This is a genomic window from Streptomyces sp. NBC_00080 (genome assembly GCF_045041255.1).
Taxonomy (GTDB): domain Bacteria; phylum Actinomycetota; class Actinomycetes; order Streptomycetales; family Streptomycetaceae; genus Streptomyces; species Streptomyces coriariae.
This window is the reverse complement of the sequence record NZ_CP108235.1, coordinates 688,372-745,044: the sequence shown is the minus strand read 5'-3', so window position 1 is coordinate 745,044 and position 56,673 is coordinate 688,372. Positions and strand designations below refer to the sequence as shown.

Here is a 56,673-nt window from a genome sequence, read left to right as displayed (position 1 = left end):
CTGCTTCGGTGTAGGCGATGCGATTGCGCAGGCTGAGTCCGAGGTCGTCGATGCTGAGGCGGATCGTGTTGTCCTTGATCTCGGTGATGCGGCCATGGATGAGGACTGCTGATCCGTTGACGAGGGACTCGGTGGCGTTGCGGGCAAGGTCGTCCCAGGCGGTACATACGTAGGGGATCAGGGGGCTGGCCAGCCGCCTCTGTTGGGAAGGGTCCCACTTGCGGGGGACTTCGGTGAGGCGGAACTGGCAGACGGCGAGGCCGGACTCGGTGAAGCGGATTTCGACGTTGCTGGCGACGGTGCCGAACACGTGGGCGGTGGGCATGGACATGGAGCGCCTCCAAACGGGGTAATGGTGCATCTCCGGTGGCGTCAACCCCGTTCCTTCAGTGCATTCGGCGGACCACCCTGCGCAGCCGTCGTGACCACGCTCTCGCCGGCACCGGCTCGGCGCTAGTGCTGAACACCGTGGCGTCCCCGACCTCGACGCGCAGCGAGACCGTCGAGTCGCTGCGCAGGAGCTGCGTGGCGGTGGTGTCGAGATCCACCGTCACCCGCACGGCCTGTACGTCGGCGTCCAGGTAGGCGAAGACCATCACGCCGCCGACCTCGATGCAGGGCAGGCCGTCGTCGTCAGGGCTGGTCATCGGGTGGAAGACGGCCGTGCTGTTGGCTTCGGCGCAGAACTCCTTGTCAGGGAAGCAGAAGCCGTACGGTGTCGCCATCGTGGGGGAGGACGTGCCGATCTCCGCAGGCCGTCTGGGCGTGACGACAGGTCGCCTTGCCGCATCCAGCTCGAGCAGCCGTGTGGTGGCTGCCTCCTGTACGGCGACCAGGGACTTGACGTCCGTCAGGTCGCGGATGTGATCGCGGATCTCGGTCGTGGTGAGCATGCGTTGTATTCCTCTCGTGTTGCGGAGGTGACCGGGCGCTGAGCCGCCCGGGGCCTCGGCGCCGGGCGTCGGGGCCGGGGACCCGGCAGGCGAGCGGCACCCGCCGGGCGGTGCGGGTGGTCAGCCGAGCGGGTAGAGGACGAGCGCGGCGACGGTGTTGTCGGGGATCTCGGGGAACAGCTCACGCAGTTCCGCGTCTTTGGCCAGCTCGCTTTCCAGCGGGTACACGTCGCCGGTCAGGTCGTGGATCGGGGCGTACCGGCCACGGCTGTAGGTGCTGAAGGGTGAGTAGCGGTTGCCCTCGGTGTCGCTGGAAAGGACGACCAGCGTGTTGCCGGGGAGGCTGGCCCAGTCCGTGCGGACGAGCTGGCGCAGCAGGTCGAGGGTGAGTGATTGGTATCGCTGGTTCGTGGTCGGCTCGGGTTCGGTGGGGTGGGATGAGGACATGACGAACTCCCGGTGGCGTCGGTCTCGTTCGGGTGGGGGAGGAGCCCGGGCATGGCAGCCCCGGCCGGGGCGCGTGAGGGGTTATGCGGCGTCCGGCGTCTGGGGCCGGTGCTGGGTGACGGCCTGGTTCTCGACCTCGGAGAGGGCGTAGCTGCCGTTGTCGGCCTGTCCGAGCGCTTCCAGGAGCAGCAGGTAGGCGGTCTGGCGCGGGCTGGGAGCTTCCCAGAGGTAGGCGGGGCGGTACCGCGCCATGTCGTAGGTCTTCGGGTCGCGGATGTCGGCCTCGTAAGCAGCGGCGACTTGGGCGAACAGGATGTTCGCGAGCCGGGCCTTCGGCAGGGCGGCGGCCAGTTCCGACGCCTTGGTGTCCGCGCCCTCCTTGGCCCCCAGGTACCGCGCCACGTCGGTGGTGTCCCGCTTGCTCGCCCACTTGCCGTAGAACTCAGGCAGCTCCATCAGCACCCGCTGGGCGAAGAGCCGGGCGTCCTCGGGCAGGCTCTTGCTGCGCACCAGACGCTCCACGAACTGCTGACGGGGCCCGGCCGCCGCCTTCCACGCCCGGTTGCAGGCCGCCACCCGCGCCCGCTCGGCCGCCTTCTCCGCCGCTTGCTCCTCGTCCTGCGCTGTGCGCGCCTTCTTGGGCTGCTTGCGGACCTTGTGGCCGTTCTCGGCCGGGTCGGAGCAGTACCAGACGGGCTGGTTCTCCTCGTCCAGCTTTGCGCAGTGGCCCCTGCTGTCCACCCTCCCCTACAGCACCCGGGAGTCCGCCCGGCCGCTGACGGACCTACGACAACCGCAGCCTGCCGCTGACATCGGTCAGCCCGCGCGGGTCCAGAGGCTGACCTCGGCGTCCGTGGCCTCGACGGTGGTGTCCGGGCGCCGGCGGTGCCCGACCGTGATGCCGGGGGGCGAGGAGGTCCAGCCCGTCAGGGACATGCGGTTGCAGCTTGAACTTCGTTGCGAGCATAGTTACTTGTGTGAAGCGTGCTGCCGAACCCGAGCGTTCCCCAGCCAACCCCTGCCACCCCCAGAGGAGTTGGTTCGCTCGGACGGTCGCGGTATCGGGCCCGTGCGGAACACCCCTTCCTCTTGAGCCCGTTGCTCACCATTCCCCGCTCTGGCTGCTGCCGCCCCCACGGAAGGCGACCACCGTGTCCCCCCACACGACGTCCTCACCCCGGTCCTTGGACACCTGGAGCCCCGACCGGACCCACTGGATCGAACTCCCGGCACACCGCTCCAGCGTCTCGGTGGCCCGCCGTGCCATGAGCGCGCGGCTGACCGCCTGGCGGCTGCCGGGCGAGCTGTGCGCGGACACCGTCCTGCTCGTGTCCGAGCTGGCCACCAATGCCGTTCGGCACACGCTCGGCACCCGGTTCCTGTGCGGTGTAGGCCTCGTCACGCACGGGCGGCTGCGCCTGGAGGTGCACGATCACGACCGCACGGGACGGGGTCTGCCCCGCTGTGAGCCCGGACCGGACGACGAGGGCGGCCGCGGCCTCTTCCTCGTGGAGCAGCTCGCCGAGACCTGGGGAGTCGACCGGTCGAGGCTCACCGGCGGCAACGCGGTCTGGGCGACCATGACGGCCTGAGCGGCCCCGGGAACCCGGCACGCGCCGGCCGAGCTCGGCGGCTCAGCACCCGGCCGGGGTCAGTTCGGCCAGCAGCAGGGTGCGGTCGTCGGCTCCGGCCGTGCCGACAGGGGCGTGCAGGAGCCGACGGCACAGGGACGGCAGCGCGTCCTGCCCGTCGCCGTCCACGGGCTCGACGGCGGCCGCCGCGTCCACGGTGCGCGCGAGGCGGGTGATCTCCTGGTCGATGTCGGCGTCGCGGGACTCGACCAGACCGTCGCTGTAGAGCACCAGCAGGGCCGGATCCGGCACGCTCAGCACGGTCTCCTCGTAGCTGCCCGCCCCGAGCCCGAGGGGCAGACCCGCCCCGGTCAGCGTGACCGGCGCCGTGCGGCCGTCCGGGCCGCGCAGCAACGGGGGAGGGTGGCCCGCCCCGACCAGGGTGCAGGTGCCCCGCCGGGCATCCCACTCGGCGTATATGCAGGTCGCGAAGGACACGCCGGGGGAGTCGCCGGCGAGGGTGTCGAGCCGTCCTATGAGGTCGGCCGCGGGGATGTCGAGCGACGCCAGGGTACGGACGGCGGTGCGCAGCTGGATCATCGCGACGGCGGACTCGGGACCGTGTCCCATGGCATCCCCGACGATCAGACTGACCCGGTCACCCGGCCGCTTCAGCACGTCGGACCAGTCACCGCCGACGAGGTTGCCCTGCCCGGCGGGCAGACAGGCGTGCGCGGTGCGGCAGCCGCCGAACTCCTGCGCCGTGCCGGGCGGCAGGCTGTTGCGGATCGCCAGGGAGGTCCGGCGCTCGCGCTCGTAGCGGCGCGCGTTGTCGAGGGCCACGGCGGCCCGCGCGGCCAGTGCCTCCACGGCGGCCACGTCCGCCGGGCCGAACGGCGCACGGCCCGGTCCCCTGGTGCAGGTGACGAAGCCGATCGCCCGGTCCCGAAGGCGCAGCGGCACCACGAGGAAGGCCGCCACCCTCAGGAGGTCGCGGACGCGGGCCTCGCCGTCCCCGGCGGCGATGAGCCGCTCGGACGTGTGCGGGTCCACCGCGTCGAGCACCTGCGCGTGCCCGGCGGCGAGCGCGCGGGCGTACGGCGTGTCCCGGGGGAAGGCGACCACCTCGCCGACCGGCAGCATGCCCTCCCAGTCCTCGCGCGCGCCCGGCCCGACCCGCAGTGCCATCCGGCGTGCCTCGATCGTGGGCGCGTCCACGCCGACGTGCGCGTTCTCCTCGACGCGCCACCGCTCCAGCAGGTAGACGGAGGCCGCGTCGCAGAATTCGGGGGTCAGCGCGTGCACGACATGGCTGCCGGTCATCAGAAGATCGAGTTCCGAGCCGATGACGTCGGCGGCGGGGGAGAACACCGACCGACGGGGCGAGGGCAGGACGGCAACGACGTCGTCGGTGCCGCTGCGCGGTTGGTTCCGCAGGGTCGTGCCTTTCGGTGGGGGCCGGCCGCGCGGCGGGAGACAGGGGGAGCACCGCGTGCCGTCGCAACTATATGATGGCGCGTCAAATCGCGAGGCTCGAAGCCCAGTTGCCGCACCGGTTGCCAGGCCATGGCGGCGGTCCGACCGTTCGGGGCCGACCAGGCGACTTCGCGCGGGTGAGAGGGTGTCACCGCAGGCCCACCGAGCCACGGGAAGCGGGCGCCGGGCGGCCCGGTCGGAACCGCCGAAAGCGGTTCAGCCCTCCGAAGCCCGGCAACCCGACGAGATCGGGCGTCGGGGAAGCCGCGGACGTGCTCGCGCTGCCGTGGCCGCAGGCTCCGGCCGGCCTCCGGCCGACGGGCACACAACGCGTGGTACTCGCTGATTCTTCCTGTCCGCCGGTCCGGCTCACAGGGTCTCGGTGTCCCGCACGTCGATCTCGCACTCCACGTCGGGGATCACGTCGAGGTGGTTCTTCACCGCCTCACGGACATCGCCGGCCAGTGACACCGAGACCTCGGCGGGGACGTCGGGGGCATCCGGGCGGTTGACGGACGACACGATCGCGTCGGGATCCATTTCCTCCAGCGCGTGGAGAACCTCGTCGACCCGGTCGTTTCGCACGGTGGTCGATACGTAGGTACGGACAGTCATGATCGTCTCCCTTACCGTAACCGGACTCGTCGAGCCGCCGTCCGCCGTCCTCGTGGGGCGGATACGAGTCCACGGGCATCACGGAGCCCATGCCGCCAGCCTCGCCCGTCCGGAGCCCGTCCGCATTCGCACGCCTCCACGCGGGCGTCAGATGCTGGTCGAACCCCGCGCTTTCGGGCGGAGCGGCACGTCACTCGGGCGGATCGACGAGTCGTTCGCGGACGTGTTCGACACGGACGACTTCTCCTGCACAGACAATGAGAGGTATGGAGTTCTTCTGCTACCACCGTGACCGGCCCGCCTCCGCCGCCCTGCGCGACGAGCTGCTCGAGAAGCACTGGTCCTACATGGACGGGTACGCGGCGCAGATGATCGCCCGGGGTCCGACCTTCGACGGCGACACACCCACCGGCAGCGTGCACATCGTCGATCTCCCGGATGCCGCCGCCGCCCGGGCGTTCGCCTTCGACGAGCCCAACTACCAGGCCGGTGCCTACCGGGACGTGCTGCTGCGCCGGTGGCGCAACACGCTGGGGCGCACCATGTGGGACTTTCCCGGTGGGCGCAGCGGTGGCAGCCGGTACCTGGTGCTCGGCCTCGGCCCGGGCACGGACGACGGCCTCGTCGCGCCGCCCGACCGCGACGAGCTGATCGCGTACGGGCCGCTGCTGTCCGACGACGGGGCCACCCGGGTGGGTACCGCGGTGCTGCTCAGGGCCCCGGATGCGGACTCGGCGCGCGCCGTCCTGGCCCCGGACCGGTATGCGGACGTCGAAGTCCACGACTGGCAGTTCGGCGGACGGCCGTCATGAGGCCGGGGCCGCCCTCCGTTCGGCGCGGGTTTGCGTGACAGTGGAGGCATGAACGCGGACGACAGGAACATTCTGGCCCGGGGACGTGTGGCGACCAGGCTTCCCACCCAGGACCTGGACCGGGCGCGGCGTTTCTACGCCGAGCGGCTCGGGCTGGAACCCGTCGACGAACGGCCCGGCGGGCTCCTGTACCGATGCGGAGGGACGGAGTTCGCCCTGTTCGCGTCGACGGGAGCCGCGCCCGGCACCTTCACCCAGATGGGGTGGGAGGTCGACGACCTCGACGCGGTCGTGGCGGAGCTCAAGCGGCGGGGCGTGGTGTTCGAAGAGGTCGACGTACCCGGGTTCGGCATGAAGGACGGCATCGCCGAGATCGACGGGAACTATCCGAGCAAGGGCGCACGGGGAGAGCGCGCGGCCTGGTTCCGAGACAGCGAGGGAAACCTCCTGGGCATCGCCGAGCCGGTCGTCTGAGCGCCCTCACGGCCGACGGCCCGCCGTCCCCGCCCTACTCCGGCTCGCACCCGCGCAGGGCGGACGCGATCACGTCGTCCAGGCCCGGCTCGGTGACCTCCGGTGGCAGCAGCCCGCTCACCCTGAGCCCGGCATAGCCGTGCAGCGCCGCGAAGATCGGCAGAGCGACGCGCTCCAGCTCGCCCTGCCGCACCTCGCCCCGGCGCTGCCCGTCGCGGATCAGTTCGAGCAGCTGCTCGGACCACAGATGGGCCGTCGCGCCCAGTGCCTCCGACGCCTGCGGGCTGTGCTTGGCCGAGAACATCAGGTCGAGCAGCGCGGAGTTGGTCACGGCGAAACCGACATAGGCGCGCGCCGCGGCATCCAGCCGTTCCGCGAACGACTCGCCCACGCCTTCCTGGGCGGCCGAGATGACGGCGGCCAGCCGCTCGAAGCCGGTCAGCGCCAAGGCGTCCAGCAATGCCTGCTTGGTCCTGAAGTGGCGGCTGGGCGCGGCGGGGCTCACCCCGATGTCCCGGGCCAGTTCCCGCAGTGACAGTGCTCCCGATCCCCTCTCGCGCAAGGTCTGCTCGGCGCGTGCGAGCAGCTCCGCGGGGAGGTCTCCGTGGTGGTAGGGGCGGCTTTTCATGCCCTCAGCCTAGCCGGGCGTGAGCAGCGCCCACATTGTTATCGTTGCCAACATTGTGATCGCCGCATACATTGGGCTCATGGCAAAGGACATGAAGACCACCCAGCCCTGGAACACCACCGACATCCCCGACCAGACCGGCCGCACCGCCGTGGTGACCGGCGCCAACAGCGGGCTCGGCCTCGCCACCGCCGAGGCACTGGCCCGTGCGGGCGCCCACGTGGTCCTGGCGGTGCGGGACCCTCGGCGCGGCGAGGCGGCGGCCGCGGCCGTGCCGGGCAGCGTGGAGGTGCGCCGGCTGGACCTGGCCGACCTCTCCTCCGTACGCGAGTTCGCCGCCGGCTGGCGCGGCGACCTGGACCTGCTCATCAACAACGCCGGCGTCATGAACGTCGCCGAGGGCCGCACCAGGGACGGCTTCGAGACGCAGTTCGGCACCAACCACCTGGGCCACTTCGCCCTGACCAACCTGCTGCTGCCGCACATCACCGACCGCGTGGTCGTCCTGTCGTCCGGCGCGCACAGGATGCCGGGCAGCCCCCGCATCCGCTTCGACAACCTCGACCTGACCGGCGAGTACGCCCCGATGGCGGCCTACAGCCAGTCCAAGCTCGCCAATCTGCTCTTCACCCTGGAGCTCCAGCGACGGCTCGGCGAGGCGGGGTCGCCCGTACGCGCGCTGGCCGCACACCCCGGCTGGGCCGCCACCAACCTGCAGGGGCACGACGCGAGCTTGCCGCGGCGCCTCTTCATGCGGCTGGGCAACCGGCTGGTCGCCCAGGACGGCCGGGCCGGCGCGCTGCCCACCCTGTACGCCGCCGTCCGGGACCTGCCCGGCGCGAGCTACGTAGGCCCCGACGGCCTCTTCGAGATGCGCGGCGCCCCGACCCTGGTCGGCCGCTCCCCGGCGGCCAGTGACCCGGCCGCCGCCCTGCGGCTGTGGACCGTGTCCGAGGAGCTGACCGGCGTCACCTTCCCCGAGCCCGCTCTGACGCCGAGCGGCCTGACGTCCTGAGGAGCCCGGAAGGTCGCGACGGAGCGGTGCGCCCCGACGCCGACCGGCATGGCCGTCCGTCGCCGGTGAAGGGCGGCGGTGGCCGGCGGCGGGTGGACGCCGCGGCCATCCGCCATGGGAGTGGCTACTCGCCCTTGGGTGCCGCCTGTTGCGCCACCTCGAAGGACCAGAGGGTGGAGCCCGATGCCGCGGGCTTGGGCCGTTCCCCCTCCGTGTCGCCCCGGTGTGCGGCCTTCATCGGCCCCTCGAGCCAGGCCTGGAACGACGCCTCGTCACGCCAGCGCGTGTAGACGAGGTAGGTGTCGGTGCCCTCGACCGGGCGGAGCAGTTCGAACCACTCGAAGCCGTCCGAGTTCTCGACGGCGTGGGCTCGCGCGGCGAACCGCTTCTCGAGGGTCTCCCGCTGTTCCGCCGGGACGGTCAGTACGTTGATCTTGACTACGCTCATGGTCCCCATCCTGCCCTCCCGTGACCGCCGGGCGGCGGACCGCCCCCTCCGTGACATCCGGCTCCGGAGACCCCTCTCCCGAATCCGGGCCTCCGGAGCCGGGCCCCCGCGAATCCGGGCCCCGCGAATCTGGTCCAGACCAAACTCTTGACAGGGTTATTGCTCACTTCTTAAATCACGTAGTGAACTAAGCCCCTGTCGGGGCCGGTTCGTATCCCCCCACCCATTCGGCGCGGTCAGCGGTGAGCCGTCCGGCCGCGCCCGCGGATGTCATGACCATGTCGTGACGGTCCGTCATGTGCCAGGAAGGGAGAGCCATGACCTCTCCGCGCCTGCCCCGGCGCCTGCTGTTGTCGCTGGCCTCGCTCCTCGCCTTCGCGTCGCTGTCCACCGGACCGGCGCTGGGCGTGTCTCCATCCGCGGAGGACTCTTCCGCACGCGCTGTCGCGGCACCCCGGGCGGCCGCCGTCACGTTCTCCGAGGAGTTCGACGGGCCCGCCGGTTCTGCCGTGGACGGCTCCCGATGGCAGATCGAGACCGGTGACAACGTCAACAACCACGAGCGGCAGTACTACACCGCGGGCAACCGCAACGCCGCTCTGGACGGCCAGGGCCATCTGGTGATCACCGCACGCCGGGAGAACCCGGGCAACTACCCGTGCTGGTACGGCCGGTGTGAGTACACCTCCGCCCGGCTGAACACGGCCGGCCGGTTCACCACGACGTACGGCCGGGTCGAGGCCCGGATGAAGGTCCCGCGCGGGCAGGGCATGTGGCCCGCGTTCTGGATGCTCGGCAACGACATCGGCCAGGTCGGCTGGCCCGCCTCGGGCGAGATCGACGTCATGGAGAACGTGGGCTTCGAGCCGGCCACCGTCCACGGCACCCTGCACGGCCCGGGATACTCCGGCTCCGGTGGCATCGGCGCCGGGTACACCCTGCCCGGCGGACAGGCCTTCGCCGACGCCTATCACACCTTCGCCGTCGACTGGAGCCCGAACGCGATCACCTGGTCCGTCGACGGCACCGTCTACCAGCGGCGCACCCCGGCCGACCTCGGCGGACGGCAGTGGGTCTTCGACAAGCCCTTCTTCCTGATCCTCAATCTCGCGGTCGGCGGCTACTGGCCCGGAGACCCCGACGGCAGCACGGTCTTCCCCCAGCAACTCCTGGTCGACTACGTCCGGGTGAGCACCGACACCGCCCAGCCGGGCGGCAGCGGCCCCATCACGGGCCTCGCCGGCAAGTGCGTGGACGTGGCCGGGGCCAACAGCGCCAACGGCACGGCCGTGCAGCTGTACGACTGCAACGGCACCGCCGCCCAGCAGTGGTCCGTGGGCGCCGACGGCACGATCCGTGCGCTCGGCAAGTGCCTGGACGTCGCCTCCGGCGGCACCGCGGACGGCACGCCCGTCCAGCTCTGGGACTGCAACGGCTCCGCGGCCCAGCAATGGGCCGTCCCCGCCGCCCGCGACATCGTCAACCCGCAGGCGAACAAGTGCCTGGACGCCGCGGGCGGCAGCTCCGCCAACGGCACCCGGCTCCAGATCTGGACCTGTACCGGTGCCTCTCAGCAGAAGTGGACGGTGACCCGATGACCCGGAGGTTCCCGCACCGGCGAGCGGTACGCGGCGCGCTGGGCGCGGCGGCCGTGGCCGCCCTGCTCACCGGCCTGAACGGCACACCGGCGAGCGGTGCCGCGGCGGCCGCCGGGCAGATCACCGGGATCGGCGGCAAGTGCGTCGACATCGCGGGTGCCGCCACGGCCAACGGCACGGCCGTGCAGCTGTACGACTGCAACGGCAGCGCGGCCCAGCAGTGGACGGTGAGCGAAGACGGCACGATCCGTGCGCTCGGCAAGTGCCTGGACGTGACCTCGGGCGGTACCGCCGACGGGACCCGGACCCAGCTGTGGGACTGCAACGGCAGCGCGGCCCAGCGGTGGACCGTCACCGCCGCCCGCGACATCGTCAACCCGCAGGCGAACAAGTGCCTGGACGCGACCGGCAACAGCTCCGCCAACGGCACCCGGCTCCAGATCTGGTCCTGCACCGGATCGGCCAACCAGAAGTGGACGGCGCCCGGCGGCGGAGAGCCGGCGCCCGGCCCGGGAGCCATGGCCGTCGCGCCGTACCTCTACAACGGGTGGGGCAGCCCGCCCAGTCCCACCACCGTGATGAGCGCGACCGGCGTCAAGTGGTTCACGCTCGCCTTCGTCCTCAGCAACGGCTACTGCAACCCGCAGTGGGACGGCAGCCGCCCGCTGACCGGCGGAGTCGACCAGCAGACCGTCACCACCGTCCGGGGGGCCGGCGGTGACGTGATCCCGTCCTTCGGCGGCTGGAGCGGCAACAAGCTGGAGAGCTCCTGCGGCAGCGCGGGCGAACTGGCCGCCGCGTACCAGAAGGTCATCAACGCCTACGGGCTCAAGGCGATCGACATCGACATCGAGGCGGCGGCCTACGACAGCCCGACCGTGCAGCAGCGCACCGTCGACGCGCTGAAGACCATCAAGGCCAACAACCCCGGCATCAAGGTGTACATCACCTTCGGCACCGGACAGAACGGCCCCGACAGCAGCCTGATCGGCAGGGCCGCCGCCTCCGGACTCACCGTCGACAGCTGGACGATCATGCCGTTCAACTTCGGCGGCGCGGGCCAGAACATGGGCCAGCTCACCGTCCGGGCCGCCGAGGGACTCAAGACCGCGGTGAAGAACGCCTACGGCTACTCGGACGACCAGGCCTACCGGCGCACCGGCATCTCCTCGATGAACGGCGTCACCGACAACGGCGAGACGGTGACCGTCGCCGACTTCCGCACCATCCTGGCGTACGCCCAGCAGCGCCACCTGGCCCGGCTGACCTTCTGGTCGGTCAACCGCGACCGGCCCTGCACCGGCGGCGGCGCCGACACCTGCTCGGGCATCGCCCAGCAGCCCTGGGACTTCACCCGGGTCTTCGCGCAGTACGCCGGCTGACCCGCCCGCGCCCCGCCGTCCCGTCCCTGCCTTTCCCCGATCCCCACTCACGCCGTCCCGGCGGCACAGGAGAAGACGTGCTCCGCATCCCCCGACCATCCCTCGCCGGCCCCTGGGTCGCGGCTTCCGTGGCCGCGGCCACGGCGGTCTCGCTCTTCACCGGCGTCCAGCCCGCCCGGGCCGCGGCCGACGCGGCCGCCGCTCTGCCCACCGGCTGGTCCACCGTGGTGAACTCCGGCAGCGGCAAATGCCTGGACGCCCGGGCGGCCGCATCCGTGAACGGCACCGCCGTGCAGCAGTACGCGTGCAACAACAGCACCGCCCAGCAGTGGAGTTTCACCGCGACCACCGACGGCTTCGTGCGGATCGGCAACCGCGACGACGCCCAGCAGGTCGTGGACGTGAGCGACGTGTCCACCGCCGACAACGCGGCCGTGCACCTGTGGACGTACGGCGGCGGCGCCAACCAGCAGTGGCAGGCCGTCGACGAGGGCGGCGGCGCCTACCACTTCGTCAACCGCAACAGCGGCAAGTGCCTCGACGTCCCGTCCGCCTCGACGGCCGACAGCGTCCAACTGGTGCAGTACACCTGCAACGGCACGGCCGCCCAGCGCTTCCAGGTCGCGCCGGTGAGCACCGCCCCGGGTGACGTCGACCTCGGCCCCAACGTCGTCCTCTTCGACCCGTCGATGCCGTCGTCCACGATCCAGAGCCGGCTGAACTCGATCTTCCGGCAGCAGGAGACGAACCAGTTCGGCTCCCAGCGCTACGCGGTCATGTTCAAGCCCGGCACGTACAGCAACGACGTCAACGTCGGCTTCTACACCCAGGTACTGGGGCTCGGTCAGTCGCCCGACTCGGTCACGATCAACGGCGCCGTGCATGTGGAGGCCGACTGGTTCCCGCCGCAGAACGCCACCCAGAATTTCTGGCGCGGCGCGGAGAACCTGTCGGTCAACCCGACCGGCGGTACCGACCGGTGGGCGGTCTCCCAGGCGTCCGGCTACCGCCGTATGCACGTCCGCGGCAACCTGGAGCTGAGCGACGGCGGTTGGTCCAGCGGCGGTTTCATGGCCGACAGCAAGATCGACGGCCAGGTGCGGTCCGGCACCCAGCAGCAGTGGCTGACCCGTAACTCCCAACTCGGCAGCTGGACCGGCTCCAACTGGAACATGGTCTTCGTCGGCAGCCAGGGCGTGCCCGGCAACAGCTTCCCCAACCCGCCCTACACCACGGTCAATCAGACTCCCACCGTGCGCGAGAAGCCCTTCCTGTACGTGGACGCGGCCGGCGCCTACCAGGTGTTCGTCCCGTCCCTGCGGGCCAACTCCTCGGCCACCACCTGGGCGAGCGGGACCGCCGCCGGCAGCTCGCTCGGCATCGACCAGTTCTTCGTCGTCAAGCCGGGCGCGACCGCCGCACAGATCAACACCGCCCTCGCCGAGGGCAAGAACCTGCTGGTCACCCCCGGTGTCTACCACCTGAACGAGACCCTGCGGGTGACCCGCCCCAACACCGTCGTGCTCGGTCTCGGCCTCGCCACCTTCGTCCCGGACAACGGCGTCACCGCCATGACCGTCGCCGACGTCGACGGGGTGAAGGTCGCAGGCGTCCTCTTCGACGCCGGCACCACCAACTCGCAGACCCTCATGGAGATCGGCCCGGCCGGCGCCGCCGCCGACCACACCGCGAACCCCACCTCCCTGCACGACGTCTACTTCCGGGTCGGCGGGGCCGCCGTGGGCAAGGCGACCACCAGCCTCGTCGTCAACAGCGACGACGTCATCGGCGACCACATGTGGATCTGGCGCGGTGACCACGGCACCGGCATCGGCTGGAACACCAACACGGCGGACACCGGACTCGTCGTCAACGGCGACGACGTCACCATGTACGGCCTGTTCGTCGAGCACTACCAGAAGCACCAGACCCTCTGGAACGGCAACGGCGGCCGGACGTACTTCTACCAGAACGAGATGCCCTACGACCCGCCCAACCAGGCCGCCTGGATGAACGGCACCACCCAGGGCTACGCCGCCTACAAGGTCGCGAACTCCGTCACCAGCCATCAGGCCTACGGGCTCGGCAGCTACTGCTACTTCAATGTGAACCCGGGCGTCACCGCCGAGCACGCCTTCGAGGTGCCGGCCGATCCGAACGTGCGCTTCCAGAACATGGTGACGGTCTCGCTCGGCGGCACCGGAACCATCCGGCACGTCATCAACGACCGGGGCGGACCGTCCAACTCCACCACCAATGTGGCCAACCTGGTGAACTACCCGTGAGGTGACCTGCCCACGGGCCGTCAGGTGCGGCGTGCGGCCCACACCGTTCGTTCGGTGCGCACGCCGAGGTCGGGGTGGTGCACGATGCCGTGCGGGCCGTCGGTGTCGAGCAGCCGGTCGAAAGCCGTCAGGTCCTCGGCCGTCAGGACGGAGGCGACGCCGGCCCGCATGCGGCGCAGACTGCTGAGGGCATAGCGGCCGACCGCGTCGGTGTGCGTCGGGCCGATGTCGACGGTGACGGTGCGTTCGCCCTCGACGGTGAAGCCGGCCTTCGCCAGCCCGGTTCCCCAGTCGGCGCCGCGGTGGGAGAGGTGCTCGGCGTGCCGGCGGTCGAGTGCGGCATGACAGCGCTCCTCGAGACCGGGAGCGTCCTGCGGGGCGCTCTCGGGCAGGAACCGGGGGAAGCCGGCCAGCTCGACGACGGCGAACAGTCCGCCCGGTGCCAGCAGGTCGTGGACCTGGCGCAGGGCGCGGTCGGGGTCGGCCATGTGGTGCAGGGAGGCCGATGCCCAGACCAGTTCCGGCGCGCCGAGTTCGGGCCATGCCGTCGCGTCGAGGTCGGCCCGCACGAGGCGCACGCGGTCGGCCGCCCCGGCCGCGACGGCCTTCTCCCGCAGGCGGTCCAGGTGGGCGTCCGAGACGTCGACGGCCGTCACCTCGGCCTCGGGAAAGCGTTCGAGCAGAGCGAGGGTGCCGGCTCCGGTCCCGCAGCCCAGGTCCACGATGCGGGAGGGGCCGCTCCCGACGGGCAGCCAGGCGGTGATGGACGCGATGTGTTCGGCGAGCACTTCCGCGTCCAGGTCGAGGATCTCCGACTGGTCGCCTGCCTCATGGTCGTGTTCGTTCACACGCTCCTGCTCGTGAGGACGGTGTGCGGCGGGGTGCGTCGTGTGCGGGGAGGGGTGGTTCATGCGCTCACGCTAAGCGGGCCGACGGCGGGATGCGGCGCCCGTTGCGGAATGCGCAAGGCGATGGCCCGCTGGATTGCGTGACACGCAAAAGGCCGGTCACGGTGACGGGCGTTTCGCCTTTCCGGCGTCCTCGCCGCGCTGGTGGCCGCGGCGGGCGTCGCGGTCGAAGATGCCCAGGAGCTCGCACGGCCCGCCCTCGGCGCCGATGGCGTGCGGGAGCATCGTGGGGAACTCCGCCGCCTGGTTGGTCTCGATCCGGAAGCGCCGGTTGCCCAGCAGCAGGATCGCGGTGCCGGAGAGGACGACGAGCCATTCGCGGCCCGGGTGGGCGCGCATGCGCGAGGGGTTGTCGGGCGGCGGGTCCGTCATGCGCTGACGCACGACGGTCACGCCGGGTTCCGCCTTGACGAGCCAGCGCATCCCGTGGGCCGCGTCGACGATCGGGTTGGAGACGACGTCGTCCGCGGCGGTCTCGACCAGTTGGTCGAGGGAGGTCTCCAGGGCGCGGGCGAGGGTCACGAGCTGGTCCAGGGCCAGGCGGCGCCTGCCGTTCTCGATGCGGCTGAGCGTGGACTGGCTGACCTGGGCGCGGGCCGCCAGCTCTTCCAGGGACCAGCCCTGCGCCAAACGCAGCGCGCGGATGCGTTTGCGTACCAGGCTCTCCAGCTCACCGGATTCTTGCGTCATGAGCAACAGCGTATGCCCCCACGGCAAGAAGATCCGGTCCGCACGGCGTGCCGCCGGGCCCGCCGGTCGCGCCTTCACTCCGTGTCGAAGTCCGTGCCCCGGGAGACCTTCTCCCACTCGGTGAGCTCGGCCCGTACGGAGTCCAGGTGCCCGATCAGGAAGTCGACCGCGTCACCGCCGAGGGCGAGGCGCAGGGGGGTGTTCTCGGCGTCCAGAGCCAGCAGGATCGCCGCCGCGGCCTTCGCCGGGTCGCCGGGCTGATCGCCGTTGCCGCCCTCCACCAACTGCCGGGTCGCGCCGACCTTCTCCGCGTACGCCGGGTTCTCCTCGGAGAAGTACGCCGCACCCTTGCCGAACAGGTTGGTACGGAACGCGCCGGGCTCCACGATCAGCACCTTGATGCCGAACGGCGCCACCTCGTCGGCCAGGCCCTCCGACAGCTGCTCCAGCGCCGCCTTGGTCGCGCTGTACGCGGAGAACCCGGCGAAGGACAGCTGACCGCCGAAGCTGCTGATGTTCACGACCGATCCACTGCCCCGCTCCCTCATCTGCGGCAGCAGTGCCCGGGTCAGCCGCGCCGGGCCGAACACGTGCAGCTCGAACAGGTCGCGCAGCTCCCGGTCGGTGGTCTCCTCGAACGCCCCGACCTGGGTGCGGCCGGCGCTGTTCACCACCACGTCCACCCTGCCGTAACGGGCCAGGACGTCGGCGGCCACCGCGTCGACGCGCTCGCCGTCGGTGACGTCCATGCTGATCGCCTCCGCGCGGTCCGGGTGCGCAGCGACCAGGTCGTCCAGCGCCTCGATCCGGCGGGCCGTGCCGATCACCGTGTCACCCGCGGCGACCGCGGCCTGCGCGATGGCCCGCCCGAAACCGCTGCTCGCGCCGGTGACCAGCCAGACCTTGGCCTTCTCGCTCATCTTCGTCTCCCTCGTCGGCTGCCGTTCGGGGCTCCCCGTCCGACGCCTCCCATCCTTCGCCGGACACCGGGGCGGCGTCCAAGACCCCTTGTGATAGCCATGGGTTATGGACATCCACGGACGCGATCTGCGCTACTTCACCGCGGTGGCCGAGGAGTTGAGCTTCACCCGCGCCGCCGAGCGGCTGTTCGTCTCCCAGCCCGCGCTGAGCAAACAGATACGGATGCTGGAGAAGCAGCTGGGCGTGGTCCTGTTCGAACGGGACCGGCGGACGGTGCGGTTGACCGCGGTGGGGGAGGCCCTGCTGCCGCACGCCCACGAGGTGCTGGCCGCCTGGCATGCCGCGGAGGCGGCTGTGCGGGAGGCGGAGACCGCCGAGCGGAGCACTCTGGTGATCGGCATGTCCACCAGCCCGGGCCGTGGCCTGCTGCCCGCCCTGCGGACCCGCCTCGTCTCCCGCTGTCCGCAGGCGCGGCCGGTCCTGCGTCAGGTCAACTGGGCCGATCCCAGTGCCGGGTTGGCGGACGGATCCAGCGACGTCGCCTTCGTCTGGCTGCCGCTGCCGGACGAGGACCGTTACCGGTATGCGGTGGTGTCCCGCGAGCCCCGCCTGGTGGCGCTGCCGGAGGGGCACCCCTTGGCGGCGCGGGCCGCCTCCGACCCCGAGGGGCAGGTGGACTTCGCCGACCTGGTGGAGGAGCCCTTCCTCGCCCTTCCCGCTGAGGCCGGCCCGTTGCGCGACTACTGGCTCGCCCTCGACGCCAGGGAAGGGCGCCCGCCGCGGATCGGCGGGGTGGTGGCCAGCGCCGAGGAGACCCACGAGGCGGTGTCCGGCGGTCAGGGGATCGCGCTGCTGGCCACCGGGAACGCTCCGCTGGTCGTCCGGGACAAGGTGATCGCCGTGCCGGTCCGGGGCATCTCCCCGTCCCGGCTGGCCGTGGCCGCCGCCCGGGACGACAGACGGCCCCTGGTGCTCGCCTACCTGGCCGCCGCGAGCGAGGTGGGAGTCACCACCTGCCGCGGCCCGGTCCCTGGAGCATGACCGCCTTCGCCCGCCCCGGGGAGTCTTTCGGGGCGGGCGAAGGCGGTGGTCGGTGCTACTCCGTACTACTTGGTGAGCGCTGCCAGCTTGGGGTCGTTCGCGTAGGCCTCGGCCGCGTTCTCCTTGGTCACGATGACCGGCGGCAGGAGGAAGGACGGGACGACCTTCTTGCCGTTGTCGTAGGACTTGGTGTCGTTGATGGTCGGCTTGTCGCCCTTCTGGAGGGCCTTGACCATGTTGACGGTCTCCGCGACGAGCTTGCGGGTGTCCTTGTTGATGGTCGAGTACTGCTCACCGGCCATGATCGACTTCACCGACTCGACCTCGGAGTCCTGACCGGTGACGACCGGAACCGGCTTGCCGGCGCCCTTGACCGAGGTGAGGATCGCGCGGGCGAGGGTGTCGTTGGGGGACAGGACGCCGTCGAGGGTCTTCTTGCCGCCGTAGGCCGAGGTCAGCAGCGAGTCCATGCGCTGCTGGGCGTTCTCGGCCTTCCAGCCCTGGGTCGCGGTCTGCTTGATGTCGGTCTGCCCCGAGCCGACAACGATGTCGCCCTTGTCGATCAAGGGCTTCAGCACCTCCATCGCACCGTCGAAGAAGACCTTGGAGTTGTTGTCGTCCGGCGAGCCGGAGAACAGCTCGATCGTCCAGGGACCCTTCGGCTTCTTCGCCTTCATGCCGTCGACCAGGGCCCGCCCCTGGAGCTGGCCGACCTTGAAGTTGTCGAAGGCGATGTAGTAGTCGACGTCGGGCGTGTTCGTGATGAGCCGGTCGTAGGCGATGACGGTGGCGCCCTCGTCCTTGGCCTGCTTCACCTGGGTCGCGAGCTGCGAGGCGTCGGTCGCGCCGATGACGATGACCTTCGCGCCCTTGGTGACCATGGAGGAGATCTGGGCCTGCTGGTCGGCGACGGTCGTCGAGGCGCCCGCGTACTGGACGTCGGCCTTGAAGCCGGAGTCCTTCAGGCCGTCGGTGAACAGGTCGCCGGCGAGCACCCAGTTCTCCGAGGTCTTGGCGGGCAGGGCGACGCCGATCAGCGAGTCCTTCGCGAAGCCCTTGCCGTCGGCGCTGTCGCTGCCGGTGGAGCCCTCGCGTTCGTTGGAGCAGGCCGTGCCCAGGGTGAGCAGGGCGGCGGCGCCGACGGCGGCGATGCTTCTGATGACGAGTGTGCGCATGGTGGAGTTGGCCCCTTCGTACGGTGTGCTGATTGCGGGAGTGCGGTGTGCCGTCGAGCGCGGCGGGGGAGGAGGCGCGGGCTCTGCGGTCAGCCCGCGATCCCGGCCTTGTCGACGTCGGAGTTCGGGGCCGCCGGTGGAGCCGGTGCCGCCGGGTCGTCCCGCCGGAACGGGCGTGTCAGTGCGCCGATGACCGAGAAGCGTCCCTGGCTCTTGTTGTAGACGTCGAAGGCGACGGCGAGCAGCAGGACCAGGCCCTTGATGATCTGGACCATGTCGGATCCGACGCCCTCCAGTTGGAGGCCGTTGTTGAGCAGTGCCATGACCAGGCCGCCGACGATCGAGCCGCTGACGGTGCCCAGGCCGCCGGAGACCGCCGCGCCGCCGATGAACACGGCCGCGATGGCGTCCAGTTCCCAGCTCAGACCGTCCTGCGGTCCGGAGGCCGAGGAACGGGCGACGAAGATCATGCCGGCCAGCGCGGCCAGCACCGACATGTTCATCATGACGAGGAAGTTGACCCGCTTGAGCTTCACACCGGACAGTTCCGCGGCGCGCGCGTTGCCGCCGACGGCGTAGATGTGCCGGCCGCCTATGGTGTTGCGGGTGTAGTGCGAGTACGCGAGGACCAGAACGATCAGGATGATGCCGGAGATCGGCAGGCTGGTGCCGATCCGGCCGCCGGCGAAGCGGAGCGTCGCGAAGACGATCACGCCGAACATGACGGCCAGGCGGATGCCCGTGACCCACAGCGGTGCCAGGTCGGCCTTCATCTCGCGACGGGTCCGGCGTGCCTGCCACTCGCGCCACAGCACGCCCGCGCAGGCGGCCACGCCGAGGAGCAGCGTCAGGTTGTTGTACCCGGTGTCCGGCCCGACCTCGGGCAGGAAGCCCGCGCCGATCTTGCGGAAGCCCTCGGGCACCGGAACCGTGTCGGCGTTGCCGATGTACTGGTTGCCGCCGCGGAACAGCAGCATCCCGGCGAGGGTCACGATGAAGGCCGGCACGCCGATGTAGGCCACCCAGAAGCCCTGCCAGGCACCGATCGCGGCACCCACGAGCAGGCCGAGCGCGATGCCGAGGGGCCACGGCAGGTCGTACTCCTGCATCGCCTTGGCGACGACGATGCCGGTGAACGCGGCGACCGAGCCGACCGACAGGTCGATGTGCCCGGCCACGATCACCATCAGCATGCCGATGGCCAGGATCAGGATGTAGGAGTACTGGCTGACGACCGCGATGAGGTTGCCGGACGTGAGCGTCAGGCCGTCGGTCCAGATCTGGAACAGCAGGACGATCGCCACCAGGGTGGAGATCATGCCGAACTGGCGGGCGTTGGAGGTCGTTCCTCCGAAGAGGTTCTTCTGAAGGTCGGTTATACGGCTCATGGAGTGGGGCTCTTCTTGGTAGCGGTCATCTGCTTCATCAGGAGTTCCGGATCGGCGTCGCCACGCGCCACATCGCCGGTGATGGTGCCCTCGAACACCGTGTAGATGCGGTCGCACAGGCCGATCAGCTCGGGCAGCTCGGAGGAGATGACGACGACCCCCTTGCCCTGGGCGACGAGCCGCTGGATGATCCCGTAGATCTCGAACTTGGCGCCCACGTCGATGCCGCGGGTCGGTTCGTCGAGGATCAGCAGGTCGGGGTCGGTGAACATCCACTTCGCCAGCACGACCTTCTGCTGGTTGCCGCCGGAGAGCTTGACGACACCCTCGTCGACGCTGGGGGTCTTGATCCGCAGGCTCTGGCGGTACTCCTCGGCGATCCGGTGTTCGCGCACCGGGTCGATGACGCGCCGCCGGGCGATCTTCGACAGCTTCGCGGCCACCATCGAGGTCTTGATGTCGTCCAGCAGGTTGAGGCCGATCGACTTGCGGTCCTCGCTGACGTAGGCCAGTCCGTGCCGGATGGCGTCCGACACGGTCTTCAGCCGGACTTCCTCGCCGTCCTTGAAGACCCGCCCCGACAGCCAGGTGCCGTAGGACCGGCCGAAGAGGCTCATCGCGAGTTCGGTGCGGCCCGCGCCCATGAGTCCCGCGAAGCCGACGATCTCCCCGCGGCGGACGTGGAACGTCGAGCCCTTGCACACCATCCGATCGTCCGAACTGGGGTGGCGTACCGTCCAGTCGCGGACCTCGAAGAAGATCTCGCCGATGTCGGGCGTGCGGTCGGGGAATCGGCTGTCGAGCTCCCGGCCGACCATGCCCCGCACGATGCGGTCCTCGTTGACCCCGTCGGCCTGCACGTCGAGGCTCTCGATGGTGCGGCCGTCGCGCAGGATCGTGATGGTGTCGGCGACCGCCTCGATCTCGTTCAGCTTGTGCGAGATGATGATCGAGGTGATGCCCCGCTCGCGGAAGCCGCGCAGCAGGTCGAGCAGGTGCTGCGAGTCGTGCTCGTTGAGGGCCGCGGTCGGCTCGTCGAGGATCAGCAGCTTCACGTCCTTCGCGAACGCCTTGGCGATCTCCACGAGTTGCTGCTTGCCGACACCGATGTCCTTGATCAGGGTGTCGGGGTCCTCCCGGAGTCCCACCCGCGCCATCAGCTCCAGGGCGCGGCGTTGGGCCGTCTTCCAGTCGATCGCGCCGCGGCGGCGCGGTTCGTTCCCGAGGAAGAGGTTCTCGGTGATCGACATACCGGGCACCAGGGCCAGTTCCTGGTGGATGATCACGATGCCGGCCTGCTCGCTGGCCCGGATGTCGTGGAACCGGACCTGCTCGCCGCGGTAGACGATGTCGCCGGTGTAGCTGCCGTGCGGATGCACCCCGCTGAGGACCTTCATGAGGGTGGACTTGCCGGCGCCGTTCTCGCCGCAGATCGCGTGGATCTCGCCCTCCCGCACGACGAGGCTGACGTCGGCGAGCGCGGTGACGCCGGGGAAGGTCTTGGTGATCGACCGCATCTCCAGCAGGGTCGGGGCGGTGGGCGTCATGAGTGGTGCTCCCCACCGCCGGGAACGCGCGTCGGCGCACCCGAGCCTTCGGGCCTGCGGCATTGCATGGACATCAACTTGCCTCCGATGGCACTGCCCTGTGCCTTCGTGTCCGAGATTTCGTGTGCCGGACACTAAATCCATTTGTTTTACTAAGTCAATGGGCTGCGAGGGATAGGTTGTAGGGGTAAACGAGAGAGGACCGTGCGTGCGGCAGGCAGGAACGAACCTTCCCAAGGTCGGGCGATACAACCGGGCCGTCGTCCTGGACCAGATCCAGCTCGCCGACGGCATCAGCCGGGTCGAGATCGCCCAGCACACGGGCCTCACCCCGCAGACGGTCTCGGGCATCGTGCGGCGTCTGCTCGACGAGGGCATCGTGCGGGAGGACGGCGCGAGCAGAGTGTCCAGCGGCGGGAAGCCCCGCACGACCCTGCGCATCAACGCAGAGGCGGGCAGCGCGGTCGGCCTCCACTTCGATCCCGTGGAGCTCAGCTGCACCGTGGTCGACCTGCTCGGCCGGCCACTGGTCGTCAAGAAGCGCCCCACGGATCCCCGCACCGACCCGGCCCAGGTCGTCGAGGACATGGCGGAACTGGTCGCCGACGTGCTGGCCGAGACGGGCGTCGACCGCGGCAAGGTCCTCGGCCTCGGCCTCGCCACTCCCGGGCCGATCGACCTGGAGGCGGGCACGATCGTCGGAGCGCCCCAGCTGGCCCGCTGGACGCGGGTCCCGGTGCAGCACATGCTGAGCGAGGCGACCGGTCTGCCGGTGACCCTCGACAACGACGCCACCGCCGCCGCGGTCGGCGAACGCTGGTCGGGCAAGGGCAGGGGTGTGGCGGACTTCGCCTACTTCTTCTTCGGCACCGGCGTCGGCGGCGGGCTCATCCTCAACCACCAGGTGTACCGCGGCGGTTCGCTCAACGCGGGCGAGTTCGGGCACTCCTCGGTGCTGCCCGAAGGGCCGGAGTGCTACTGCGGCAACCGGGGCTGCCTCGAGCGGCTCGTGAACCCCACGGCGATCGTCGCCGAGGTGCACCGCAGACTCGCCGCGGAACCGCATCCGGACAGTGCGCTGGCGCGGGTGTTCGCCGAGCGTCCCGAGGCGGTCGACCACGCCGCCATCGGGGTGGCCGCGGCGGCCGGCGACCCGGTCGCGGCGGCGGTCATCGACGAGACCGCGGAACACGTCGCCTCGGTCGCGGTCGACATCGCGAACTTCATCGACGTGGACCTGATCGTCCTCGGCGGCCACGGCATCCAGCACGTCGAGTCGCGCTACGTCGAGGTCGTCGCCGCCGCGCTGGCCAGCCGGCCGTTGTCCCGGCACGTCCGGGTCGTCGACGTCGAGGCCTCCTGGCTCGGCACGGACGCGGCGGTGGTGGGCAGCGCGGCACTCGTCCTGCACGCCACGTACTCCCCGCAGCTGTCGGCCCTGCTGGGCACGGCCGCGGCCCCCGGCGGGATGCCCTAGCAGGGGCCCCGCGCGCCTTGCCCGAGCCGGGTGTCTGGCGCAGGCTGGTCCTATGGGTGCGCAGGACGGCCCCACGCTCATCACCTCCGTGCAGCGGGCCTTCCGCTTGCTGGAGGCGGCGAGCGCGCACGAGAACGGCGCGCCGGCGAAACAGCTGGCGCGCGAGACGGCGCTGCCCCTGGCCACCGCCTACCACCTGCTGCGGACCCTCGTGAACGACGGCTACCTGCGCAAACTCCCGGACGGCGGGTTCATCCTGGGGGACCGGCTCCAGACGCTGCACACGGCGGGCCGCGGTCAGGCGCTGCTGAGCAGGGTCCGGCCCGCCCTCGCCGCACTGCGGGACGAGCTCGCCACCGCCGCCTACCTCACCTTCTACGAGGAGGGCGAGATCCGCGTGGCCGAGATCGTCGACGGTCCCAGGGCACCCCGGGTGGACCTGTGGGTCGGTTTCGAGGACGCGGGACACGCCACCGCGCTCGGCAAGTCGGTGCTGCGGGAACTGGACGAGGAGGCCCGCAGGGAGTACCTCTCCCGCCACCACCTCGCCGATCTCACGCCCAGGACCATCACCAGCGCCCCCGAGCTGCTCCGGCAACTGGACTCCTCGCCCGTGGCCCCGGCCGTCACGGACCTGGAGGAGTACGCCCTCGGCACGGTCTGTGTCGCGGTGCCCGTCTACAGCGGTGACACCCTCGGCTCGCTCGGCGTCTCGCTGCCGGTCGACCGGCTGTCAAGACTCGAACAGGTGCGGGCCCGGCTGCTCCCGACCGCGAGCCGCGTGACCAGGGGTCTTTCGCTCACCAGATGATCGTTCACTATCTGAAAATCTGATCCTTGTGAGGAGTCGGGTCGAACCCGTTTCCTAGATGAAACGGACATTTCCGAAGTTCCCCGGCGCCCACACAGACGAGGATTACGGACGAAGCATGGGTCATGAGCGCAACCACGGCGGCGATCACTGCCCGACACGGCTGTTGAATTCGTTCAGACACCGGGTGGCAGGGCCCCTGCTGCCGGTCCTGGTCCTCCTGGTCATCATGCTCGTCGGCCTCTTCGGTGACGCGGGGATGATCTGGCTGCCCATGCTGTCGGCAGGGCCCGCGCTGGCCGCCACGACCAACGGGCCGCGCGGTGTCCTCTGCGTCGGCCTGCTCGCCGCCGTGGTCGGCGCGACGCTCGGCGCCCGGGCCGGTGCTCCCGGCCGCGAGGTGGCCGCCGTACTGGCCGCCCTGGTGGCCGTCACCCTGGCGAGTGGCCTGGCCAGCGCGCTGCGCGGGCGCCGTGAGCGGGTACTCGCGGACGTCCGGTCGGTCGCGGAGGCAGCCCAGCACGCGCTGCTCAGGCCGGTACCGGCGACCGTCGGTCCGTTCGAGGTCGCCGTCCGTTACAGCGCCGCGGCCGCGGAGGCCCGGATCGGCGGCGATCTCTACGCGCTGGTCCCCACCCCTTACGGCGTAAGGATGATCGTCGGTGATGTGCGGGGCAAGGGACTGCCCGCCGTGGGGACCGCCGCGCTCGTCCTCGGTGTCTTCCGGGAGGCCGCCTACGACGAACCCGATCTCCTCGCCGTCGTCGACAGGATCGAGCGGAGCCTCGCCCGCAACCTCGGTACCGACGACTTCGTCACCGCCGTGGTCGCCGGATACCCGCGATCCGGCGAGCTGGAGATGGTGAACTGCGGACACGCGCCACCGCTGCTGGTCGGCGCCCGCCGAAGCGTCGTGGCGGTGGAGCCCACGCAGCCCGCCCCGCCCCTCGGGCTGCGCGGCCTGACCGACCAGACCCCGAGTCTGCAGGTGCTCCCCTTCGCCGACGGTGACCAACTGCTGCTCTACACGGACGGGGTCATCGAGGCCCGGGACCGCGACCGGGAGTTCTACCCGCTCGTCGAGGGTCTCGAGCACCACCTCTGCGACGATCCGACGCGCACGGTCGGCGCGATCCACGACGAACTGCTGGAGCACGTCGGCGGACGACTGCACGACGACGCGGCGCTGCTGCTGATCCGCAAGCCGGCCGTCGCCGCCACCTCGATCCCCCAACCGGCCCTTGCGGATCAGCTGTTGGGGGACCAGGCGGTGTGAGCCGTGACGCTTCCCGCCCACCGCGCCGACGGATGACGGGTCCGGCTACTCGCCCGAGGGGGCGGTGAGGGTGACGCCGAGGGCCACCGGGGTGCCGAAGTTCGGCGTGCCGTCGGTGTTCCAGGTGAACTTCTGCGCCCTGGTCGTCCGGTTCATGTCGCAGCCGCCGCCCGTGGAGTTGTTGGCGTGGTAGACGATCCAGTCCTCGGTCCCGTCGGGCGACTTGAAGAAGCCGTTGTGGCCGGGACCGTAGACGCCGCTTGCGTCGGACCGCTGGAAGACCGGGTTCGGCGACTTGACCCACGACGAGGAGCTGAGCGGGTCACCGCCGTCGTAGGTGAGCATCCCGAGCTTGTAGTCGGGCGTGGAGCAGTGGCTGGCGGAGTAGACGATGTACGTCCTGCCGTCCCGCTGGAGCACCTCGGCGCCCTCGTTGACCGCGCCGCCCACCGTCTCCCAGCCGTAGGTCGGCGTGGACAGCACACGGCGGGTGCCGCTCGCGGTCCACGGGTTCGACAGCGGCCGGATGAACATCGGCTGCGAGCCGTTGTAGAAGGTGCCCAACAGGTAGAGCCGACCGTTGAGTTGCAGGATCCCCGGATCCAGTTCCCAGGTGTTGTCCTGGGTCGGGTCGAGCAGGTCGGCCTTGAAGCTGTACGGCCCCATCGGGTCGAGGCCCGCGCTCTCGAGCACGTGGATGCGCTGGGTGCCGAGGTCGTAGGGCTCGCGGCCGGCCGTGTAGTAGAAGTACCACCGCCTGCCGTTCGGGCCGTCGAGCAGATGGAACTCCGGCGCCCACATCGTGCCCGCCCCGTTGGGCCGGGTGAGGTTGAAGATCACCTGTTCGGTGGCGGTGGCGAGCCCGGCCAGGGTGCTCGCCCTGCGCATGGTGACCGTCGAGTTCCAGGTGGTCGTGGCGAGGTAGTAGGAGCCGTCGTAGTACGTGAGCCAGGGGTCGGGGCCGTGCTGGGACAGGGGGTTGGTGAACGTGTGCGGACCGGTGCCGCCGCCGGTGAAGCCGGGCAGTCGCCACACCCTGCCGTTCGCGGCGGCGCACGGCAGCTGCACCAGAACGGTGCCGGACGCCGAGGACCCGCCGCTGGGCGTGACGCACTTGCCCGAGCTCACGGAGACCAGGTTGAAGGTCTTGTCGGTGCCGCCGACCGACACCGGGACGAGCCGCCACCGCTGATTCGTCCCGCCGTGGCAGGGCCACTGGACGATCGCCGCGTTGTCCGCCGTGGACGCCCCGTGGACGTCGACGCACCGGCCGGACCCGGTGGTGATCGTGTACGTGTCGCTCGTCCCGGAGACCAGGGTGTGGGCGAAGTTCTGGTTCGCGCCGGAGTCGCAGGCGAAGGCGCGCAGTTGTGTCCCGCTGGTCGTCGAACTGCTTGGTAGGTCGAGGCAGTTGCCGCCGTTCTGGTTCACCCCCGTCGAGGTGAACGCGACGGCGGCGGAGGCGGGCGGCGCCACGAGGAAGGCGACCGCCAGGGTCAGCAGGGCGATGAGCGCGGCCAGGCATCTGGAACGGGTCACGGTCCGTACACCTTTGCTTCGAGGAGGCCGACGGAGTTGGTGCCGTTGCCGGTGAGCAGCACCCGCAGCCGGGTGGTGCTCGTGGCGGTGAAGGCGACGGTGTTGTACTGGTTCTCGGCCAGCGGGTAGCCGCCGGTTCCGGGCAGGTCGACGTAGGCGCTGCCGTTCCAGTACTGGAGCTTCCACGCGGCCGGCATGTCGATGCCCTGGTCGTCGTCGAAGAAGTACACCTCCGCCCTGTTCAGGGTCCTGGCCGACGGCCAGGTCAGTTCCGCCCACTGCTGGCCGGTCTCCGGCCAGGTCCCCCAGCGAGGGTTCGCCGTGTCGTTGGACGACGGCGGGTCGATGCCGTCGTTGACGGCGGTGACGGCCTCCCAGGGGGAGGTGTACGACGCGGACGGTGTCGCGGACGTCGCCAGGTTGGCCGGTGGCTGCACACCGCCCCGGTGGTACACCTTGACCTCGGTGAGTCCCGTCTTGGCGCCGGAGGCGTTGGTGGCCAGGACCCGTACGCGTTGGGCGGTGATCGCCGGGAACCGTACGAGGTTGTAGTTGCCGCGTGGTACCGCCGGGCTCCTGGTCTGGCCGGGCGCGTTCACCCATGAACTGCCGTCGTGGTACTGGACGGTGTACGCGGACGGCGCCCGGTAGGTCGTACTGGCCGGGCGGCTGTCCTTGAAGTACAGCCGCAACTCGTCGAGCGTGCGGGCGGTGCCGAAGTTCAGCTCGTACCAGTCCTGGCTGTTGGCGGACCCCCCGGCGCCCCAGAAGGGCTCGTTGGTGGGGTAGCCGTCGATCGCGCCGGCGGTGCTGCTGCCGGATCCGGTGGCGGAGGCGGACACGGTCGCCCCGGCGGCGAGGTTGGTGAGGTCGGCGGTCAGGTCGACGCCCGCCTTGGCGAGCATGTCGACCATCCGGGGGCTGTTCTGCACGACCTGGTTCGGGGCCTTGAGTCCCGCGACGGCCGTGTGGTGGGTGACCGTGCCGCTCGTGGTCACGTTCCCGGTGGCGGGGTCCCAGGTGAAGGGCACCAGCGAACCGACCGTCGCGGCCCGGCTGCCGTTGATGAAGATCGAGTAGCCCTCGGGGACGCCGGGGTAGCGCACCACGCCGTCGGCCGGGTCGTCCCAGACGACGGTCAGGTCGGCGCCCCGGTAACGGAGGTTGTCGACGGTGAAGTGGCTCCAGCCGATGTCGATCGGGGACAGCTCGACCTTCGCGTCGTTGCGCGGCCGCAGCCCGGCGACGTCCTCGATCACCGTCCAGTTGCTGCTGCCCAGGATGTTGTGGTGGATCCAGGACCGGTAGTCGATCCCGGTGCCGTTCCAGTCGGCCCAGAACTCGTTCGCGTCCGGCCACTGGGTGTTGCCGCCGATGTACTGCGCCCAGGTGTTCCAGTAGAGCAGCTTCTTGTAGTCGGTCGCGTTCATCCAGGAGTTGGGGTAGTTGCGCAGCACGGAGGAGTAGAGCCGGAACTGCACGGTCGAGTTGATGGTGGAGAAGTTGTTGGAGCCGGGGTTCCCGGCGTCGGCCGCCGCCTTCTTGTCCACCTGGTTGGCCGTGTAGAAGGGGAAGACAGGGTACTGGGCCGGGTCGTCGTACAGGCGCAGGGCCTGCTTGTACGTGGCGGTGTCGGGGACCGCTCCGACCGCGAACGGGTAGTAGTTGTTGATCTCCTTCCAGGGCACCCACTCGTTCGTCGACTTGAGCCGGTGTTCGAACAGCTGCCGGTTCGGGTTCCACAGGACGTTGACGATGGCGTCCTTGATCTGTGTCGCGAGGGTGCGCATCTCGGTGGCCTTGGCCGTGTTGCCGACCGCCTCGTAGGCCTGGGCGGCGGCGAGCGCGCCGCTGTACTGGTAGGCGGACTCGGCGCGGTCCATGTTCCCGGGCTTCCAGTGGAAGGAGACGGCGTCGGCGTCGTTGCCCGTCAGAGCGCCCCAGTCGTACTCGATGAGCTTGTTGTTGTCGTGGTCGTAGTAGGAGAGCTGTCCCTTGACGTCTCCCTCCGCGTAGCGCGCGAGGTTGCCGGCGATCGCCGGTTGCCCGCCGTGGATCTGGTAGCTCTTCCAGGCCGCCTCGGCGATGTACTGGGTGTAGCTGTTGGACCAGTTCTCCGGGTCACCGGGGTTGTCCAGGAAGCGGCCGCCCTTGGAGGTCTGGCCGGCGCTGAGCCAGTCCCCGTAGGCGTAGGCCGGGTTGCGCAGGTACTTGAGGTCGTCGATGTGCATGGGCTGGGTGAGCGCGATCGCGTTGTTGTAGCCCAGGACGCCTTCGGTCGAGGTCGGGAACTGGAAGGTCTGCCCGGGGATGTCGGCGTCGAGGTTGTTGAAGCGCATCAGCCACCAGCGGTAGTAGACGTTCTTCTTGATCGCGGGCTCGGGCACGTCGATGTAGGGCACGTTCTGCGCCCACCACAGGTTGTACGCCTTGACGTGGGTGGCGAAGGCGGTGGTGTCGGAGTAGCCCGCGTAGGCGTGGTACTCGGTGAGCGACTCGGGAATCTCGTCGGTGACGAAGCCCATCACCACCTTGGCGGTCACCGTGGCTCCGGCGCCGACGGTCACGGACCGGTTCAGGCCGCCGCCGGACACGCTGAAACCGTCGCCGGTGAGTCGCGGCCGGATGGTGGTGAGGTTGTTGTAGGCGTTCACCTGCCCGGTCAGCTCGCTGCCGGTACCCGTGGTGGCGATCGGTGAAGTCGCCCGTAACTGGAGGGTGGTGGAGCCGGTGCCGTTGTTCCTGATCGACAGGTTGGTCACGGCGACGTTGTTCTCGGTGAGGAACTTGGTCTGGGTGACGGTGATCGAGCCGCTGGTGTGCACGCTCTTCCAGTGGCTCGGCACCTGCCGGCGCTGGGCGACCTGTTCGGTGAAGGTGCCCGGGCTGATCGCGACGGTGTAGGCGTTGTTGTCGTTGACGCTCTCCCAGTAGGCGACATGACCGCCGAAGCCCAGGACCGCCGGGTTGTGGGTCTTCATGAAGACCGCCCGGCCCCGGCTCATCAGCCAGGGCCCGGCCGGGTCGTCGCCGGTGCGGGCCAGCAGACGGTCCATCCAGAAATCGGTTCCCGAACTCTCCGCGTCGTAGATGCTCCGCATCATGTCGCCCGGTGCGTAGGCGACGGGCGGAGCCGGGATCGCGGGCCCGCTGAAGGAGGGGAACCCGATCGTCTGCGCGGCGGCGGCCGGGGTCACGGAACAGACGGAACAGAGGATGAGCACGAGTGCGACGAGCAGGCGCTTCATGAGGTGCTCCCTGTCAGGGTGACGGCGAGCGGGCAATGGCATGTGCCTGACGTGCGGAACGGAAACTGACCTAAAAGGTTTTCGCAACGTAGGAGCGACCTGATGGCGTGTCAAGAGAGGTCGCTGCGGACCGGATCGGACCGGGAACGCAGGCGGAGGGGTTGCAGGAGGTCGGGGCGGGGTGAGGCCCGGGAGATCGGGGCGGCGGGAGGTTCAGGACAGGGGTGCTGTCGACCCCCTGATCACCACGCGGCAGCGGACGGTCTCCACGCCCGAGCGCCGCACCCCGCCGATCGCGTCGAACAGGGCGTGCGCCGCCGCGCGGCCGACCTGCTCCAGGTTCATGTCGACGCTGGTCAGCGGCGGCCGCGAGGCGGCGGTCAGAACCTGCCAGTTGTCGAAACCCATGACCGCCACGTCCTCCGGCACCCGATGGCCCCGCTCGCGCAGGACGTCCATGACGCCACGGGCGATCTGGTCGCTGCCGCACAGCACGGCGTCGAGATCCGGATGCCGGTCGAGCAGCAGCGCGGTGGCCGCCCGCCCCCAGCCCTCCGACCACGCCCCGAACCGCGGTTCGCCGACCGGGGCGAGACCGGCGTCGGCCAGCGCGGCCCGGGCGCCCTCGGCCCGCTCCTGCGCCGCGAGGTACCCGGGGTCTCCGGTGATGTGCGCGATCCGGGTGCGGCCGCAGGCCAGCAGGTGCTCGACCGCGATCCGGCCGGCGTCGACGCTGTCGGGCACGATGGACAGATCGGCCGGATCGTCCGACGGCGCGTAGGCGTAGACGACGGGCACGGGCAGCTCACGCCCCAAGGAGGGCCGGGGGTCGGTCCGGCTGCCCACCACGATGAGACCGTCGACGCGGCGTCCCAGCAGCGCGCGGACATGGTGCTGCTCGCGGATCGCGTCACCACGGGCGTCGCACAGGAACACCGCGACCTCGCCGGCCCCGAAGGCGTCCTCGGCACCCATGAGGATCGGGATGCTGAACCGGCCCTCCAGGTCGCTGGTCAGCAGTCCGACCGTGCCCGACCGTCCGACGAGCAGCCCGCGGGCCAGTTGGTTCGGCCGGAAGGCCAGTCGTTCGGCCGCTTCGATCACCCGCTGCCGTGTCTCCGCGCGCACCTGGGTGCGGCCGTTGAGGGCCTTGGACGCGGTGGCGATGGACACTCCGGCCAGCCGGGCGACATCGCTGAGCGTGGCGGGCTGCGAACGAGAGGGGCCGACGGCCGGTGTCATGGAGGTTCTCCTGTCTCGCGGCGCGTGCGTAAACCGTACGCGAGATGTTTCGGCCGGGGTGCCCGCAGGAGGCTTTCACAGCTTTCGGCACCACCCGGGTAGGCGGCCCGTACAACCGCTCCCTGCAAGGGGATTGACGGGTCGTGAGCCGGGTTCTAGATTTCAGAAAGCCTTTTCGGCTTCTTTCCGTCGCAGAACCCGTCCAAGGGGGATCGTCATGGGGAGCACGACCGGACCACGTGGACCCGTCCGCCGGCTCACCACCGGCGTCGTCGCGCTCCTCGCCGCGGCGAGCCTGGTCACGGCCTGCGGGTCGGGGGACGGCGCCTCGGACGGCGGGGGAGGGGGCGGGGCAGCGGACGCCAAGGGCGTCGACGACGGCACCACACTGACGATGTGGACGCGTGCGGCCACCCGCCCGCAGAGCGAGGCGCTGGTCGAGGCGTACAACGCGGCCCACAAGAACAAGATCAAGCTCACCGTCGTCCCCACCGACGACTACCAGGCCAAGGTCGGCGCGGCGGCCGGCTCCCGGGACCTCCCCGACCTCTTCGCCTCCGACGTGGTGTTCGTGCCGAACTACACCACCAGCGGCCTCTTCGCCGACCTCACCGAGCGCGTCGACGCCCTGCCCTTCGCCGCCGACCTGGCCCGCTCGCACATCAAGGCGGGCACCCACGAGGGCAAGAAGTACGTCGTGCCGCACACCCTCGACCTGTCGGTGCTCTTCTACAACAAGGATCTCTACCGCAAGGCGAAGCTCGACCCGGCCGAACCGCCCACCACGCTGAGCGAGTGGGACCGGCAGGCGCGGGCCGTCGACGCGCTGGGCGGCGGCGTGGACGGCACCTTCTTCGGCGGCAACTGCGGTGGCTGCGGTGTCTTCACCTGGTGGCCGTCCATCTGGGCCGGGGGAGAGGAGGTCCTGAACAAGGAAGGAACCGAGGCGAACCTCGACTCCGCGACCGCGAAGAAGGTCTACGACACCTACCGGGGCTGGGTGAAGGACGACATCGTCGCCCCCGGCGCACGCGACGAGACCGGCACCACCTGGACCGGCGTCTTCCCGAAGGGAAAGGTCGGCGTCATGCCCATGCCGTCGACCACGCTGGGCCTGATGCCCAAGAACCTGGACCTCGGTGTCGCACCCATCCCCGGACCCGACGGCGGCAGCTCCACCTTCGTCGGCGGTGACGCCATCGGCATCTCCGCCACCAGCGGGTCGGCCGACCAGGCCTGGAACTTCCTCGCCTGGTCACTGGGCGACGAAGCGCAGGTCGACGTGGTCGCCGCACACAAGGACGTCGTGGCCCGCACCGACCTCGCCTCCAACAAGTACTCCGCCGCGGACCCGCGCCTCGTCGCCATCAACAAGCTCGTGGCGAACGGCCGCACCCCGTACGCCCTGAAGTTCGGCCAGACCTTCAACGACCCCAACGGGCCCTGGCTGTCCCTGATGCGCGACGCCGTCTTCGGCGACGGAACGTCCGTCGACCAGGACAACGAGGCGGTCACCGCCTCACTGGCCGACTGAACGGCACGGCACCGCACGCACCGCACGCTCCGAACCCCGGCACGACCCCTCCCACGTCACCCGGCAGAGGAGAGCCATGCAGGTCAAGGCGCCCGACCGGACGACCACCGCGGACCGGCCCGTGGTGCGTCGCCCGGCCCGCCGACCGCGTACCGCCGTGCCCCGCCGGCACTCCCGCACGATCCAGGGCCTCGGCTACGCGGCCCCCACGGCCGTGTTCGTCACCGTCTTCTTCCTGCTGCCCCTCCTCCTCGTCGGCCAGATGTCGCTCAGCGACTGGCCGCTGCTCGCCGGAGACCGGGGCGGCAACGCCCCGGAGAACTACACCGACGTCACCGACAGCCCCCTGTTCTGGCCGGCTGTGCGCTTCACCCTCCTCTACACGGGGATCGTCACGGTCGTCCTGCTCGGCCTGGCGCTGCTCCTCGCCCTGCTGGTGCAGGAGTCCCGTCCCGGCGCCGGCTTCTTCCGTACGGTGTACTTCCTGCCCGGTGCCCTCGGACTCGCCTCGGCCTCGCTGCTCTTCTGGGGCCTCTACAGCCCCACCACCGGGCCGCTCAGCCGCTTCCTGGAGCGGCTCGGCCTCGTCGACGACCCGGTCTCCTTCCTCGGCACGCCGACCTCGGCCCTTCTGTCGACGGTGTTCCTCGTCGTCTGGAAGTTCGCCGGTTTCTACATGCTGATCCTGCTCGTCGGTCTCCAGCGCATCCCCCACGAGGTGTACGAGGCGGCCCGGATGGACGGCGCGAGCCGCGGCCAGATCTTCCGTGCCATCACGCTGCCGCTGCTGCGTCCCTCGCTCGCCCTCTCCCTGCTGCTCTGCGTCACCGGATCACTGCTCGCCTTCGACCAGTTCTTCGTCCTCACCAAGGGCGGACCCGACAACAGCACCGTCACCGTCGTGCAGTTGATCTACCGCGAGGCGTTCCAGCGGCTGAACCTCGGCACCGCCGCGGCCCTGTCGATCGTCGTGCTGGCCGCGCTGCTCCTGCTCAACGCCCTGCAGTTCCGCGGCCTTCACCGCGCCGACGAGTCATGACCCGCTCGAGACAGGAGACTTCGGTGCTCACCAGGGCCCTCGGCCGGACGCCCTACTACGTCGTCGCCGCAGGACTGGCCGTCATCTTCCTCTTCCCGCTGCTGTGGAACGCCTGGGCCTCGGTCGACGGACAGCCCGGCACCGCGCAGGAGACCGGTTACGGCCTCGGCAACTACCGCACGCTGCTCGACTACGACGCCGGCCTGTGGCGATACCTCGGCAACAGCACCATTGTCTCCGCGCTCACCGTCACGCTGACCCTCGGCGTCTCCCTGCTCGGCGGCTACGCCTTCGCCCGCTTCGACTTCCCCGGCAAGAACCTGTTGTTCCTGCTGACCCTGGCCATCCTCATGGTCCCGTACGCCACGCTCCTCATCCCGCTCTACGTGCTGCTCGGCAGGCTCCACCTGCAGAACTCGCTGCTCGGGCTGAGCCTGGTGCTGGCCATGTTCCAACTGCCGTTCGCCACCTTCATGATGCGGATCTCCTTCGAGGCCGTGCCGCGCGAACTGGAGGAGTCGGCCCTGGTCGACGGCTGCGGAACCGCGGGCGCGCTGCGCCGGGTGCTCCTTCCCGCGGTGCGGCCGGGGCTGATCACGGTGGGGCTGTTCGCCTTCCTCGCGGCCTGGAACGACTTCATCGCACCGCTGATCCTCATCTCGGACAGCGAGAAGGCGCCGCTGCCGCTGGCCGTCGCGAACCTGCGCCAGCAGAGCATGGGTGCCGTCGACTACGGCGCCACCGAAGCCGGGGTGGTGGTGCTCGCCGTGCCCTGCCTGCTCCTCTTCCTGCTGCTGCAACGGCACTACGTACGGGGCTTCATGTCGGGCGCGCTCAAGGGCTGACACGCTGCCCGACCCGCGCGACCACCTGACGGACCCACCGAAGGGACGAACCGGAGGCATGAACTGGTGAGGGAGAACACGGTGCGCTCATCCTTTGTGCCGGTGGCGCCGAGCCGGGGACGGCTGCGGCCGCTCGGCCTCGACGAGGTCCGGATCACCGGGGGCTTCTGGTCCCGACGCCGGCGGACCAACGCGACCGCCACACTCGACCACTGCCGGGACTGGATGGAACGCGTCGGCTGGATCGGCAACTTCCGGGCCGCCGTGGAGGGCAGGATCCACCGGGACCGGCGGGGCCGGGAGTTCGCCGATTCCGACGTCTACAAACTGCTCGAAGCCATGGCCTGGCAGGCCGGACAGTCTCCCGGCGGTTCGCTCGACACACGGATCGCCGCGCTCACCGAGGCCATCGCCCCCGCCCAGGAAGCGGACGGCTACCTCAACACCGCCTTCGGCCGCCCCGGTCAGCAGCCCCGCTACAGCGACCTCGAATGGGGCCATGAGCTGTACTGCTACGGGCACCTGATCCAGGCGGGCGTCGCCCAGACCCGGGCCCGCGGCGAGGGCGAGCTGGCGAAGATCGCCCGGCGGGCCGCCGACCACGTGTGCGCCACCTTCGGGCCGGGCGGCATCGAGGGCGTCTGCGGGCACCCGGAGATCGAGACGGCCCTGGTCGAACTGGCCAGGGCGACGGGGGAGCAGCGCTACCTCGACCAGGCCGCGCTCTTCGTCGAGCGCCGCGGGTACGGCACCCTCGCCGACCCCGAGTTCGGTCGCGTCTACTACCAGGACGACCTGCCCGTCCGACAGGCCACGGCGCTGCGCGGCCACGCCGTCCGCGCCCTCTATCTCGCGGCCGGCGTCGTCGACGTGGCGGTGGAGACCGGGGACGACGCCCTGCTCGACGCGGTCGTACGGCAGTGGGAGACGGGGGTGGCCCGGCGTACCTACCTGACCGGCGGCATGGGCTCGCACCACCGGGACGAGTCCTTCGGCGACGACTTCGTGCTGCCGCCGGACCGCGCCTACTCGGAGACCTGCGCCGGGGTGGCCTCCGTGATGCTCAGCTGGCGGCTGCTCCTCGCCACCGGCGAGCCGCGCTACGCCGACCTTGCGGAGCGGACCCTGTTCAACGTGGTCGCGACCTCCCCGTCCGACGACGGACGCGCCTTCTTCTACGCCAACACCCTGCACCGGCGCCGCCGCGGCACCGTGCCGTCGCCGGACGCCGACAGCCCACGTGCCGAATCGAGCCTGCGCGCCCCCTGGTTCGCCGTGTCCTGCTGCCCGACCAACGTGTCCCGGACCCTGGCGCTGCTGCCCGGCTACCTGGCGACGGCGGACGACCACGGCATCCAGCTGCACCAGTACGCCGACGCCGAGATCGCCACCTCCCTCGCGGGTGGCCATGGCGTCGCGCTGCGTGTCCGTACCGACTACCCCAACGGCGGGAACGTGAGCGTGCGCATCGACCGGTCGCCGGACCGCCCCTGGACGCTGTCGCTGCGCGTCCCCGCGTGGACGCAGGGTGCCCCCGCCCGGCTGGTCGGCCCGGACGGCGCGCGCCGAGCCGTGGCACCCGGTACGGCCACGGTCACCCGGCTGTTCCGGCCCGGCGACGAGGTACGGCTCGAACTGCCCGTGATCCCGCGCTGGATCACGCCCGACCCGCGCATCGACGCGGTGCGCGGCACCGCCGCCGTCCAGCGCGGTCCGCTGGTGTACTGCGCCGAGTCCGTGGACCTGCCGGACGGGCACGAGGTCGACGCCGTACGAGTGGACCCGTCCGCCGCGCCGCAGGACGGGCCGGACGACACGGTCCTGGCGCCCGGTGCACTCGTCGCCCCGCACGACGAACCGCACGACGCCACCTGGCCCTACCAGCCGATCGGCCGGACCCCTGCCCCCGCTGCCGAGCGCGCCGGCATCGTCCTGGTGCCCTACCACTCCTGGGCGCGCCGAGGCCCCTCGACGATGCGCGTATGGCTGCCGACCACGACGGAACCGCCGACCGCGTCCCCCGGGGAGTAGTCGTGCACCGGCCGGCGACCGGCAGTGCGCATGCGGCCGAGCGACGCCCGCCCCGCACGTTCCACCCCGCGTGTCCGGCCCCCCGACACGTTCCACCGCCACGCGCGCCCCCTGCCCACCGACACCTTCCACCGCCAGGCGCTTGCGTCCCGCCCCCCACACACACAAACGGAGCCCAGCATGTCCCAACCCCCCACTCGCCGACATCTGTTGAGACTGGCCGCGGGGACCGCGGCCGCCGTCCCGCTGCTGCACGCGACCCCGGCGGCAGCCCGCACCACGTCCACTGCCACTGCCACCGCCACCGTCTCCGCGCCGCTCGCCGGGACTCCGGCACATGTCCCGTCCGCCGCTGCCCCGGCAGCCGTCCCGGCGGCCTGGGTGGTGCATCCCTTCCCGCTGGACCAGGTGACCCTCGGCGACGGTGTCTTCCGTCGCAAGCGCGATCTGATGCTCGACTACGCGAGGACCTACCCCGCCGACCGCATCCTGGCCGTCTTCCGGGCCAACGCCGGGCTCGACACCCGAGGGGCCCGGCCGCCGGGCGGCTGGGAGACCGCCGACGGCAATCTGCGGGGCCACTACGGCGGCCACTTCCTCACCCTCGTCTCCCAGGCGTACGCCGACACGCGCGAGGCGGCCCTGAAGGCCAAGCTCGACCAGCTGGTGGCGGCGCTCGGCGAATGCCAGCAGGCCCTGGCCGAACACGGCTCGCCGAGACCGAGCCACCCCGGCTACCTGGCGGCGTACCCGGAGACGCAGTTCATCCTGCTGGAGAGCTACACGACCTACCCCACCATCTGGGCGCCCTACTACACCTGCCACAAGATCATGCGCGGTCTCCTCGACGCGTACACCCTGGCCGGGAACGCACAGGCCCTCGCCATCGCCTCGAAGATGGGCGACTGGGTGCACAGCAGGCTGGGCCGGCTGCCGAAGGCGCAGCTGGAGCGCATGTGGTCGATCTACATCGCCGGTGAGTACGGCGGGATGAACGAGGTGATGGCGGACCTTCACGCCCACACCGGCCGGGCCGAGCACCTCGCCGCCGCCCGCTGCTTCGACAACACCGCGCTGCTGGACGCCTGCGCCGGCGACCGGGACATCCTGGAGGGCCGGCACGCGAACCAGCACATTCCCCAGTTCACCGGCTATGTGCGGCTCTTCGACCACACGGGGGACGAGAAGTACGCGGCCGCCGCCCGCAACTTCTGGCACATGGTGGCGGGCCCCCGGACGTACAGCCTGGGCGGCACGGGCCAAGGCGAGATGTTCCGGGCCCGGAACGCCGTCGCGGCCACCCTGGGCGACAACAACGCCGAGACCTGCGCGACGTACAACATGCTCAAGCTGAGCAGGCAGTTGTTCTTCCACGAACCGGACCCCGCCTACATGGACCACTACGAGCGGGGCCTGACCAACCACATCCTCGCCTCCCGCCGGGACGCCCCCGGCACGGACAGTCCCGAGGTCACCTACTTCGTCGGCATGGGACCGGGGGCGGTGCGCGAGTACGGCAACACCGGCACCTGCTGCGGCGGCACCGGTATGGAGAACCACACCAAGTACCAGGACTCGGTCTACTTCCGCTCCGCCGACGGCGACGCGGTCTACGTCAACCTCCACCTCGCCTCCACCCTGCGCCTTCCGGAGCGGGGGCTGGTCATCGAGCAGACGAGCACCTACCCGGCCGAGGGCGTCCGCACCCTGACGTTCCGTGAGGGCGGCGGCGCACTCGACCTGAAGCTGCGGGTGCCGTCCTGGGCGACGGCGGGCTTCACCGTCGCGGTCAACGGTGTCCCGCAACCGGCTCGGGCCGTGCCCGGCAGCTACCTCACCCTGAGCAGGAACTGGCGGCGCGGCGACCGGGTCACGTTCTCGGCCCCCTACCGCCTGCGCGTCGAGAGGGCGCCGGACGATCCCGCCGTCCAGTCGCTGTTCCACGGGCCGGTCCTGCTGGTCGCGCGGAGCCGGGAAACAACGCTCCGGCAGTTCTCCTTCTACCGAGACTTCACCCTCCGGGGCGATCTGGCCGACTCGGTCCGGCCCGAGGGACGCCCGCAGCACTTCACCACGCACGGCCTGACCCTGGCCCCGTTCCACCTCGCCGACGACGCCGCCTACCACGCCTACTTCAGGCGCACCGAGCCGGTCGTCGTCTTCGGCACCACCGACTCGGGGGTGGCGAACCGCGCCCGTGGGGACGGCCTGACCTTCCTCGACGTCCTCTGGCAGCAGGCGCCGTTCGCGACCGCCGCCCGTTTCGTGGACGCGGTGCGTGCCCTGGCCGACGTCTGGCTGGCGGAGGGCCTCTTCGCACGGTCCGAGCGGGACCGTGTCGTCGCGGCCGCGGGCGCGGCGAACCCGCGCCGCTGAAGAAGGGGGCTGCCGCGGGCTGGTAACAGCTGTTACCGTCTGCGTATGGCGAAGACACAGTTGGGTGCCCGCGTCGACGACGAGATCGCGGAACTGGCCAAGGCCCGGGCCAAGGACCGTGGCCTGCCGCTCGGCGAGTACATCGCCGCCCTGGTCCGCGAGGACGCCGACGGGCTGCGGCAGCGCGGCCTGGACGCGGCACGGCGCTTCCTGGACGAGCACCAGGCCGTCTTCGACGAGGCCGAGGACGCCGACCGGCGCGTCCCGGGAGCGCACGCCGCCTGATGGAACTCCATATCGACGTCCCCTGGATCCTCCAGGTCGCCGAGATCGCGGGCGCGGCCGACCCCACCCCCGAGGACTACGGGGTACCGGTGGCGGCGGTCGCCTGCCACCGCGCCGAACTGCTCGAGCAGCCCGTCTACGACGGGCCCTACGCCCGCGCCGCCGCCCTGGTGCACGTCCTCGGCCGCTGCCGCTGGCTCGAGCGGTCCAACATGGCCGTCGCCGCGGCGACGGGCGTGATGTATCTGGACGCCTCCGGGATACCGGTCAAGCCCACCCGCGAGGACGCGGTGGCCCTGCGTGACCTGCTGCGGGATCCGTCCTGCACCGCCGCAAGGATCGCCGCGCTGCTGCGCGCCTGGCCGCGGGCCACCTGAACCCCGCGCGCACCTGAACCACCGCATGACTTCACGGCTGCACGGCTTCACCGAACGTACACACAGCTGCACACGCCTCCACGTGAACTTAAAAGTTCAAGCGCTACGCTCGTCGGCAGTTCGAGTGGTCGAGGAAGCCCCCACGGCGCGGCCGCTCGCTTCCCCCATGCTCAGGAGACGCGCGTGCGCGACGGCGACATAGTGGTGATCGGCGGAGGCTACGCGGGCGTCCGGCTGGCGAAGCGACTGGACACGACGGCCCGGGTCACCCTGGTGGACCGCAAAGAGGTGTTCTTCCACCGCATCGCCTCGCTCCGCGCCGGCGTGCGCCCGGAGTGGTCGGTCACCCCCTTCATCCCGTACGACCGGCTGCTGCGCGACGGCCGGATCGTCGTGGGCAAGGCGGTCCGCGTCGACACCGACGAACGGCAGGTCGTCCTGGCGACGGGCGAGCGGCTTGCCTACGACGTCCTCGTGATCGCCACCGGCGCCGACTACCCCGAGCCGGCCCGCTTCACCGGCACCACCACCGAGGAGACGATCAAGTCCTTCGCGGGCCACCAGCGCAGGATCGCCGCCGCCGAACACGTTCTCGTCGTCGGCGGCGGGCCCTCCGGTGTCGAGCTCAGCGCCGAGATACGCCTGGCCCGGCCGGACGCCCGGGTCACGCTCGCCCACGCGGGGGCGGCGCTGCTGAACTCCGCCGGCAGCAGGCGGGCCGGGCGCCGGGCGCTGGCCTGGCTGGAGTCCCACGAGGTGGAGGTGCGCCTCGACTCGTTCATGTCGCCGGGAAACGACTTCGGCACCTATCGCGACGCGCGCGGCAACATCATCGACGCGGACCTCTCCTTCTGGGCCACGGGCACCACACCCAACACCCTCTGGCTGCGACTGGCCGGACACGGCGACTGGCTGAACGCGGCCGGGCACATCAAGGTCGACCGGCGGCTCAGGGTCGAGGGGCGCCCGGACGTGTTCGCGGTCGGCGACGTGAACGACGCCACCGAACTCAAGATCACTCCCGCCGCGCTGGCCCAGGCCGATCTCGCCGCGCACAACATCCGTGTCCACCTGAGGAGTTCCGGCCGGCACCGCAAGGAACCCCGCCTCTACCGGCCGGTCCGGCGCACCCCGCTCATCGTGCCCTTCGGCCCCGCCGACGGGCTGACCGTGCTGCCCGTGCCGGGCGGCGAGAGCGCCGTACTGGGCGGTCGCGCCTCGGTGCCGGCGAAGGCCAAGACCCTCATGACGCCGTACATGAGGCGCCAACTCGGCTACAGCGCCGGCTGAACCACCCGCCCGCCGGCGGGTGCTCGCACGGCTCATGACGAACCCGCGCCGCGCTGCCGCGGCCGTCGGTCACCGTCCGCCATCGTGGACCACCCTCGGGAAACCGCTTACCGGAGCCGACTCGCCGCACGGAGCTGCGGAATGGCCGAAACGACACGGCAGGTGACAGCAAGCGCTCTCAACTCCCCTGCCCGGAAAGAAAGTTCGCCTACGTTGGTGCCCTGATCAACTACGCAGCCGTGCAGGAGGCTTTGCCGTGTCGGACCCGACTTCCCAGACCACCGCGACCGCCGGAACACCCGGCCGGATCGACACGTCCAAGCCGCACTCGGCCCGGTTCTGGAACTATTTCGTCGGCGGCAAGGACAACTACGAGGTCGACCGGGAGATCGGCGACCACATCAAGGAGATCTTCCCCGGCCTCGTCGACGTGGCGGTCGCCAGCCGGCACTTCCTGGGACGCGCGGTGCGGCACCTCGCCCAGGAGCGGGGCATCCGCCAGTTCCTGGACGTGGGCACCGGTCTGCCCACCGCCGACAACACCCACCAGGTGGCGCAGAGCGTGGCCCCCGACGCCAGGATCGTGTACGTCGACAACGACCCCGTGGTCCTGGCCCATGCGCACGCCCTGCTGACGAGTACGCCGGAAGGCAGGACCGCCTATCTGGACGCGGACCTGTACGACCCGGAAGCCGTGCTGGAAGCCGCCGCGGGAACGCTGGACCTCTCCCGGCCGGTCGCCCTGATGATCCTCAACACGCTGGGCCACGTCGGCGACTACGCGCAGGCGCGCGACCTGGTCGGGCGGCTCATGGCCGGTCTCCCCTCGGGGAGTCATCTGGTGATCAGCGACAGCACGGCCACCAGCGCGGGCATGATCGCCGCGTCGGAGGCGTACAACGCGAGCGGCGCCGTGCCCTACCACGTCCGCGCCGTCGAGGAGATCGGCGGCTTCTTCGACGGGCTGGAGCTGGTGGAACCGGGGATCGTCCAGGTCACGAAGTGGCGCGCGAACCCCGATGATTCAGCCAACTTCGCCGCCGTCGACGCCTATTGCGGCGTGGGACGCAAGCCGTAACCGCCCGGCCGGCCCTGGACGGCCCGGGTCACCGATCCCGGGCACCGCCCCCGGGTCACCGGTGCCGGGAACCCGCCGAGGCGGCCGCCTGTCCACGCCGCGCCCGGGCTCGGATAATGGGGACATGGGATTAGCCGTGTTCATGACCCTGCCCGGGCTGGTCATCCTGCTGACCGTCGTGGCCTTCGCCGACCAGCTGGTTCTCCGCACGGGGCGGGCCGGGCTGCTGCCCTGGCGCAACAGCGCCCGGCAGGGCCAGATATCGGCGACCGGCTTCGAGCAACTCCACGCGAGCTTCTCACCCGGGAAGCAGAACGAACTCAAGGAGCGCCAGTCGGCTCTGGTGATGCGGGACGACGAGGAGGACGGCGCGCCTGCGAACCGGACGACGGTGGACCTGGACGGCGGATTGGCGGTCGTCCGGATGCCCGGGGCCGGGCGCTAGCCGTACCGCCCGGCTCACGACCGGCCGCCGGTCTCCGGCTCCCGCGGGCCGTACCGCGGCTCAGTCGCTGCGCCGGTCCCTGGAAAGCAGCCACCGCCACCGTTCGCGTTCCGTGACGAGGGTGATGGCCACCAGGAGAGACACGAGAACTGCCGCACCGGTGGGCCACACCCACCATGCGGCGATCGCGGCGGCGGCGAGCTGGAGCAGGACGAGCAGGATGGTGACCGTACCCGATACCGGGATGATCACCTGTTTCTTGTCCCCCGGAGTCGCGAAGACGGTCGGCAGGCCGATCAGTACCACCACGGCCAGGACGGCGTACAGCCACGAGTACTGGGCCAGGGCCCACGGGGTGGCCACCCAGGCGACGAGTTCCGAGGCGAAGCGCAGGACGGATGCGATGCGGTCGTCCGGTCTCTCCACGTATCCCCCAGGCTGTCTCGACCACCAGCGGGAAATCCTACGACGGGCCACAGCCCTCAACAGGGCTGTGAGGGTGGCTCGATGATCGTGCTCGTCGCGAGAAGACCGTCCCGGCCCTCAGCGGTGCGGACATCCCCGACGAGTGACCCTTACGGTCGGCCGCGCCCTCCCGGCCCGGACGGCACCGGCGTCCGGGCCGGGAGACGGTGTCCCTCGGGCGCCTTCTCCCCCTCGGCGAGGGCGCTCACGTCGTCGTCCGGAGTGACCGCCACGGTAGGAGCGGCGCCCGGGTGGCCGGCCTCCCGACGAGGCCTACGCGCCCGTACGGCGTAACGTCGTCCTTGTGGACCTGACGGCTGCCGGTCTCGCGTCCCGTGTCGTACGCGAGCTCGGTTCGCGAGCGGACGAGCTGATCGCCGAGGTGGAGCGTGGCCTGCGGCGGGAGCTGCCCGAGCTGTGGGACGACCCCGGCATCGCGCGGATGGTGGCGGAGAACGTCGCCGACCACATCGCCGCCGGACTGTTCGGCCTCGAACACGCCATCGAGGCGACACTGATCGAACCGCCACCGGCCGACCTGGACCGTTCGCGCCGACTGGCCCGGCACGGCATCCCGCTCGGCACGATGCTGCGGGCATTCCGGCTGGCGCAGACCATCGTCCTCGACCGGCTGCTCGCGGAGATGCCCCGGTTCACCGACGACGTCGAGCTGACCAGCGCGGCCGCACGGCACGTCATCGCGACGGCGGCCGCGTACGTGGACCGCACCTCGGAGCAGGGCGTCGCCGCCTTCCAGGAGGAGCGGGACCGCCGGCTGCAATGGCGGCTGTCGATGGTGAACGAGGCGGGCGTGCGCATCGGTACCACCCTGGACATCGCCCGCACCACGCAGGAACTGGCCGATTACGCCGTCGAGCGCTTCGCCGACCTCGTCACCGTCGACCTGCTCGACGCCGCGCTGCACGCCCACGAATTCTCGACCGAAGGCCCCCTCGTGCTGCGCCGGACCGCGCGGGCACCGGTGGGCGACGACGGTCCGGAACCGGGCGCCGTGACGCAGGAGCTGCACACCTGCCCGGACGGGTCGCCCGAGGCTCACGCCCTGATCACCGGCCGGCCCGCCAAGCACCACGGCGACGCGGCCGGCGCCCCGCGCATCCACTCCACCCTGGTGGTGCCGCTGCGTGCCCGCGGCGTCACACTGGGTGTCGCCCGGTTCTCCCGGCACCGCAACCCGGACCTCTACGACGACGAGGACCTGCTCCTCGCCCAGGAGATCGCCGCCCGGGCGGCCGTGGCCGTCGACAACGCCCGCCGCTACAGCTACGCCCGCGCCACCGCCCTCACCCTCCAGCGCAGTCTGCTCCCGCGTGGTGCGCCGCGGCAGTCCGCGGTCGAGGTCGCCTACCGCTACCTTCCCGCGGGCGACCGGGTCGGCGTCGGCGGCGACTGGTACGACGTCATCCCGCTGTCCGGCGCCCGGGTCGCCCTCGTGGTGGGCGACGTGGTCGGCCACGGCATCCACGCCGCCGCCACCATGGGCCGTCTGCGGACCGCCGTACGCACCCTCGCCGACATCGACCTGCCGCCCGACGAACTCCTCACGCACCTCGACGACATCGTGCTGCGTCTGTCCGGCGAGACCTCCGACGACGTGGACGGCGAAGCCGCCGGAGACCTGGGCGCCACCTGTTTGTACGCCGTCTACGACCCGGTCTCCCGACGCTTCACCCTGGCCCGCGCGGGACATGTGCCGCCCGCGCTGGTGACCCCGGACGGAACGGCCGAGATCCTGGATCTGCCGCCGGGCCCGCCACTCGGCCTGGGCGGCGTGCCGTTCGAGGCGGCGGAGTTCGAACTCCCCGAAGGCAGCCTCCTCGCCCTGTACACCGACGGCCTGGTCGAGTCCCGCGACCACGACGTCGACGCCGGTCTCGCCAGGCTGCGCCAGGCCCTCGTCCGGCCGGCTCCCTCACTGGAGGAGGTCTGCGACCACGTCATCGAGACCCTGCTGCCGACCCGGCCGGACGACGACGTCGCCCTGCTCCTGGCCCGCACCCACGCGCTGGGCGCCGGCCAGGTCGCCACCTGGGACCTGGCCGCCGAACCCGCGGCCGTCTCCCGAGCCCGCTCGGACGTCTCCCGGCAGCTGAGCGACTGGGGTCTGGAGGAACTCGGCTTCACCGCCGAACTGGTCGTCAGCGAACTGGTCACCAACGCCATCTGCTACGGCCGACCCCCCATCCGGCTGCGCCTGATCCACGACCGCACCCTGCTGTGCGAGGTCTCCGACGGCAGCAGCACCACCCCTCACCTGCGCCGGGCCCGTGTCTTCGACGAAGGCGGCCGAGGCCTGCTCCTGGTCGCCCAGCTCGCCGAGCGCTGGGGAACCCGCCACGCCCGCCGCGGCAAGACGGTCTGGGCCGAACTGAGCGACTCCGCCGAACTCCCGCTGTCCGCCTTCACCCAGGCCTGAATCAGCGGCGGCGCGCCCAGAACAGCGCGTGACCGTTCTCGCCCTCGGGTACGAACTCCTCCTGCTCCACGACGAGACCGGCCTGGGTGATCCAGCGCCGATTCGTCGCGACGTCCGCGTGGCTCCACCACATGGGGGTCCCGCCGCCCAGCCAGTCCTCATCGACACCGGTCCAGGCCCGATGCCCGGTGGTGCCCAGGAACCAACCGCCCGGTCGCAGCCATCCGGCGACCTTCCGGAGCAGCGGAAGCTGTTCGTCGAGCGGAATGTGGATCAGCGCGTACAACGTGACGACCGCGTCGAAGGAGGCCGGCCCGAAGTCCACCGCCGTGGCGTCGGCATGGACGAACTCGGCCTGCGGCACACGCTCCCGAGCCCTGCGGATCTGCACCTCACTGATGTCGACGCCCGTGACACGGTGCCCGGCGGCCGCCAGGTCGCGAGCGACGGGGATCCCGCTTCCGCAGCCGAGATCCAGCACCGTGCCGCCTGCCGGGACCCGACCGGACAGTGCGCGGATCCATGGCCCGTACTTCGTCTCGCCGCCGTACGTCCGGTCGTAGCGGAGGGAGAGCGCGTCATACCCGCGCCGGACCAGCTCTTTGGGATCTTCGATGTCCACGCCGGTGCACGCTAGCCGCGCACGGTGAGAAGCCGCGAACGGATATTCCCCCCCGCAGCGACGGACGGTGTGTCCGGCCCCACGCGCGCGTGCTCCCGTCTCCCGATAGAACCGCGCCGACCCGGGCACACGCTCGATGATCTTCGTTGACGTACCCGGGAGGACGCACCGCCATGGCCGTACCGCCGCACGTTCCGCAGCCCGCGCGCAGTCCGCGTCGGTTCGAACTCCGCTCCACGGCCGTGTACTTCGTGCTGCTCGCCATTCTGCTGACCTTGCTGGGGACGGTCGCCCGTACCGCCACGGCAGCGGCGGAGCGCCGTCCGGGCTGGGCGGTCTCGCTCGTACTCGTCGGTGCCGCCGGTGTCGTCGCGGGTCGTCGCGGACGGAGCAGGTTCTCGGCGGCGAGGCTCGCGCGCCGTGCCGCGAGGTCCCTGGAGGAAGCCACGGAGACGGTGGTCGAGGCTCTCGAGACCGCGCCGCCGGTCGTTGCCTCGGAACCGGCCGTGTCTCGGACGGAGTTCGTCGGTGGGGGACTCGGCGTGGAACCGACGATCCCGCTCGGCCGGCCCCTCGGCGGGATCTCCGAGCAGCCTCTCGACACCGCGCCGGACGCCACCGAGGAGATCGGTTTCGAGGAGCTGGATCCCTACGAGTTCGAGCAGGCGATAGCCGAGCTCTGCCGGCGCGACGGCTGCACCGAGGTGGAGGTCGTCGGCGGGGCCGGTGATCTGGGCGCCGATGTCGTGGCGAGGACAGCGGACGGACGTGTGCTCGTCATCCAGTGCAAGCGCTACAGCGATACCAACCGTGTCGGTTCCCAGGACATGCAGCGCTTCGGCGGGACGTGTTTCGCCGTGCACGGGGCCGAGGTCGCGGCGGTCGTCACCACCGGCGACTTCACCGCGCCCGCCGTCGAGTACGCGAGCCGATGCGGCATCGTGTGCGTGGACGGCGAGGACCTCGGGCGTTGGCAGGACGCGGTGGGCCCGAGGCCGTGGGAGCCGGAGTTCGTGGCGGACTGAACCGGTGACCGTCGAGAAGATCCGGATGTGCGGCGAGAGAGGCGGCGGGCAGTGCGCGAAGGAGCGGGAGCAGGAGCGGTCGGGGAAGAAGGCGGGGAAGAAGGCGGGAAGGCGGTCCGGGAAGCGGGCGGAGACGGAGGACGGGGCGTGGGGAGCTCGTCCGCGTTGCTGGTGCGGCAGCGGCCGGCCGGGACGCCGGGCGCCGCGGTCGTGGTTCTGCACGGCGGCCGGGAACACAGCCGGGAGGTATCGCGGGGCTGGCACCTGGCCGCCCTGCGCATGCGTCCCGTCCTGCGGGCGGCGGTGGCCGCGACGGACCGTCAGGACGTGCTGGTCGGCGAGGTGCGCTACCGCTACCGGGGCTGGAACGCGACCGCCGATCCCGTGCACGACACCGTACGGGCGCTCGACGAACTGCGCCGGACGGTCGGCGAGGTGCCCGTGACCCTGGTGGGCCACTCGATGGGTGGCCGGGCGGCCCTGCGGGCGGCGGCCGACCCCGCGGTACGCGGTGTCCTCGCGCTGGCGCCGTGGTGCCCGCCCGGCGAACCCGTCGACCATCTCGGCGGGAAGCGGATCGTCGTCCTGCACGGAGACCGTGACCGGGTGACCGATCCGGGGGAGTCCGCCGAGTACGTCCGACGGGCACGGCGGGCGGCGGCGCAGGCGGGCATCGTCCTCGTCCGCCGCGGTGACCACGCCATGCTCCGGCGGTGCGCCGACTGGCACCGTGCCACCGCCGCGATCGTCGCCCAACTCCTGCGACCGGAGCCGGTCGTCGAGGGTCTCGCCGGCGAGGCCTGCGCGGCGGACGGCCCCCTGCCGTGGTGACCGCGGGCGGAGCGCACGCCGTCGGCGAGGGGTCGTACCGAGGGTGGCCGGGGCCCGTCCGGGGCACCTCCGCGCAGTCCATCGCGACCGTTTTGGGGCCCCCATGGTCACCCGCACCCGGGCCATCGGGGACAATACGATGACGTCACCACGGTCGGTTCCGCTGTCGAACCGTCAGGAGACGTCACAAAAGCGCCGGTTCGCTCCGTCGGATCGTCGGCCGTGTCCGAAGCAAGTCCTGCCGTGTCGGCCTGCCCGACCGTCCACGAAAGCAGAGCCCCCTCGGTGATCCCCGTCTTCGACGACACCCCGATCTACCACCGCCTCATCATCGAACGCGGCGACGTGCCCGCTCAGGTGAAAGGCGAGGCCGAACGCATCAAGCGAGACCTGGACCGGGTCATGAGCGCCCCGTCCTCCTTCACCCCCGGTCTGCCCGCGCAGCGGTCGTTCTTCGGCTGAGGGTCTGACGGTCCGAGCCACCAGGGACGATCCGAGGAGATCCGTGAAGGAGGGCGAAATCGTCGCCGTGCCCCGACCGTTGGCGCTGCCCGACGGGCGGCCCGCGCTGGCGGCCTGGACGCTCGACCCCGACCTGCGGCATCTCAACCACGGTTCGTTCGGCGCCGTCCCGCGGGTGGCGCAGAAGCGGCAGAATGCCCTGCGGGCGGAGATGGAACGCGCCCCGGTCGCGTGGTTCCCGTCGCTGCCCGGCCGGATCGCCGCGGCCCGCGCGGCCGTGGCCGGCCGGCTGCGGACCGACGCGAAGGACCTGGCGCTCGTGCCGAACGCCAGCGCCGGGGCCAGCGTCGTCTACGCCGCCCTGGCCGCCCGGCCCGGCGGGGACATCGTGGTCACCGACCACGGCTACGGCGCCGTCACCATGGGCGCGGAGCGGCTGGCCCGTCGCTGGGGGACCGGCGTACGCACGGCCCGGGTGCCCCTGGCGGCCGATGCCGAGCAGGCGTACCGAGCGGTGATGGCGCAGGTGGACGACGGCGTCGCCCTGATCGTCCTGGACCAGATCACCTCGGCGACGGCCCGGCTGATGCCGGTCGGACGCGTCGGGACCGAAGCCGCGCGGCGCGGGATCACCCTGCTCGTCGACGGCGCGCACGCCCCCGGTCTGCTGGCCGCGCCGCTGGACGGCCTGGTCTGTGACGCCTGGGTCGGCAACCTCCACAAATGGGGCTGTGCCCCGCGCGGCACGGCGGCGCTCGTCGCCCACGGCCCGCTCCGGGCGGACCTGCACCCGCTGATCGACTCATGGGGCGCGGCCGAACCCTTCCCGGACCGCTTCGACCACCAGGGCACGCTCGACGCCACCGGCTTCCTGGCCGCGCCCACCGCACTGGACTTCATCGACGACACCTGGGGCTGGGACACGGCCCGCCGGTACATGGACGAACTGGCGGACCACGGCGCCCGTGTCGTCGCGGAGGCCTTCGCCCGGACCGGGAACCCGGCCGACCCCGTCGACGTCGGCATGACCGTCCCCGGAATGCGGCTGGTCCGCCTGCCCGAGGGCCTGGGCACGAGTCGGGTCGCGGCGGACGCCCTGCGCGACCGTGCGACCGCCGAACTGGGCGTGGAGGCCGCGTTCACCAGCTTCGACGGACTCGGTTACCTACGGCTGTCCGCCCATGTCTACAACACCCCCGAGGACTACGGGCACTTCGCCGAGACGTGTGTGCCCGTCGTCGAGAAATGGGCCCGCGAGGCAAGGGAGCAGTCGTAGGCCCCGGCGCTCACGGCTCGTTCGGCGCGTGTCGCCGTTGTGCCGCGGCCGCTTCGTCGGCCCGGCCGCCGGCGCCGAGCGGTCCGGTGGGACGCAGCGGTTCCGAGGCCTCCAGGCGGGGCAGCGCGCGGCGGGAGCGGCGCAGGACCAGGGCCGGCAGCGCGGCCCGTGTCACCTGGACGAGGCGCAGCGCGGCCGGGACGTAGACGGCGGTGCGCCGCCGTTCCACGGCCGTGGCGAGACGCCTCGCCACGAACTCCGGCGGGTAGACGCGTCGGGCGGGCGGCGGCATGCCGGCCCGCAGCTCACGGAGCACCGCATGCCGGTCGGCGTCCCGGATCATGTCGGTGTCCGTCCAGTTCAGATAGGCGATGCCGACCGCCACGCCATGGTGGGCCGTCTCGGCCCGCAGCGCGTGCGCGAAGGCCTCCACGCCGGCCTTCGAGGCGCAGTAGGCGCTCATCAGGGGAGCGGCCCCGATCGAGGCCAGCGAAGCGATCTGGAGGTAGTAGCCCGCCGACTCCACCAGGTCCGGCAGGAAGGCGTGTGCCGTCAGGGCGCTGCCCGTGACGTTGACGTCGATCACCCGCCGCCAGGAGGACATGTCCGCCGAGGCGAACGGGCCGCCCTCCGCGATCCCCGCGTTCGCGACGACCACCGAGGGCGGCCCCAGCCGCGAGCGGACGACCCCGGCCGCCCGCTCCAGCGCCTCGCCGTCGGTGACGTCGGCCTCGACGGCCAGCGCGGGAGTGGGCAGCGACGCGGCCACGGACCGCAGCGCCTCCCCCTCGTGGCCGATCAGCGCCAGGCGCGCTCCGCGCCGTGCGAGCTCCCGAGCCAGCGCCGCTCCCACCCCGCGGGCGGCTCCCGTGACCACGGCGGTGCGGTCTTCGAGGGGACTGTCGTGCACGGCGTGCTCCGTTCGTCGGGCTCTCGGTCGTTCGGCGGGAGTGCTGCCGGTCAGCCGGCAGCCGGCCTCCTCGCGCCGGTGCGGTCCCGGCGGGCGAGCGCCCGCTGTACGAACGTCCCGCCGGGCGGGCGGTGCCGGCGCAGCGCGGCACGGGCGGCGTTGGCACCCGGCGCGCCGTGGACCCCACCACCGGGATGGGCGCCGGCGGAGGCCAGGAACAGCCCGCGCACCGGCGTCTCCGGGCGCCCGCTGCCGGGCAGGGGCCGAAAGAGGAGCTGCTGGTGCAGCGCGGTCGTGCCGCCGTTGATCGCACCACCGTGCAGATTGGCGTCGAGGGACTGGAGCGTGGGCGGGGCAAGGATGCGGCGGGCGCGGATCAGGGACCGGAAACCGGGAGCGAACCGCTCGACCTGTTGTTCGACCCGGTCGGCCATCAGCTCCTGCTCGCTCGCGTCCCAGGCACCCGTGAGCCCCTCGCCGCCGGCGTCGCCCTCGACCTGCTGGGGCACATGGGTGTAGGCCCAGGCCGACTCGGTCCCGGCGGGGGAGCGACCCGGGTCCGAGGTCGTCATCTGGCCGAACAGCGCGAAGGGGCGGTCCGGAACCTGGCGCATGGCGATCTGGGCCGCGAACCGGGTGAGCTCGTGCAGGCCGTCGGCCAGGTGCACGGTCCCGGCACGACGCGCCGCCTCCGCCTGCCAGGGCACCGGCCCGTTCAGCGCCCAGTCGACCTTGAAGGTCGCGAAGTCCCACTGGAAACGCTCCAGGTCGGCCAGCAGCTGGGAGGGCAGGTGCTCCGGTTCCACAAGCACGCCGTACAGCGCGGGGACGGAGACGTCGGCCAGCACCGCGCGGTCCCCGGCGACCCGATCCCCGTCGGTGGTGCGCACCCCCACGGCCCGTCCGTCCCGGACCTCGATCCGGCCCACCCGCTGCCCGCAGCGCAGCACGCCGCCACGGGCGCGCAGCCGCCGGACCAGGGCCTCGGTGAGGGCGCCGGAGCCGCCGGCCGGCACGGGAAAGCCGTAGGACTGGCCGAGCATGGCCATCAGCCAGCCGAACCCGCCGCTGCCCGCCGCCTCGGGAGCCAGATCGGCGTGCAGGGCGTTGCCGGCCAGGAGCAGCCGGCCGCCCTCGCCCCCGAACTCCTCCTCGCCCAGCCGCCGCACCGGCAGGGCCAGCGTCCTGGCCATCCGCAGGCCGCCCGCGGCGCGCAGCCGGACCGCCAGCCGGGCCGTCGCCCGCACCGGCGGGAACGGGGTGAACAGCGCGTCGAGGATGTCCGGGCGGAGCTGTTCCCACACCTCGTGGAGGCGACGCCAGGCGGCTCCGTCCCCGGCGTGGAAGGCGTCGAGGGAACGGGCGGTGACATCGACCCTGCGGTCGAGGACCGCGCAGTCGCCGTCGATGAGGGGATGGGCCACGACACTGGGCGCATGGTTCCAGCGCAGACCGTGTTCGTGCAGCCGCAGCCCGGACAGGACCGGTGAGGCGACGGCCAGCGGGTAGAACGAGCTGAACAGGTCACTGACGAACTCGGGGTCGACCGACCGGTCGTGCCGTACCGCGCCGCCGGGTTCCGGCTGCTCCTCGAGGACCTCCACGCTCCAGCCCGCGTCCGCCAGCAGGTTCGCCGCCACGAGCCCGTTGGGTCCGGCCCCGATCACCACGGCGTCAGGCATCGGCGCCTCCTTCGGCGTGCGGTCGCGCAGCGGCGGGCGTCCTGCGGGCGCCGTCGGGGGCTGCGCCGCGGGCGTCGGCCTCGCACACCTTGGCCAGCCGGCCGAGCAGGGCACGGTGGCGGATCTGGGTCACCACCTCGACGCCGGCGTTGTGCAGCAGTCCGCCGACGCCCTGCAGCGGATGTTCGTCCAGGACGACCAGACAGTGGCGGCCCCACGGCCGCAGCTCGAACGCGATCCGCGCCGTGCCCAGCACGCCCGCCCGCGCCTCCAGCTCCAGCACGTCCGGCTCACGGCAGCGCCGTACGATCGTCTCGTTGCTCAGGGTGACGGGCCCCACCCGGATCTCGTAGGCGATCTTCGCGTCCACGCGTGGCCATTCGCCCGTCATCTCGTGGGTCGACGACGTGCCCACCACCCACTCCGCGTAGCGGTCGCCGTCGGCGAGGACGTCCCACACCGTCTGCGGACTCGCCTTGACCAGCCGATGCCGTACCGCCACCGTGCACCTCCCGCAGTCGCTGACAAGTGGCTCGCCGAGTGCCCGTATCGCCGAAGGTCAACCGCTGGAGGCGCATGCCGCGGCGCCGATGAACCCGCCCGTTGTCAGTGCCGTCATGAAGGATGCCCCACATGAGATCAACTTCGGCTCAGCCGGGTAGTCGGTCTCATGTCCCCGCCGAGGAAAGGTCACCGAACATGCCGCCCACCGCCCTCCAGCCGCAGCTCCTCGACGTACGTTCCGACGCTTACCCCTGGCAGCGTCGGAGCGCGGAGGTGTCCGGGTCGGCGGGCACGGTCGGCAGGGCGGCCGGCGTGCCGCGTCAGCGTGGTCCGCTCCCGCTCGGCCGCGAGGAGAAGGCACGTCCGGTGACCCGTCCGGTACCCGCTCCGGCACCGCGACCGGCCCGCACGGACGACGGCGGTGCGGTCCGGAACGGGCGGCCGGCCCACCCGTCCCGCCCCGGCGTGTCGCCGGGCCGCACCGGGGCCGACGTGCTGCGCATCGTCTCCGATCCCCGGACGCCCGTGTTCGTCACCGAGCACGCCGGCGGACGCCGGGTGTACGGCTACTGGCGGCCGCTGGACGCGGACGGCGGCCGGGGAGGCTGTTATGTCGCGCTGTCGGCCACCGAGTGCGACGAGCTGTACGCGGCCGGCCGGATCACGGTGGGCGAGCCCGTCACGGACCCGAGGAAGACCACCTACCGGGTCCGTGCCGCCCGCACCCAGGCCGCGGGCGCCCGCCCCGCGGCCGCGCCTGTGCGGACGACGGTGGCCAGGGGGCGCGCGGCGTGAGCGGACGGCCGACCACGGGGGTGCGGCGCGTTCGTCGGACCGACCCGAACGTCCCGCCCGAGGGCCTGATCGGCGTGTTCGGGGGTAGCCGACGACCGGAAGAGACGGCCCGCCGGCAGGCAGGCCGACACACAAGGGGAGGACAAGGATGAGCGTCATTCAGCGCATCAAGGCGTTCGCCAGGAGCCCGCAGGGGCGGCGCACGATGGAGCAGGCACGGCGTGCGGCGGCCGATCCGCGCCGTCGGGCCCAGGCGCGCGGCCTGCTGGCCCGTCTGCGGACACGGCGCTGACACCGCCCGGTGCGTCCAGGGGAGCATCAGCTTCGATCACACGTCAATACCTCGTCACCGTAGGTCTTTTGAAAGGTGCTCAGGGCTCACAGCGGAGCTTCAGCTGATTCCTGCTTCTTTCATTGACAGCGGAAAATAAGGGCCCTAGGTTCCGGGCCATGCCCTCGTCCTTCGCCGCGCACCCCGCCGAGACGTTCCCCGCCGGAACACCGGCCGCTTCACAGGTCTTCACCACCGTCCTGTCCCAGGGCCCGCTCACCCGCCTGGAACTGGCCCGGCGGGCCGGTCTGTCGGCGGCGGCCGTCACGAAGGCGGTCCGGCCGCTGTTCGCGTCGGGATACCTGGTGGAGGACGCGGACACGGAGGCCCGCTCGGCGCTCGGCCGCCCCGCGAACCTGGTGCGGGTCGACGGGGGCCGCGCCCTGTTCCTCGGGCTCAAGCTCACCGCAGACGCGATCTTCGGGGTTCTCACGGACCTGCGCTGCCGGATCCTGCTCGCCCGCCGCGTGCCGCTGACCGACCGTGCCGTCAAGGCGGTGCTGGCGTCGACCGCCGAGATGGTGCGGGAGTTGCTGACCGAGGCGGACGGCTACGGCGTACGCGTCATGGGGCTGGGAATCGCCGTCTCCGGCGACGTGGACCGCACGGAGGGCGTGGTGCGCTACTCGCCGTTCCTGGAGTGGCGCGACGTACCGCTCGCCGAACTGGCCTGCGCCGTCACCGGCCTGCCGGTCACCGTCGACAACGACGTACGGGCCCTCACCGTCGCCGAGCAGTGGTTCGGCGCCGGCGTGGGCCTGTCGAACTTCGCCGTGGTGACCGTCGGCGCGGGCGTCGGCTGCGGGCTGGTGGTCCACGGCCGCGTGGTCGCCGGAGCGCACGGCGTGGCCGGCGAGATCGGCCATGTCACCGTCGACCCCGACGGGCCGCTCTGCCACTGCGGCAACCGCGGCTGCGTCGAGGCGATCGCCGCGGACCCGGCGATCCTCGCCCGGATCCGCGAACGGACCGGCGTCGAGGTCGCCGACACCGCCCAGGCCGTCGACCTCGCCCGCCGGGGCGACGCGCACGCCCGCGAGGCGTACTCACGGGCGGGGGAGGCGATCGGCCGCGGCATCGCCACCGTGGCCAATCTGCTCGGTCCGGAGCGCGTCGTCATCTCCGGCGAGGGCCTGGCCGCCTACGACCTGTTCGCCGAGCAGATCCGCGGCGCCTTCGCCGCGGCCGCCTTCGGCTCGGCCGCGCGGTGCGACCTGCAGACCCGCCCGCTGCCCTTCGAGGAGTGGGCGCGCGGCGCCGCGGCGACCGCCATCCAGTCCTTCATCACCGAACCGAACTGACCGTACGAGCAGCGTTCCCGCACGCTCCGGCGCAGTTCGTCGGCGGCCCGCCATCGGCGCGGGTCACCACCGGGCCGCCCCGGAGCCGTTCCGCCGAACCCCACCCAGGAGGTCAGACCCATGCGGTCACCCTCGCACTTCGTCCTGCCCGCGCGCGCCCTGAGAGCCGCCGTCGTCCTCGCCCTCGCCGTGGGCACCGCCACCGTCGCCCCCGCCGCCCACGCCGACAGCACCGCACCCGCACCGGGGCCGGCCGCCAAGCCGTACATGGGCTGGTCGAGTTGGAGCATGCAGTCCTCCAAGTACCCCGGACTCAACCCCGACGGCGACTACAGCTACCTCGCCGAGGCCAACGTCCTGAAGCAGACCGACGCCCTGGCCGCGAAACTCAGGAAGTACGGCTACGAGTACGTCAACATCGACGCCGGCTGGTGGCGCGACAAGGCCTGGAAGCCGCAGTTCGACCGGTACGCCCGCCAGAAGGCCGACCCGCAGCGCTTCCCCCGGGGCATGAAAGCCGTCGCCGACCACGTGCACGCCAAGGGCCTCAAGGCGGGGATCTACCTCCCCGTCGGCCTGGAGAAGGAGGCGTACGCCGACGGCAAGGCCCCGATCTGGAACGCCGAAGGCTGCACCACGGCCGACATCGTCCACGACGACCTGCGCACCACCAACGGCTGGGACAGCGCCTACAAGATCGACTTCTCCGACCCCTGCGCGCAGAAGTACATCGACTCCCAGGCGCGGATGTTCGCCGACTGGGGCTACGACTTCCTCAAGCTGGACGGCGTGGGCCCCGGCTCCTTCAAGAGCGGCGAGAACTACGACAACGTTGCCGACGTTGCCGCCTGGCAGAAGGCGATCGCGGCCACCGGACGCCCGATCCACCTCGAGGTGTCCTGGTCCCTCGACATCGGACACGCCGCCGACTGGAAGAAGTACTCCGACGGCTGGCGCATCGACACCGACGTCGAGTGCTACTGCAACACCCTGGTCTCCTGGGAGAACTCCGTCGACGACCGGTTCGACGACCTCCCGGCCTGGACCCGCCACGCCGGCCCCGGAGGCTGGAACGACCTCGACTCGCTCGACGTCGGCAACGGCGCGATGGACGGCCTGACCAAGGCCGAACGGCAGACGTACGCCACCTTGTGGGCCATCGCCAAGTCGCCGCTCTACACCGGCGACGACCTCACCCGCCTGGACCCCTACGGCCTGTCCCTGCTGACCAACCGCGAGGTCATCGCCGTCAACCAGGGCGCCGCGCCACCCGCGCACCCGGTCACCACGTCCGACCCCCAGCGCGTGTGGGCGGCCGAGAACCCCGACGGCACCTACACCGTCGCCCTGTTCAACCTGGCCGACGCGCCGGCCTCGGTCAGCGCCGACTGGACGACGCTCGGCTTCACCGGCAAGGCGGCCGTCCGTGACCTGTGGAACCACGAGAACCTCGGCACCTACAAGAACCGGATCACCCAGGCACTGCCCGCCCACGGCTCCCGCCTGTTCACCGTCACCCCGCGCGGCAGCGCACTCGAACGCACCGGCCACGAGGCCGAGGCCCCGGCCAACACCCTCGGCGGCAGCGCCTCCGTCGCCGACTGCTCCGCCTGCTCCGGCGACCGCAAGGTCGGCAACCTCTACCTCGGCGGCAAACTGACCTTCACCGACGTCGTCGTCGACAGGACGGGCACCTACCAGATCGAGGTCACCTACCTCAGCGGCGACGCACGGACCGCCGCGGTCTCCGCCAACGGCGGCGGCGCCACCCGCCACACGTTCCCCGCCACCGGCGACTGGGGGACCGTCGCCCGCGTCCATGTGC

The 56,673-nt window shown here is 71.3% G+C and carries 52 protein-coding genes (2 of these 52 cut by a window edge); 30 read left to right on the top strand and 22 right to left on the bottom strand.

The window, feature by feature from the left end:
• The 4 genes from OHU34_RS03265 to OHU34_RS03250 all read right to left on the bottom strand — a co-directional run.
• A protein-coding gene (locus OHU34_RS03265; protein WP_405764534.1) for a single-stranded DNA-binding protein crosses the window boundary here: on the bottom strand, positions 1-331 show its 5' portion. Its footprint begins 185 nt before the window's first position; 331 of the gene's 516 nt are visible here — the first part of the coding sequence; it begins with the start codon at positions 329-331; the stop codon falls past the left edge of the window.
• A gap of 55 nt (positions 332-386) precedes the next feature.
• Positions 387-893 (bottom strand): hypothetical protein, encoded by a 507-nt coding sequence (locus OHU34_RS03260; protein WP_405764532.1) that lies wholly within the window; start codon positions 891-893, stop codon positions 387-389.
• Positions 894-1,013: 120 nt separating this feature from the next.
• Positions 1,014-1,340: a hypothetical protein gene (locus tag OHU34_RS03255; protein ID WP_405764530.1), complete on the bottom strand. Its 327-nt coding sequence runs from the start codon at positions 1,338-1,340 to the stop codon at positions 1,014-1,016.
• An 81-nt stretch (positions 1,341-1,421) separates the two neighbouring features.
• Positions 1,422-2,081 carry a hypothetical protein gene (locus tag OHU34_RS03250; RefSeq protein WP_405764528.1) on the bottom strand — a complete coding sequence of 220 codons (660 nt, stop codon included), beginning with the start codon at positions 2,079-2,081 and terminating at the stop codon, positions 1,422-1,424.
• A gap of 410 nt (positions 2,082-2,491) precedes the next feature.
• Between OHU34_RS03250 and OHU34_RS03245 the strand changes: the two genes are divergently transcribed.
• Positions 2,492-2,932: an ATP-binding protein gene (locus OHU34_RS03245; RefSeq protein WP_142267741.1), complete on the top strand. Its 441-nt coding sequence runs from the start codon at positions 2,492-2,494 to the stop codon at positions 2,930-2,932.
• 42 nt (positions 2,933-2,974) lie between these two features.
• Here the strand turns inward: OHU34_RS03245 and OHU34_RS03240 are convergent, their stop codons facing one another.
• Together OHU34_RS03240 and OHU34_RS03235 are read right to left on the bottom strand one after the other, a co-directional pair.
• Positions 2,975-4,282: a PP2C family protein-serine/threonine phosphatase gene (locus OHU34_RS03240; RefSeq protein WP_405764525.1), complete on the bottom strand. Its 1,308-nt coding sequence runs from the start codon at positions 4,280-4,282 to the stop codon at positions 2,975-2,977.
• Between the two features lie 474 nt (positions 4,283-4,756).
• Positions 4,757-5,002, bottom strand: coding sequence for a hypothetical protein (locus OHU34_RS03235; protein ID WP_142267743.1), 246 nt, complete (start codon positions 5,000-5,002; stop codon positions 4,757-4,759).
• A 266-nt stretch (positions 5,003-5,268) separates the two neighbouring features.
• Here OHU34_RS03235 and OHU34_RS03230 point away from each other — a divergent pair, with 266 nt between their 5' ends.
• Positions 5,269-5,814, top strand: coding sequence for a YciI family protein (locus tag OHU34_RS03230; RefSeq protein WP_142267744.1), 546 nt, complete (start codon positions 5,269-5,271; stop codon positions 5,812-5,814).
• 48 nt (positions 5,815-5,862) lie between these two features.
• Positions 5,863-6,288 (top strand): VOC family protein, encoded by a 426-nt coding sequence (locus OHU34_RS03225; protein ID WP_142267745.1) that lies wholly within the window; start codon positions 5,863-5,865, stop codon positions 6,286-6,288.
• 34 nt (positions 6,289-6,322) lie between these two features.
• On the opposite strand, the gene OHU34_RS03220 is transcribed toward OHU34_RS03225, so the two are convergent.
• A complete protein-coding gene (locus OHU34_RS03220) occupies positions 6,323-6,916 on the bottom strand; it encodes a TetR/AcrR family transcriptional regulator (protein WP_142267746.1) in 594 nt (197 codons plus the stop codon).
• A 79-nt stretch (positions 6,917-6,995) separates the two neighbouring features.
• Between OHU34_RS03220 and OHU34_RS03215 the strand changes: the two genes are divergently transcribed.
• A complete protein-coding gene (locus OHU34_RS03215; RefSeq protein ID WP_230193903.1) occupies positions 6,996-7,931 on the top strand; it encodes an oxidoreductase in 936 nt (311 codons plus the stop codon).
• Positions 7,932-8,055: 124 nt separating this feature from the next.
• Here the strand turns inward: OHU34_RS03215 and OHU34_RS03210 are convergent, their stop codons facing one another.
• Positions 8,056-8,379, bottom strand: a complete 324-nt coding sequence (locus OHU34_RS03210) for an antibiotic biosynthesis monooxygenase (protein ID WP_020126644.1) — start codon at positions 8,377-8,379, stop codon at positions 8,056-8,058.
• A 317-nt stretch (positions 8,380-8,696) separates the two neighbouring features.
• Between OHU34_RS03210 and OHU34_RS03205 the strand changes: the two genes are divergently transcribed.
• The 3 genes from OHU34_RS03205 to OHU34_RS03195 all read left to right on the top strand — a co-directional run bounded on the left by OHU34_RS03205 (position 8,697) and on the right by OHU34_RS03195 (position 13,644).
• Complete coding sequence (locus OHU34_RS03205) at positions 8,697-9,977, top strand: glycoside hydrolase family 16 protein (protein ID WP_230193901.1); 1,281 nt, start codon at positions 8,697-8,699, stop codon at positions 9,975-9,977.
• Positions 9,974-11,359 (top strand): ricin-type beta-trefoil lectin domain protein, encoded by a 1,386-nt coding sequence (locus OHU34_RS03200; RefSeq protein ID WP_405764517.1) that lies wholly within the window; start codon positions 9,974-9,976, stop codon positions 11,357-11,359. The genes OHU34_RS03205 and OHU34_RS03200 overlap by 4 nt, the downstream gene beginning before the upstream one ends.
• Positions 11,360-11,436: 77 nt before the next feature.
• On the top strand, positions 11,437-13,644 hold the full coding sequence (locus OHU34_RS03195) for an RICIN domain-containing protein (protein WP_142267750.1): 2,208 nt from the start codon (positions 11,437-11,439) through the stop codon (positions 13,642-13,644).
• A 20-nt stretch (positions 13,645-13,664) separates the two neighbouring features.
• Here OHU34_RS03195 and OHU34_RS03190 read toward each other — a convergent pair whose 3' ends face one another.
• The 3 genes from OHU34_RS03190 to OHU34_RS03180 form a co-directional block, all read right to left on the bottom strand.
• On the bottom strand, positions 13,665-14,555 hold the full coding sequence (locus tag OHU34_RS03190) for a class I SAM-dependent methyltransferase (RefSeq protein ID WP_405764514.1): 891 nt from the start codon (positions 14,553-14,555) through the stop codon (positions 13,665-13,667).
• A gap of 96 nt (positions 14,556-14,651) precedes the next feature.
• Complete coding sequence (locus OHU34_RS03185) at positions 14,652-15,242, bottom strand: helix-turn-helix domain-containing protein (protein WP_142267752.1); 591 nt, start codon at positions 15,240-15,242, stop codon at positions 14,652-14,654.
• A 74-nt stretch (positions 15,243-15,316) separates the two neighbouring features.
• On the bottom strand, positions 15,317-16,162 hold the full coding sequence (locus OHU34_RS03180) for an oxidoreductase (RefSeq protein WP_405764511.1): 846 nt from the start codon (positions 16,160-16,162) through the stop codon (positions 15,317-15,319).
• Positions 16,163-16,268: 106 nt separating this feature from the next.
• Here OHU34_RS03180 and OHU34_RS03175 point away from each other — a divergent pair, with 106 nt between their 5' ends.
• On the top strand, positions 16,269-17,204 hold the full coding sequence (locus tag OHU34_RS03175) for a LysR family transcriptional regulator (RefSeq protein ID WP_142267754.1): 936 nt from the start codon (positions 16,269-16,271) through the stop codon (positions 17,202-17,204).
• A gap of 65 nt (positions 17,205-17,269) precedes the next feature.
• Here OHU34_RS03175 and OHU34_RS03170 read toward each other — a convergent pair whose 3' ends face one another.
• From OHU34_RS03170 to mmsA, 3 genes are all read right to left on the bottom strand, one after another.
• Positions 17,270-18,379 carry a substrate-binding domain-containing protein gene (locus tag OHU34_RS03170; protein WP_405764508.1) on the bottom strand — a complete coding sequence of 370 codons (1,110 nt, stop codon included), beginning with the start codon at positions 18,377-18,379 and terminating at the stop codon, positions 17,270-17,272.
• A gap of 89 nt (positions 18,380-18,468) precedes the next feature.
• Positions 18,469-19,767, bottom strand: a complete 1,299-nt coding sequence (gene mmsB, locus OHU34_RS03165) for a multiple monosaccharide ABC transporter permease (RefSeq protein ID WP_020126635.1) — start codon at positions 19,765-19,767, stop codon at positions 18,469-18,471.
• Positions 19,764-21,314, bottom strand: coding sequence for a multiple monosaccharide ABC transporter ATP-binding protein (gene mmsA, locus OHU34_RS03160; RefSeq protein ID WP_405764505.1), 1,551 nt, complete (start codon positions 21,312-21,314; stop codon positions 19,764-19,766). The genes mmsB and mmsA overlap by 4 nt, the downstream gene beginning before the upstream one ends.
• 208 nt (positions 21,315-21,522) lie before the next feature.
• On the opposite strand from mmsA, the gene OHU34_RS03155 reads away from it, so the two are divergent.
• The 3 genes from OHU34_RS03155 to OHU34_RS03145 all read left to right on the top strand — a co-directional run bounded on the left by OHU34_RS03155 (position 21,523) and on the right by OHU34_RS03145 (position 24,878).
• Positions 21,523-22,791 carry an ROK family transcriptional regulator gene (locus OHU34_RS03155; protein ID WP_142267757.1) on the top strand — a complete coding sequence of 423 codons (1,269 nt, stop codon included), beginning with the start codon at positions 21,523-21,525 and terminating at the stop codon, positions 22,789-22,791.
• A gap of 52 nt (positions 22,792-22,843) precedes the next feature.
• Complete coding sequence (locus OHU34_RS03150) at positions 22,844-23,602, top strand: IclR family transcriptional regulator (RefSeq protein WP_142267758.1); 759 nt, start codon at positions 22,844-22,846, stop codon at positions 23,600-23,602.
• Positions 23,603-23,720: 118 nt separating this feature from the next.
• Positions 23,721-24,878, top strand: a complete 1,158-nt coding sequence (locus tag OHU34_RS03145) for a PP2C family protein-serine/threonine phosphatase (protein ID WP_405764501.1) — start codon at positions 23,721-23,723, stop codon at positions 24,876-24,878.
• A gap of 45 nt (positions 24,879-24,923) precedes the next feature.
• On the opposite strand, the gene OHU34_RS03140 is transcribed toward OHU34_RS03145, so the two are convergent.
• The 3 genes from OHU34_RS03140 to OHU34_RS03130 form a co-directional block, all read right to left on the bottom strand.
• Positions 24,924-26,417 (bottom strand): family 43 glycosylhydrolase, encoded by a 1,494-nt coding sequence (locus OHU34_RS03140; protein ID WP_142267759.1) that lies wholly within the window; start codon positions 26,415-26,417, stop codon positions 24,924-24,926.
• A complete protein-coding gene (locus OHU34_RS03135; RefSeq protein WP_405764499.1) occupies positions 26,414-29,665 on the bottom strand; it encodes a discoidin domain-containing protein in 3,252 nt (1,083 codons plus the stop codon). Before OHU34_RS03135 ends, OHU34_RS03140 begins: the two co-directional genes overlap by 4 nt.
• 213 nt (positions 29,666-29,878) lie before the next feature.
• Complete coding sequence (locus tag OHU34_RS03130) at positions 29,879-30,907, bottom strand: LacI family DNA-binding transcriptional regulator (RefSeq protein ID WP_142267761.1); 1,029 nt, start codon at positions 30,905-30,907, stop codon at positions 29,879-29,881.
• Positions 30,908-31,124: 217 nt separating this feature from the next.
• On the opposite strand from OHU34_RS03130, the gene OHU34_RS03125 reads away from it, so the two are divergent.
• The 10 genes from OHU34_RS03125 (at position 31,125) to OHU34_RS03080 (ending at position 42,207) form a co-directional block, all read left to right on the top strand.
• On the top strand, positions 31,125-32,441 hold the full coding sequence (locus OHU34_RS03125) for a sugar ABC transporter substrate-binding protein (RefSeq protein WP_230193894.1): 1,317 nt from the start codon (positions 31,125-31,127) through the stop codon (positions 32,439-32,441).
• A gap of 76 nt (positions 32,442-32,517) precedes the next feature.
• Entirely contained in the window at positions 32,518-33,480 is a 963-nt protein-coding gene (locus OHU34_RS03120) for a carbohydrate ABC transporter permease (protein ID WP_142267763.1), read from the top strand.
• A 23-nt stretch (positions 33,481-33,503) separates the two neighbouring features.
• Positions 33,504-34,325: a carbohydrate ABC transporter permease gene (locus OHU34_RS03115; protein WP_142267764.1), complete on the top strand. Its 822-nt coding sequence runs from the start codon at positions 33,504-33,506 to the stop codon at positions 34,323-34,325.
• 81 nt (positions 34,326-34,406) lie between these two features.
• Positions 34,407-36,356, top strand: coding sequence for a glycoside hydrolase family 127 protein (locus OHU34_RS03110; RefSeq protein WP_405764493.1), 1,950 nt, complete (start codon positions 34,407-34,409; stop codon positions 36,354-36,356).
• Positions 36,357-36,536: 180 nt separating this feature from the next.
• Positions 36,537-38,732 carry a beta-L-arabinofuranosidase domain-containing protein gene (locus OHU34_RS03105; RefSeq protein WP_200839901.1) on the top strand — a complete coding sequence of 732 codons (2,196 nt, stop codon included), beginning with the start codon at positions 36,537-36,539 and terminating at the stop codon, positions 38,730-38,732.
• A 45-nt stretch (positions 38,733-38,777) separates the two neighbouring features.
• Positions 38,778-39,017, top strand: coding sequence for a hypothetical protein (locus tag OHU34_RS03100; protein WP_142267766.1), 240 nt, complete (start codon positions 38,778-38,780; stop codon positions 39,015-39,017).
• Entirely contained in the window at positions 39,017-39,394 is a 378-nt protein-coding gene (locus OHU34_RS03095; RefSeq protein ID WP_020126621.1) for a hypothetical protein, read from the top strand. The genes OHU34_RS03100 and OHU34_RS03095 overlap by 1 nt, the downstream gene beginning before the upstream one ends.
• A gap of 183 nt (positions 39,395-39,577) precedes the next feature.
• Positions 39,578-40,684 (top strand): NAD(P)/FAD-dependent oxidoreductase, encoded by a 1,107-nt coding sequence (locus OHU34_RS03090; protein ID WP_230193891.1) that lies wholly within the window; start codon positions 39,578-39,580, stop codon positions 40,682-40,684.
• A gap of 256 nt (positions 40,685-40,940) precedes the next feature.
• A complete protein-coding gene (locus OHU34_RS03085) occupies positions 40,941-41,762 on the top strand; it encodes an SAM-dependent methyltransferase (RefSeq protein WP_142267768.1) in 822 nt (273 codons plus the stop codon).
• Positions 41,763-41,886: 124 nt separating this feature from the next.
• On the top strand, positions 41,887-42,207 hold the full coding sequence (locus OHU34_RS03080; RefSeq protein ID WP_142267769.1) for a DUF6191 domain-containing protein: 321 nt from the start codon (positions 41,887-41,889) through the stop codon (positions 42,205-42,207).
• A gap of 60 nt (positions 42,208-42,267) precedes the next feature.
• On the opposite strand, the gene OHU34_RS03075 is transcribed toward OHU34_RS03080, so the two are convergent.
• Positions 42,268-42,633 (bottom strand): hypothetical protein, encoded by a 366-nt coding sequence (locus tag OHU34_RS03075; protein WP_142267770.1) that lies wholly within the window; start codon positions 42,631-42,633, stop codon positions 42,268-42,270.
• Positions 42,634-42,976: 343 nt separating this feature from the next.
• Between OHU34_RS03075 and OHU34_RS03070 the strand changes: the two genes are divergently transcribed.
• Positions 42,977-45,109 carry a SpoIIE family protein phosphatase gene (locus tag OHU34_RS03070; protein WP_405764486.1) on the top strand — a complete coding sequence of 711 codons (2,133 nt, stop codon included), beginning with the start codon at positions 42,977-42,979 and terminating at the stop codon, positions 45,107-45,109.
• Position 45,110: 1 nt separating this feature from the next.
• Here the strand turns inward: OHU34_RS03070 and OHU34_RS03065 are convergent, their stop codons facing one another.
• A complete protein-coding gene (locus OHU34_RS03065; protein ID WP_230193886.1) occupies positions 45,111-45,731 on the bottom strand; it encodes a bifunctional 2-polyprenyl-6-hydroxyphenol methylase/3-demethylubiquinol 3-O-methyltransferase UbiG in 621 nt (206 codons plus the stop codon).
• Positions 45,732-45,904: 173 nt separating this feature from the next.
• Here OHU34_RS03065 and OHU34_RS03060 point away from each other — a divergent pair, with 173 nt between their 5' ends.
• The 4 genes from OHU34_RS03060 (at position 45,905) to OHU34_RS03045 (ending at position 49,325) form a co-directional block, all read left to right on the top strand.
• On the top strand, positions 45,905-46,756 hold the full coding sequence (locus OHU34_RS03060; protein WP_405764483.1) for a restriction endonuclease: 852 nt from the start codon (positions 45,905-45,907) through the stop codon (positions 46,754-46,756).
• A 147-nt stretch (positions 46,757-46,903) separates the two neighbouring features.
• Positions 46,904-47,587: an alpha/beta hydrolase gene (locus OHU34_RS03055; RefSeq protein ID WP_230193884.1), complete on the top strand. Its 684-nt coding sequence runs from the start codon at positions 46,904-46,906 to the stop codon at positions 47,585-47,587.
• A 222-nt stretch (positions 47,588-47,809) separates the two neighbouring features.
• Complete coding sequence (locus OHU34_RS03050; protein WP_157880780.1) at positions 47,810-48,049, top strand: hypothetical protein; 240 nt, start codon at positions 47,810-47,812, stop codon at positions 48,047-48,049.
• 43 nt (positions 48,050-48,092) lie between these two features.
• Positions 48,093-49,325 (top strand): aminotransferase class V-fold PLP-dependent enzyme, encoded by a 1,233-nt coding sequence (locus OHU34_RS03045; protein WP_230193883.1) that lies wholly within the window; start codon positions 48,093-48,095, stop codon positions 49,323-49,325.
• 10 nt (positions 49,326-49,335) lie between these two features.
• Here the strand turns inward: OHU34_RS03045 and OHU34_RS03040 are convergent, their stop codons facing one another.
• From OHU34_RS03040 to OHU34_RS03030, 3 genes are read right to left on the bottom strand one after another with little or no spacing between them, the layout of a single operon-like run.
• The gene (locus OHU34_RS03040) at positions 49,336-50,235 is read right to left on the bottom strand and encodes an SDR family oxidoreductase (protein ID WP_230193882.1); all 900 of its coding nucleotides are present in this window, start codon (positions 50,233-50,235) and stop codon (positions 49,336-49,338) included.
• Between the two features lie 50 nt (positions 50,236-50,285).
• A complete protein-coding gene (locus OHU34_RS03035) occupies positions 50,286-51,917 on the bottom strand; it encodes an NAD(P)/FAD-dependent oxidoreductase (RefSeq protein ID WP_230193881.1) in 1,632 nt (543 codons plus the stop codon).
• Positions 51,910-52,419: an SRPBCC family protein gene (locus OHU34_RS03030; protein WP_230193880.1), complete on the bottom strand. Its 510-nt coding sequence runs from the start codon at positions 52,417-52,419 to the stop codon at positions 51,910-51,912. Before OHU34_RS03030 ends, OHU34_RS03035 begins: the two co-directional genes overlap by 8 nt.
• 197 nt (positions 52,420-52,616) lie before the next feature.
• Between OHU34_RS03030 and OHU34_RS03025 the strand changes: the two genes are divergently transcribed.
• From OHU34_RS03025 to OHU34_RS03010, 4 genes are all read left to right on the top strand, one after another.
• Entirely contained in the window at positions 52,617-53,216 is a 600-nt protein-coding gene (locus OHU34_RS03025) for a hypothetical protein (RefSeq protein ID WP_405764476.1), read from the top strand.
• Between the two features lie 148 nt (positions 53,217-53,364).
• Positions 53,365-53,508 (top strand): hypothetical protein, encoded by a 144-nt coding sequence (locus tag OHU34_RS03020; RefSeq protein ID WP_230193879.1) that lies wholly within the window; start codon positions 53,365-53,367, stop codon positions 53,506-53,508.
• 158 nt (positions 53,509-53,666) lie between these two features.
• Positions 53,667-54,848, top strand: a complete 1,182-nt coding sequence (locus tag OHU34_RS03015) for an ROK family protein (RefSeq protein ID WP_405764474.1) — start codon at positions 53,667-53,669, stop codon at positions 54,846-54,848.
• A 120-nt stretch (positions 54,849-54,968) separates the two neighbouring features.
• A protein-coding gene (locus tag OHU34_RS03010; protein WP_405764471.1) for an alpha-galactosidase D crosses the window boundary here: on the top strand, positions 54,969-56,673 show its 5' portion. It continues 98 nt past the right edge of the window; the window shows 1,705 of its 1,803 coding nt (coding positions 1-1,705); the start codon lies at positions 54,969-54,971; its stop codon lies off the right edge, out of view.

Bases quoted from the DNA above. Each gene is read 5' to 3' on its own strand.
- OHU34_RS03260 (WP_405764532.1), bottom strand. From the start codon at position 893: ATGCTCACCACGACCGAGATCCGCGATCACATCCGCGACCTGACGGAC.
- OHU34_RS03255 (WP_405764530.1), bottom strand. From the start codon at position 1,340: ATGTCCTCATCCCACCCCACCGAACCCGAGCCGACCACGAACCAGCGA.
- OHU34_RS03235 (WP_142267743.1), bottom strand. From the start codon at position 5,002: ATGACTGTCCGTACCTACGTATCGACCACCGTGCGAAACGACCGGGTC.
- OHU34_RS03230 (WP_142267744.1), top strand. From the start codon at position 5,269: ATGGAGTTCTTCTGCTACCACCGTGACCGGCCCGCCTCCGCCGCCCTG.
- OHU34_RS03225 (WP_142267745.1), top strand. From the start codon at position 5,863: ATGAACGCGGACGACAGGAACATTCTGGCCCGGGGACGTGTGGCGACC.
- OHU34_RS03220 (WP_142267746.1), bottom strand. From the start codon at position 6,916: ATGAAAAGCCGCCCCTACCACCACGGAGACCTCCCCGCGGAGCTGCTC.
- OHU34_RS03215 (WP_230193903.1), top strand. From the start codon at position 6,996: ATGGCAAAGGACATGAAGACCACCCAGCCCTGGAACACCACCGACATC.
- OHU34_RS03210 (WP_020126644.1), bottom strand. From the start codon at position 8,379: ATGAGCGTAGTCAAGATCAACGTACTGACCGTCCCGGCGGAACAGCGG.
- OHU34_RS03205 (WP_230193901.1), top strand. From the start codon at position 8,697: ATGACCTCTCCGCGCCTGCCCCGGCGCCTGCTGTTGTCGCTGGCCTCG.
- OHU34_RS03200 (WP_405764517.1), top strand. From the start codon at position 9,974: ATGACCCGGAGGTTCCCGCACCGGCGAGCGGTACGCGGCGCGCTGGGC.
- OHU34_RS03190 (WP_405764514.1), bottom strand. From the start codon at position 14,555: ATGAACCACCCCTCCCCGCACACGACGCACCCCGCCGCACACCGTCCT.
- OHU34_RS03185 (WP_142267752.1), bottom strand. From the start codon at position 15,242: ATGACGCAAGAATCCGGTGAGCTGGAGAGCCTGGTACGCAAACGCATC.
- OHU34_RS03180 (WP_405764511.1), bottom strand. From the start codon at position 16,162: ATGAGCGAGAAGGCCAAGGTCTGGCTGGTCACCGGCGCGAGCAGCGGT.
- OHU34_RS03175 (WP_142267754.1), top strand. From the start codon at position 16,269: ATGGACATCCACGGACGCGATCTGCGCTACTTCACCGCGGTGGCCGAG.
- OHU34_RS03170 (WP_405764508.1), bottom strand. From the start codon at position 18,379: ATGCGCACACTCGTCATCAGAAGCATCGCCGCCGTCGGCGCCGCCGCC.
- mmsB (WP_020126635.1), bottom strand. From the start codon at position 19,767: ATGAGCCGTATAACCGACCTTCAGAAGAACCTCTTCGGAGGAACGACC.
- mmsA (WP_405764505.1), bottom strand. From the start codon at position 21,314: ATGACGCCCACCGCCCCGACCCTGCTGGAGATGCGGTCGATCACCAAG.
- OHU34_RS03150 (WP_142267758.1), top strand. From the start codon at position 22,844: ATGGGTGCGCAGGACGGCCCCACGCTCATCACCTCCGTGCAGCGGGCC.
- OHU34_RS03145 (WP_405764501.1), top strand. From the start codon at position 23,721: ATGGGTCATGAGCGCAACCACGGCGGCGATCACTGCCCGACACGGCTG.
- OHU34_RS03135 (WP_405764499.1), bottom strand. From the start codon at position 29,665: ATGAAGCGCCTGCTCGTCGCACTCGTGCTCATCCTCTGTTCCGTCTGT.
- OHU34_RS03130 (WP_142267761.1), bottom strand. From the start codon at position 30,907: ATGACACCGGCCGTCGGCCCCTCTCGTTCGCAGCCCGCCACGCTCAGC.
- OHU34_RS03125 (WP_230193894.1), top strand. From the start codon at position 31,125: ATGGGGAGCACGACCGGACCACGTGGACCCGTCCGCCGGCTCACCACC.
- OHU34_RS03120 (WP_142267763.1), top strand. From the start codon at position 32,518: ATGCAGGTCAAGGCGCCCGACCGGACGACCACCGCGGACCGGCCCGTG.
- OHU34_RS03105 (WP_200839901.1), top strand. From the start codon at position 36,537: ATGTCCCAACCCCCCACTCGCCGACATCTGTTGAGACTGGCCGCGGGG.
- OHU34_RS03100 (WP_142267766.1), top strand. From the start codon at position 38,778: ATGGCGAAGACACAGTTGGGTGCCCGCGTCGACGACGAGATCGCGGAA.
- OHU34_RS03095 (WP_020126621.1), top strand. From the start codon at position 39,017: ATGGAACTCCATATCGACGTCCCCTGGATCCTCCAGGTCGCCGAGATC.
- OHU34_RS03080 (WP_142267769.1), top strand. From the start codon at position 41,887: ATGGGATTAGCCGTGTTCATGACCCTGCCCGGGCTGGTCATCCTGCTG.
- OHU34_RS03060 (WP_405764483.1), top strand. From the start codon at position 45,905: ATGGCCGTACCGCCGCACGTTCCGCAGCCCGCGCGCAGTCCGCGTCGG.
- OHU34_RS03035 (WP_230193881.1), bottom strand. From the start codon at position 51,917: ATGCCTGACGCCGTGGTGATCGGGGCCGGACCCAACGGGCTCGTGGCG.
- OHU34_RS03025 (WP_405764476.1), top strand. From the start codon at position 52,617: ATGCCGCCCACCGCCCTCCAGCCGCAGCTCCTCGACGTACGTTCCGAC.
- OHU34_RS03020 (WP_230193879.1), top strand. From the start codon at position 53,365: ATGAGCGTCATTCAGCGCATCAAGGCGTTCGCCAGGAGCCCGCAGGGG.
- OHU34_RS03015 (WP_405764474.1), top strand. From the start codon at position 53,667: ATGCCCTCGTCCTTCGCCGCGCACCCCGCCGAGACGTTCCCCGCCGGA.